Below are 56,317 nucleotides of genomic sequence, written 5' to 3' on the forward strand. Positions count from 1 at the left end.
GGTGTTATTCAGAAGGCGACGTTGCGGGCGCAACGTCGTCCGTGCGGCCGCCGCAGCGGCTCTGCCAGATATTCTACTTAGATATTGCTGTCGATGAAAGAGGTCAGCTGACCTTTTGCCATGGCGCCAACTTTCTGGGCGGCGGCAACACCGTTCTTGAACAGAATCAGGGTAGGAATGCCACGGATGCCGAACTTGGCTGGCACAGCCTGGTTGGAGTCCACGTCCAGCTTGGCGATGGTCAGCTTGCCGTCGTATTCCTTGGCCACTTCTTCCAGGATCGGGGCGATGCTCTTGCATGGACCGCACCATTCAGCCCAGAAGTCTACCAGCACAGGGCGGTCGGACTTGAGCACGTCGGCTTCGAAGGATGCATCGGTAATGTGTTTGATATTTTCGCTCATATTTTCCTCAATCGAGGTTCTGTCGGATGAATAACGCCTGGGGATTATGCCACTAGTCAGCAAGGTCATCAGGGTTGCCTGGTGGGCAGCACATGGGGACCAAATGCGCGAATTCAATGTGCTAGAGGGGATGGCAACAAGATCGGCAGGCGAGGATGGCAGAAATAATAACCCATTTTTTAAAAATGTGCGGCAAATTGTCGCAGGGGCTGAAATTTTTCCCGTCTAGTGGCCGGCGGGGGCATTCTGTGCCGCGCTTTGCGTCGCGCTGCTGGTGCGCGGCGCTGTTGCCGGGGCAGGGCGCAGGCTGAGCACCAGCGCGCTGACGGCGCGGCGCTCGTCGGCTACCGGCTCGATATCGGCCAGCAGCCATAGCACGCTGCCGTCCGGGCAGGGCAGGCCGAGGATGGCGTCGGTCACGGGGGCAGCCGTCGCCAGTGCCAGTTGCAGCGGGTGGTTGCCGGCGTCGTAAAAACTGCCATCGGCACGCAGGGCCGGCCAGCATAGCTGCCCTGCGGGCGGCGCGGCCTGTGCCAGTATCTGCTGGGCGCGCGGGTTGGCGGCGCGGAGCTGGCCGTCGGGATCGAGCAGCAGCAGGGCACCGGCGGCGGCGTCCTGCAGGGTGCGCTGGCTGGCAGCTTGCGCGTGCACTGCGCTGTCGGCCGTGGCTGGGGTGGCGGCAGCGGGCGGCGCGTCACTGCTGGCAGGCGCGGCGCCGCGGGCTGCGGGGGCGGCATGCGGCAGCAGGCGGTGGCGCAGGCGCCAGAGCAGGCCGGCAATCAGCAGCAGCACCAGTGCCGGCAGCAGGGTAGGCAGATAGCGGCGCCAGCCTTGCTGCTGCTCGGGCTGATACAGGAAACCATCGAGCTTGAAGTCTTCCGGCAGCATGCCTTGCGCCATATAGCTGCTGGCGATGGCCTGCCAGCGCACGGGATCGCTGTAGCCGAGTTCCGTGCTGTCCTGCGCCAGCAGCGGCACGATGTGCTGGGCTTCGTACAGCAGGTGCTCGCGGCTGTGGCGCTGCGGATAGCGGGCGCGGATCAGGTCGACCATTTCGTCCGGATGCTGCATGGCGTAAGCCCAGCCGCGCAGGGTGGCGGCCCGCACGGCTGCCGCGCGTTGCGGGTGGTCGCGCAATTCGCTTTCGGTGGTGTACAGCACGTCGCCGTAGAAGTCGTCGCCCTGCGCGCGCGGCGTCAGGATCTGGTAGCCCAGGCTGCTGTGCTCGAGGATGTAGGGCGCTTCCGTGGTGTAGATGGACATGGCATCGACGCGGCCATCGAGCAGATCGTCGTAGCTGAAGTTGTGCGCTACCGGCAGCAGCGATTCGGTGGGCACACCCTGCTTGCGCAGGAATAGCGCCAGTTCTTCATTGTTCGGCGCCAGCATGATGCGGCTGTTCGGCCCCAGGCTGGCTTTGCCGCCGGCATCGCGCCGCACCAGCAGGGCCGCAGCCGAGTGCTGGTAGAGCGACGCCAGCACCACCACCGGCAGTCCGCGTGCGCGCGCTGCCAGCAGGGCGGTATTGCCGATGCCGTACTGGGCTTCGCCCTGCAGCACGGTTTGCAGGCTGTCCTGTCCGGGCCTCGCTTCCAGCAGCCGCACGTCCAGCCCCGCTGCGCGGTAATAGCCCTGATCCTGTGCGGCATAGTAGCCGGCGAACTGGAACTGGTGCAGCCATTTGAGCTGGATGGCGACGGTTTCGCCGGCGCTGGCGCTGGCGGCCAGCAGCAGGCCGAAGGCCAGACCGCTGCACAGGCGGCACAAAGGGGAAAGCCTGATAGCTATGCGGCGCACAAAGCAGACTGGTGAGCGGCGCATCGTCATGGTCTGCTAGTAGCCTACGCTGCCGGCAAACTGGTAGCGGTGGCCCGGATGCCACATGGTGGCGAGTGAGGCTACCTGGCCGTTGGAGCGGGTCTGGCGGCGCAGCACCAGACAGGGCTGGCGGGTGTCGATGGCCAGCATGTCGGCAATGTCGCGCGGGGCGGGCAGGGCTTCGATGCTGTAGGTGGCATCCTGCAGCGGTGCAGCACGCATCAGGTATTCATTCGGCGTGATGCTGGCGTAGTCCTGTTCCATATAGTCAGGCGCCAGCTTGGGGTTGGCCCAGCGGTCTTCCACCTGTATCGGCACGCCATTCTCGAAATGCACGATCACCGAATGGAACAATGGATGGCCGACCGGCAGATCGAACTGGCGGGCCAGCAGTTCGCTGGCCTTGCCGCGTTCCAGCTGCTGCAGGCTGCTGCGGTGGGCGTGGCCGCGCGCGCGGATTTCGTCGGCGATGGAGCGGATTTCCACCAGCGTGGCCTGCACCTTCTGTTGCGCCACGTAGGTGCCCGAGCCCTGACGGCGCGTGAGCACCTGCTCGGCGGTGAGTTCGCGCACGGCGCGGTTGACAGTCATGCGCGATACCCCGAACTGTTTGACCAGCGCCTGCTCGGACGGAATCACATCGCCTTCTTTCCAGGTGCCGTTGGCGATCTGGGAAAGCAGATAGTCCTTGATACGCTGGAATATCGGGGTATTTTCTGACTGTGCTACGGCTTCCAAACGGCTTCTCCGAGGGGCGCCGGACTGGCGCGCTGCGTTTCATTCTAGCATTGGCTGCTTGCCAGTTGAGCATCTTTGTGAATTTTTCTCATAGCGGCGTACAATTCAAAAGCAAGCGCCGGAGTGCGACGCTGCGCGGCGCCGGATAAGCTGGTGACCTACCTTATCCGAAGCAGGAGTCCAAGATGGGCAAGACAGCAAAGCACAGCACACAGTCCGACCCGGCCGCCGCCTACCAGAGCGAGGCGCAGCGCTGGGCCGCCGTGCAGCAGCGCGATGGCGCGGCCGACGGCATCTTCTGGTATTCGGTGCGCAGCACGGGCGTGTACTGCCGGCCCTCGTGCGGCGCCCGTCCCGCGCTGCGTCAGAACGTGGCCTTCCACGCCAGCCGCGCGGACGCAGAAGCGGCCGGTTTCCGCCCCTGCTTGCGCTGCAAACCGGATCAGCCGCCGCTGGCCGAACGGCAGGCCGCGCTGGTGGCGCAGGCCTGCCGCCTCATCGAACAGGCGGAAACTCCGCCCGAGCTCGATGCGCTGGCCGCCGCCGTGGGCCTGTCGCGTTTCCACTTCCACCGCATCTTCAAGGCTGTTACCGGCATTACGCCCAAAGCCTATGCCAGCGCCCAGCGCGCACGGCGGGTGCAGCAGGAACTGGGCGCCGCAGCCAGCGTGACGGACGCCATGTACGCCGCCGGCTACAATTCCAGTGGCCGCTTTTATGCCCAGTCGCCGGGTGTGCTGGGCATGACGCCGGGCGCCTACCGTGCCGGTGGCCGCGGCAGCCAGATCCGCTTTGCCATCGCCCAGTGCTCGCTGGGCGCGATACTGGTGGCCAGCACGGAGCAGGGCATCTGCGCCATCCTGATCGACGATGATCCGGCCTTCCTGCTGCGCGATCTGCAGGACCGCTTTCCTGCTGCCGAACTGCTGGGTGCCGACGCCGATTACGAACAGGTGGTGGCGCGCGTGGTGGGGATGGTGGAGCAGCCTTCGCTGGGGCTGGACCTGCCGCTCGATGTGCGCGGCACAGCCTTCCAGCAGCGTGTCTGGCAGGTGCTGCGCGAAATTCCGGCGGGTCAGACCGTCAGCTACGCCGAACTGGCGCAGCGCGTGGGCCTGCCGCGCGGCGCGCGCGCGGTGGCCAGTGCCTGTGCCGCCAATGCGCTGGCGGTGGCGATCCCCTGCCATCGCGTGGTGCGCAATGATGGCAGCATTTCCGGCTATCGCTGGGGAGTGGAACGCAAAGCCCAGTTACTGGAACGGGAGGCACAGCAGTGAAAAACGGTGAACTCGATTTTGCTGCCGGTGCCGCGCCGCGTGCGTCGCGCAAGGTAGCGCCGCTGAGCGTGGCGGCCGATGCGGCGCAAGCACAGAACCCGGCGCAGCATCAGGCCCGTCGTGCTGTGGGCGCTGCGGCCGGCATTGCCGTGCACGTGGCGGGGCTGGACTGGCAGGCCATCGAGGCGGAGTTGCTCAGCCATGGCTATGCCACCGTGCCCGGCATGCTGACGGCCGAGGAGTGCAGCGCCATGGCGGCGCAATACGCCCAGCCGGAGCTGTTCCGCAGCCGCGTGGTGATGGCGCAGCATGGCTTTGGCAGCGGCGAGTACCAGTATTTCCGCTATCCGCTGCCGTCCATGGTGGTGGCGCTGCGCCAGTCGCTGTATGGCCCGCTGGCCCAGATCGCCAACCGCTGGCATGAACTGCTGGGCGTGGCCAGCCGGTTCCCTGCCGAGCACACGGAATTTCTGGCGCGCTGCCATGCGGCGGGCCAGCAGCGTCCTACGCCTTTGCTGCTGCAGTATCAGTCCGGGGATTACAACTGCCTGCATCAGGATCTGTATGGCGAGCAGGTGTTTCCGCTGCAGGCGGCCATTTTGCTGAGCGAGCCGGGACGCGATTTCACCGGAGGCGAACTGGTGCTGACAGAACAGCGTCCGCGCCTGCAGTCGCGGGTGGAAGTGGTGCCGTGGCAGCGTGGCGATCTGGTGATTTTCCCCGTCGATCAGCGCCCCGCGCAGGGTGGGCGGGGCGTGTACCGCGTGCATATGCGTCACGGCGTGAGCCGGCTGCGCAGCGGCCGCCGGCACACGCTAGGGATTATTTTTCACGACGCTGCCTGAACGCTTTTCTGGGTCTGGTACAGTCGCGCATAGATGCCGTTATGGCCCAGCAGTTCGGCGTGGCTGCCCACTTCGGCAATGCGGCCACCGTCCAGTACCACGATGCGGTCGGCATTTTCGATGGTGGACAGACGGTGCGCAATCACCACCGTGGTACGGCCTTGCATCAGCACTTCCAGCGCCGCCTGCACCAGACGTTCCGATTCCGTATCCAGCGCGCTGGTGGCCTCGTCGAGGATCAGTATCGGTGCGTTCTTGTACAGCGCCCGTGCGATCGCCAGCCGCTGGCGCTGGCCGCCGGACAGGCGCAGGCCGTTTTCCCCCACTGAAGTTTGATAGCCCTCGGGCTGGCGGGCGATGAATTCGTGCGCATGGGCGGCGCGCGCTGCCGCTTCGATGCGCTGCTGCGAAGGCTGCGGGTCGCCATAGGCAATATTGGCCGCCAGCGTATCGTTGAACAGCACCACATCCTGACTGACCAGCGCAATCTGGCTGCGCAGCGAAGCCAGACGGTAATCGCGCAGATCGACGCCGTCGAGGCGGATGCAGCCGCCGCTGACATCGTAGAAGCGCGGCAGCAGGCCGGCCAGCGTGGTCTTGCCGCTGCCCGAACTGCCCACCAGTGCCACCGTTTCACCGGCAGCGATATCGAGCGAGACGCCGTCGAGGGCAGGTCTGGCGTCGGCGTCGCTGCTGTAGCGGAAGCTGACCTGCTCCAGCTGCAGGTGGCCGCTAGCCCGTTCGATCTGGCGCGTGCCGGTATCGGCTTCCGCTTCCGTGTCGATCAGGCCGAACACGGATTCGGCCGCCGCCATGCCGCGCTGCATAGGCTCGTTAATCTTGGTCAGGTTCTTGATCGGCGACTGCATTGCCATCAGCGAGGACATGAAGGCCACGAAGGCGCCAGGGGAGAGGGCGCCAGCCTGCGCGCGCAGCAGGGCAAAGTAGATCACCGAGGACAGGGTAATCCCGATCAGCAGCATGATGATGCCGGAGTTGAGCGCCGAGGTGGCGGCATGCTTGACGGCCAGCTGGCGGTTCAGCTTGACCACGCTGTCGAAGCGTTGCTGTTCGTAGTGCTGGCCGCCGAAGATTTTGACCACGCGCTGGCCGCTGATGCTTTCGTCCAGCACATTGGTCAGCTCGCCCATGGCGGCTTGCGCGCTCTTGCTCAGGTGGCGCATGCGGCGGCCGGCAAAGGTGACGATGGCCGCCACCAGCGGCAGCAGGCCCAGACAGAACAGGGCTAACTGCCAGTCGATGATGAATAGCGTGGTGAGATAGCCTATGGTGGCTACGCTGTCGCGCATGGCCACGTTGAACACGGTGATCACGGCTTGCGCCACCTGCGCCGCATCGAAGGCCACGCGCGACAGGGTGGTGCCGGTGGACGACTGGTCGAAATAGCCGTTAGGCAGGCGCATGATGCGGGCGAACATGACCTCACGCAGATTGGCCTGCACCCGGCTACTCAGCCATGCGGCGCCGTATTCGGCGGCAAAGCTCGATATCATGCGCATGATGGCCAGTGCCAGTATCACGGCGGGTATGGCCCACAGGCTGGCGTGGGCGGGATTCTGCGGCAGCAAACGGCCCAGCCACTCCTGCATTTCGGCCAGCAGGCCGCTGGCAGGGCGGGCCGCCATCAGGCTGTGGTTAGGGGCCAGCGCATCGACCACGTTCTGCAGCTGGCGGATCAGCATGACGTCGGCGGCGGCAGCCAAGGCGACGGCGATCAAGGTTACGCCAGCAATCCACAGATAGGGGCGGAACTGCTGGAGCAGACGTAAATAGAGTAATCGGCTGGACACGGGTTGTGGTGAGAGAGCGGCGAATCCGACATTGTAACCAGAGTTTGATTGACCCCGGCCTAAACTTCGCTACACTCTGGTACTAGGTTCCGGAATGGAGAGTATCGATGCGCACTACCTTTTTCACGCCAGCCCCCATGGCTGGTGCCGTTCGTCAGGCTTGGATTACCACGCTGCTCGTTGCTGGACTGGGCGCGCTTGCGCCGCTGGCGCAGGCCGACACGATTATCGATCACGCCAACGGCTACACGCTGACAGCCGATGGCACGCTGCTGCGCTTCACTTCGCTGGCCTTCGATGATCTGGGCAAGATTGTGGCGGTAGGTAGCGAAAAGGATACAGCGGCGCGTCTGCCCAAGGCGGAACACATCGACGCGCAGGGTAAAACCATGCTGCCGGGGCTGATCGACGCCCACGGCCATGTGTTCGAGCTGGGCGAGATCGCCTCCGGCGTGGAACTGTTCAATGCCACCTCCGTGGGCGGCGCGGTGCGCACGGTTGCCGAGTTTGCCCGCGCCCATCCGCGCAAGGCATGGGTGATAGGGCGGGGCTGGAATCAGGAAAACTGGAAGCTGGGGCGCTTCCCCACGGCGGCCGAACTCGATGCCCAGGTCAATGACCGGCCCGTGCTGCTGCACCGCGTCGATGGTCATGCCATCTGGGTCAATACCAAGGCGCTGGAAATGGCCGGTGTGGGCCGCGATACGCCGGACCCGAAAGGCGGCAAGATAGAACGCGATGCGGCCGGACGTCCTACCGGCGTGCTGGTCGATGCTGCCATGGAGCTGGTGGAGAAAGTGGTGCCGCTGGCGACGCCGGCCGAAGCGCGCAGCATGCTCGATAACGCGCTGGCGATACTGGCAAAAATGGGCCTGACCAGCGTGCACGATGCCGGCATCAAGGTGGCGCAGGATGATCTGTACCGCGACTATGCCGACCATGGCAAGCTAACTACCCGTGTCTACGCCATGATAGGCGATACCGGCGCCGACTTCGACGAACTGGCCAAGGATGGCCCGCTGCGTTCCTACGGTAACGACGTGTATGCGCTGGCTGCCGTCAAACTGTATTCGGATGGTGCGCTCGGTAGCCGTGGTGCGGCCCTGCTGGCGCCGTATTCGGATATGCCATCGACCAAGGGTCTGCTGTTCTATCCGCAGGCCGAAATGCTGGCCAAGATGGGCAAGGCCATGAAGGCCGGCTATCAGGTGAATGTGCACGCGATTGGCGATGCCGGCAACCGCCAGATCCTCGACGCCTATGCCCAGCTGATCCCTAAATATAACGGGGCGGAGCTGCGCCACCGCATCGAACATGCGCAGGTGGTGACGCTGGACGATATCCCCCGCTTCAAGACGCTGGGCGTAATTCCGTCCATGCAGCCTACCCATGCTACCTCGGACCAGAACATGGCAGAGCAGCGCGTGGGTTCCGAGCGCATCAAGGGTGCCTATGCGTGGCGCACCTTCCTCGATCAGGGTTCGCGCATCGCCTGCGGTTCCGATTTCCCGGTCGAGTCGCCCAATCCCTTCGAGGGGCTGCATGCGGCTGTGACGCGGCAGAACAATGCCGGCCAGCCGGCTGGTGGCTGGTATAAAAATCAGGCCATGACGCTGACCGAAGCGCTGCGCTGCTTCACGCTCGATGCTGCCTATGCGGCCCGGCAGGAAAACGTGATCGGCTCGCTGGAAGCCGGCAAATGGGCGGATTTCATCCTGATCGACCGCGACCTGTTCAAGCTGCCGCCTGAGCAGATAGGCAAGACGCAGGTACTGCAGACCTGGATGGGCGGCAAGCGCGTGTACAAGCGCCAGTAAGGCTGCTGCCACCGCCGGCAAAAATCGGTTGACTTGGTTGTATATACAACTTATGCTGTGATCAAGCGCTGGAGGTGCTCGCCCCTGCCTGCCTGTTTTTTATGCATGGCTCAGGGGCGGCGGCTGCCAGCCCCCACTCACCCGATCAGGAGCCAGCATGACCAGTCATTTAGACAGCGATCCCCGTTTCGACGCCAGCCGTGAAATCCGCGCCCCGCGCGGTGCCGAGCGCACCTGCAAGAACTGGGGCGCCGAGGCGGCCTACCGCATGATCCAGAATAATCTCGATGCGGAAGTGGCGGAAAATCCTCAACATCTGGTGGTGTATGGCGGCATCGGCCGCGCGGCCCGCAACTGGGCCTGCTACGACCAGATTCTGGCCTCGCTGCGCGAACTGGAAGATAACCAGACCCTGCTGATCCAGTCGGGCAAGCCGGTGGGCGTGTTCCAGACCCATGAAGATGCGCCGCGCGTACTGATCGCCAATTCCAATCTGGTGCCGAAGTGGGCCAACTGGGAGCACTTCAACGAACTCGATCGCAAGGGCCTGTTCATGTACGGCCAGATGACGGCCGGCAGCTGGATCTACATCGGCACCCAGGGCATCGTGCAGGGCACCTTCGAAACCTTTGCCGAAGCGGGGCGCCAGCATTTTGGCGGCGACCTGAAAGGCCGCTGGGTACTCACCGCCGGTCTGGGCGGCATGGGCGGCGCGCAGCCGCTGGCCGCCACCATGGCCGGCGCCGTGTCGCTCAATATCGAGTGCCAGCAGAGCAGCATCGATTTCCGTCTGCGCACGCGCTATCTGGACAAGCAGGCCGCCAGCATCGACGAGGCGCTGGAACTGGTACGCCAGCACAAGGCCAACGGCGATGCCATCTCCATCGGCCTGCTGGGCAATGCCGCCGATGTGCTGCCGGAACTGGTGCGCCGCGCCCGCGCGCAGGGACTGGTGCCGGATGTGGTGACCGACCAGACCTCGGCCCACGATCTGATCAACGGCTATCTGCCGCAGGGCTGGACGGTGGCGCAGTGGAAGGCTGCGCAGCAGGATGCCAGCCGCCACGCCGAACTGAAAGCCGCCGCCGCCGCTTCCTGCGCCGTGCACGTGCAGGCCATGCTGGACTTCCAGTCGCTCGGTGCCAAGGTAGTCGATTACGGCAACAACATCCGTCAGGTCGCATACGATCAGGGTGTGCAGAACGCCTTCGACTTCCCCGGCTTCGTACCTGCCTATATCCGCCCGCAGTTCTGCGAAGGCCGTGGCCCGTTCCGCTGGGTGGCGCTGTCGGGCGATCCGGAAGATATCTACAAGACCGACGCCAAAATCAAGGAGCTGTTCCCGCACCATGCGCAGGTGCACCGCTGGCTGGACATGGCGCGCGAGCGCATTGCCTTCCAGGGGCTGCCGGCGCGTATCTGCTGGCTGGGTCTGGGCGAGCGCCATATTGCCGGTCTGGCGTTTAACGAAATGGTGCGCAAGGGCGAACTGAAAGCGCCCGTGGTGATCGGCCGCGACCACCTCGATACGGGTTCCGTGGCCAGCCCTAACCGCGAAACCGAAAGCATGAAGGATGGCACGGACGCCGTGTCGGACTGGCCGCTGCTGAACGCGCTGCTCAATACCGCCGGTGGCGCCACCTGGGTGTCGCTGCACCATGGCGGCGGCGTAGGCATGGGCTACTCGCAGCACTCCGGCGTGGTGATCGTGGCCGATGGTACCGAGGCTGCTGCCAAGCGGCTGGCCCGCGTGCTGGTCAACGATAGCGGCACGGGCGTTATGCGCCATGCCGACGCTGGCTACGAAACGGCGATCGCCTGCGCCAAGCGCAATGGCCTGAACCTGCCGATGATTCCTTAAGAACCGAACCGGATACCACATATGACTCACACTGTAACTGCACTCACTCTGAACCCGGGCGCTCTGACGCTAGCCGAACTGCGCGCCGTCTGGCGTGCTGCCGGACCGCTGTCGCTGGCGGCAGCAGCCTATCCTGTCATCGCAGCCTCGGCTGCAGCCGTGCAGGCCATCGTCGCCAAAGGCGATGCGGCCTACGGCATCAACACCGGCTTCGGTCTGCTGGCCAAAACCCGCATTCCGGACGATAAGCTGGAACAGCTGCAGCGCAACCTGATCCTGTCGCACTCGGTCGGCACGGGCGAGCTGATGTCGGACGCCGTCTGCCGCCTGATCATGCTGATGAAAATCGGCAGTCTGGCGCGCGGTTACTCCGGCGTGCGCCCGCTGATTATCGATACCCTGATTGCGCTGTACAACGCCGGCATCATGCCGGCCATTCCGGCCAAAGGTTCGGTTGGCGCCTCGGGCGATCTGGCGCCGCTGTCGCACATGACGCTGGCCATGCTGGGCGTGGGCGAGGTGCGCGTCAACGGCCAGCTGATGCAGGCCGCCGATGCGCTCAAAGCGGCGAACATTGCGCCGGTGGTGCTGGCTGCCAAAGAAGGTCTGGCCCTGATCAACGGCACCCAGGTATCGACGGCGCTGGCGCTGCACGGCCTGTTCATGGCCGAGCGCCTGCTGGAAGCGGGCATGGTGACGGGCGCGCTGTCGCTGGACGCGGCCAAGGGTTCCGATGCGCCGTTCGACGCCCGCGTGCACGCAGTGCGCGGCCAGCCGGGGCAGATTGCCGCAGCTGCCATCTACCGCGAACTGGTCAGCAATAGCGCCATCCGTGCCTCCCATCTGGTGGGCGACGAGCGCGTGCAGGACCCGTATTGCCTGCGTTGCCAGCCGCAAGTCATGGGCGCCTGCCACGACATCATCGCCAATGCCTCGCGCACGCTGCTGATCGAGGCCAATGCCGTGACCGACAATCCGCTGCTGTTCAAGGACGGCGAACTATCGGTGGTGGTTTCGGGCGGTAACTTCCATGCCGAGCCGGTGGCGTTTGCAGCCGATACGCTGGCGCTGGCCATCGCTGAAATCGGCAGCATCTCGGAGCGCCGCATTGCGCTGCTGATCGACGCTACCCTGTCCGGCCTGCCGCCATTCCTGGTGCGCGAACCGGGCGTGAATTCGGGCTTCATGATCGCCCACGTGACGGCCGCTGCACTGGCCTCGGAAAACAAGGCTATGGCGCATCCGGGCAGCGTGGATACCATTCCTACCTCGGCCAATCAGGAAGACCACGTCAGCATGGCGACTTACGCGGCGCGCCGTCTGGACGACATGGCGCACAATACCGCCGTTATCCTCGGCATCGAACTGCTGGCCGGTGCACAGGGCATAGACTTCCACCGTCCGCTGAAAACCTCGCCGCAGCTGGAACACGTGCATGCGCAGCTGCGTAGCCGCGTACCGTTCTACGATGCCGACCGTTTCTTCGCGCCCGATATCGAAGCGGCCAAAGGCATGGTGCTGCGCGGTGATCTGAGCGCTTCGTGCCAGGCGCTGTTCGCAGCGCTGGGCCATTAACAGGGGGAGGGGCATGGACTTCCGTTTCAATGCAGGCAGCCTACCCTTGCTGGTGTCCATGCCGCATGTGGGTACCGATATCCCCGACGAGATCGCGGCGCAGATGACGCCGGCCGGAGCCGACCGGCAGGACACCGACTGGCATCTGGTGCGGCTCTACGAATTTCTCGGCGAGATGGGCGCATCCACCCTGTCGGCGCGCTGGTCGCGCTATGTGATAGATCTGAACCGGCCACCGGAAGACAGCAATCTGTATCCTGGGCAGGACACCACAGGCCTGTGCCCCGTCGATACCTTCCACCGAGAAGCGCTGTACCGCGACGGCTGCCTGCCCGATCAGGCGGAAGTACAGCGCCGTCTGGCTGCCTACTGGCAGCCGTATCATGCCCGGCTGCGCAGCGAACTCGATCGCCTGCTGGCCCTGCATGGCCGCGTGGTGCTGTGGGATGCGCATTCCATCGCCTCCATCGTGCCGCGTTTCTTCGAAGGCAAACTGCCGGACCTGAATTTCGGCACGGCCGATGGCAAGAGCTGCGCTCAGGGCCTGTCCGACGCCGTGGTGGCACAGGCGCTGGCGCAGGAGCACTACAGCATCGCCGTCAACGGCCGTTTCAAGGGTGGTCACATCACGCGCCACTATGGCCGTCCGGCGTCGAATGTGCATGCCATCCAGCTGGAAATGTGCCAGTCCACCTATATGGACGAGCAGGCGCCGTATGGCTACCGTGCCGATCTGGCCGCGCAGGTGCAGGGCGTGCTGCGCGCCATGCTGCAGGCCGCCGCCGACTGGAGCCGGGCATGAGCCGGCAGAATCAGCTGCTGGCGCGTCACGCGCTGCTGCCGCAGGGCTGGCGCAACGATGTGCTGATCGAATGGGATGCCGCCGGCACCATCACGGCGCTTACGCCCGATGCGGTGGCCGCCGAATATGTGCCAGAAGTACGCTATGTCCTGCCGGGCATGATCAACCTGCATTCGCACAGCTTCCAGCGGGCGCTGGGCGGACGCACGGAAAAAGCGGGTGCGGGGCGCGACAGCTTCTGGACGTGGCGCGAACTGATGTACCGTTTTGCCCGCAACATCACGCCCGAGCAGATGGAAGCCATCGCAGCCCAGCTGTTCGTCGAATGTCTGTGCCATGGTTACACCTCGCTGTGCGAATTTCATTACGTGCAGCGTGCGCCCGATGGCAGCATGTATGCGCAGCCGGCCGAAACGGCGCAGCGCGTGATTGCCGCTGCGCGGCTGGCCGGCATAGGGATGACCATGCTGCCGGTGCTGTACAGCTATTCCGGCTTTGGCGAACAGCCATTGAAGGCCGAACAGCAGCGTTTCCGTACCGATGCCGCCGATGTATTGCGCATGATCGAAGCGCTGGAACCACTGCGCGACGCCCAGACCGAAGTGGGCGTGGCGCCCCATTCGCTGCGCGCCGCTACGGCGCAGCAGATCAATGCCGTGCTGGCGGCCTTGCCTGCCAGCCGTCCCGTCCACATCCACATTGCCGAGCAGATGGCCGAAGTGCAGCAGGCGCTGGACTGGTGTGGCCGCCGCCCTGTGCAGCATCTGTACGATCAGGTGGCGGTGGATCAGCGCTGGTGCCTGATCCATGCCACCCATCTGCTGCCGGATGAAGTGCAGAGCATGGCGCGCAGCGGAGCCGTGGCGGGCCTGTGCCCGACCACGGAAGCCAATCTGGGCGATGGCCTGTTCCCGCTCGAGCAATTCCTGTCGCTGGGCGGGCGCTTCGGCGTGGGCAGCGATTCGCATATTTCGCAAAGCGCAGTGGAAGAACTGCGCTGGCTCGAATATGGCCAGCGTTTGCAGCAGCAGCGGCGTAATATTGCAGTATCGGACAGCGAACGCAATGTCGGCGATTTCCTCTGGCAGCGTGCCCTGCAGGGCGGTGCTCAGGCCAGTGGCCGCCCCGTGGGTGCGCTGGAAGTAGGGCGTCGCGCCGATCTGGTGGTGGCGGACGAGGATCATCCGAATCTGCACGCGCTGGCGCTCGATGAAGTGCTGGGCAGCTTTATCTTCAGCGGCAACGACAATCTGGTGCGCGATGTGATGGTCGGCGGCCGCTGGCTGGTGCAGCGTGGCCAGCACGTGGCGCAGCAGGAGATTGCGGCACGCTTCAAACAGACTTTGACTGAACTGCGGGAGTTACGATGAGCCAGCTTATCCAGTATGCCAGCCTGCGTCCCATGCCATGGAAAAATGGCGGCGGCAGCACCACCGAAATGCTGGTTTCGCCAGCCGCTGCCGGTTTCGATACGTTCGACTGGCGCATCAGCCTCGCGACGATATCCGCAAGCGGTCCGTTTTCCGTCTTCGCCGGCATAGACCGTACGCTGGCACTGGTCGATGGCGATGGCGTGCTGCTCGATTTTGGCGACCAGCGCTTTGTGCTCAGCCCCAGCGAACCGGTCATCGAGTTCGACGGCGAAGCGGCGGTGCACGCCACGATGGCGGGCGGTACTACCACGGATTTCAACGTCATGACGCGGCGCGGCGTTTGCCGTCACCGGCTGCAACTACAGGTGGTGCGCGGCAGCGAGCCGCTCAAGCGCCGCGCGGCGACCACGCTGCTGTTCCTCGCCGACGGCGAAGGGCTGACGCTGAGCAGCGAGCGCGAACGCATTGCCATGGTGCGCTATGACCTGCTGGTGCTGGACGACGGGCAGGAGTGGAGCATGGACGCGGCGCAGGCGACGGTGTTTGTCGTCGATATTATCAATCACTAGGAAGCTGCCAAGATGTGGGATGTGTTGTTTACCAATGTGCATCTGGCTACCATGGTCGATGGCTATGGCGAAGTACGCGATGGCGCCATCGCCGTCAAGGATGGCAGGATTGCGTGGCTGGGCCGGATGGACCAGCTGCCGGCCGCAACGCGGGCGGCCAGCGTGCACGACGGCGCCGGCTGCTGGCTCACGCCTGGTCTGATCGACTGCCATACCCACATCGTCCACGCCGGCAACCGCAGCGACGAATTCGAGGCGCGGCTGAACGGCGCTAGCTATGAAGATATCGCCCGTGCCGGTGGCGGCATCATGTCCACCGTGCGCGCCACCCGCGCAGCGAGCGAGGACGAACTACTGCAGGCCAGCCTGCCGCGTCTGCGCAGCCTGCTGGCAGAAGGGGTGACCACGCTGGAAATCAAGTCCGGCTACGGCCTGACGCTGGAATCGGAAGCGGCCATGCTGCGCGTGGCGCGCCGCATCGGGCGCGAGCTGCCGGTCGATGTAGCGACTACCTTCCTCGGCGCCCATGCCGTGCCGCCCGAGTTTGCCGGCCGTGCCGATGATTACGTGGATGCCGTGTGCGCCATGATGGCGCCGCTGGCGGAACAAGGGCTGATCGACGCGGTGGATGCCTTCTGCGAGCGCATCGGTTTCACCCCAACCCAGACCGAGCGCGTGTTTGCTGCTGCCCGCGCACTGGGCCTGCCCGTCAAGCTGCATGCCGAGCAGCTGTCCGATCAGGCCGGCGCTGCATTAGTCGCGCGCTATCAGGGCCTGTCGGCCGATCATCTGGAACACCTGAGCGCCAGTGGTATTGCCGCCATGGCCGCTGCCGGTACGGTAGCGGTGCTGCTGCCCGGCGCCTACTACTTCCTGCGCGATACCCGGCCGCCGCCGGTAGCAGAACTGCGCGCCGCCGGTGTGGCCATGGCTGTTGCAACCGACTGCAACCCCGGCACCTCGCCCATGACCTCTTTGCTGCTGGCGATGAATATGGTCTGCACCTTGTGGCGTCTGACGCCGCTGGAAGCGCTGGCCGGTTGCACGCGCCACGCCGCCCGCGCACTGGGGCGGGCCGACAGCATCGGTACGCTGGAAGTGGGCAAGCAGGCCGATTTCGCTCTGTGGCGTATCGCCCGTCCGGCCGACCTGTCCTATGCCATCGGGCATAACCCCTGCTGCGGCGTGGTGCAGCGCGGGATGTTGCGTACACCTCAAATTTAGAGGATAGCCTCGGCAAATTTTACGGAATAGAACGGGCGATCGGTTACAGTATGCGATGCTTGTTTTTTAACGTATCAGGAAGCCCATGTTAGTCGTGAATTCCCTCCGCGCCGCCATTCTGTTGACGCTGGGTGCCAGCGCACTGGCGCAGGAGCCGGTCCATCCCCAGCCAGCACCGCATACGCCGGAAGGCCAGACTGCACCTGCCGCCGCGCCCGCTGCCCCGGCCGCTGCTTTGGCCGCGCTGCAGACTCCGCCCGGCGCACGTCCGTTTGCCGAAGTAGTGCGTGGTGCGGCGCATGTTGCCGGTTTCCTCGGCCTGTATCAGAAAGAGGAAAAGGTCTGGATGGAGCTGCGCCCCGAGCAGTTCGACCGCCCTCTGTTCATGACGGTGAATACGCCTAACGGCATAGGCGAACGGGGCATCTACGGCGGTCAGATGGGGATGAGTCAGGTGGTGGTATTCCATCGCGTGGGTCCGCTGGTGCAGCTGATTGCCAAGAATACGAGTTATGGCGCCAAAGCCGGCACGCCGCAGGCACTGGCGGTGGCGCAGGCTTATTCCGATAGCCTGCTGGCGATAGCGCCGGTGCTTAGCGGCCCGCATCCGCAGAATGGCGCCATCCTGATCGACGCCAGTACGCTGCTATTCGGTGATATGGCTTCCTACGGTACCCGGCTGGAAACGGCGTTCCGCCTGCCATACTCGGCAGATGCACGCAACAGCAGCTTCCAGAGCCTGCGTTCAGACGACACTATGACGGGCCTGCAAGTGCAGGCACACTATTTTGTGCCGCGTCTGCCCGCTGCCCCGGCCACGCCGGCGGCGGCGCAGGCCAGCGGCTACGCGCCACCTACCACGCTGCCCGACGCGCGCAGCCTGTTCCTCGGTTTCTATTACAGCTTCATGCCGCTGCCGGCCCAGCCTATGGCGGGCCGCCCGGCGGACGAGCGTATCGGCCATTTCGTCCGTACCTCGCATGATTTTTCCGATGACATCACGCCGACCACCGCCGTGCATCTGGTGGAGCGCTGGCGGCTGGAGAAGCTCGATCCGGCGCTGCCGCTGTCGGCGCCCAAGCAGCCCATCGTCTACTGGATCGATGCGAATGTGCCGCATAAATACCGTGAAGCCGTGCGTCAGGGCGTACTGGCATGGAATGCCGCTTTCGAGCGCATAGGCTTCAAGGATGCCATCGTGGTGAAGCAGCAGAGCGAAACGGACCGCTTCGATACCATGGACGTGCGCCATGCGTCGGTGCGCTGGTTCTTCGGTAACGACGTGGCTTTTTCGCTAGGCCCGCGGCAGGTCGATCCCCGCAGCGGCGAGATCCTCGATGCCGATGTCGCTGTGTCGGATGTCTTTGCCCGTGGTGCGCGGCGCCAGATTGCCAGCGATGCGCTGGCTGCGCCGGAGGATCGCTGTCAGTATCAGGATGGTGTGACCACCGAGCTGGAGTTCGCCATGGGCCTGCTGTCGGCACGCGGCGAGACGGATATGGCCGGACCGCAGGCGGAGGCGCTGGCACAGGCCTATGTGCGCGCCGTGGTGATGCACGAGATCGGCCACACGCTGGGCTTGCGCCACAACTTCCGCGCTTCCACCGTGTATAGTCTGCAGCAGCTGCAGGACCCGGAGTTCACCCAGAAGCATGGCATGGCCGGCTCCGTGATGGACTACACGCCGTTCAATCTGGCTATCAAGGGCGAGCCGCAGGGCGAGTATGTGCCGTCGGCGCTGGGACCTTACGATTACTGGGCGATCGAATATGCCTACAAGCCTATCGACGCCGCGCAGGAGAAAGAAGAACTGGCCCGCATCGCTGCCCGCTCCGGTGAGCCCGAGCTGGCCTTCGGTTCCGATCTGGAGGCTGGCGGCTTCAATACCGATCCCGATGTGAACTCCTACGATCTGGGCAGCGATCCGCTGGCCTATGTGCAGCGCCGGCTGGCCATGTCGCGCGAGCTGTGGGACCGGCTCGAACACCGCACGCTGAAGCCGGGCGAGAGCTACGACAGTCTGCGCCGCAGTTTCGAGAACGGCTATCAGCAGTATGCGCGCACCTTGCCGCTGGCGGTGAAGTACATCGGTGGCGTGAGCTATGTGCACGACCATGCCGGTACTGGCCGTGCTGCATTCACGCCCGTGCCGCTGGCACGCCAGCGCGCTGCTCTGCAGATGATTACGGGCAGCCTGTTCAAAGCGGACAGCCTGCATTTTTCGCCCCAGCTGGTGAGCCGGCTGACGCCGGAAGCGTTCGAGCTGACGGCGCGGCCCGATGTGTCGATAGCGGCGCGTGTGCTGGCGTTGCAGACGGCGGCACTGGACCAGCTGATGTCCGATGCGGTGGCTACGCGCCTGATCGATTCGCTGGAAAAACTGGACGACAAGCGGCAGGCACTGAGTCTGGATGAGCTGTATGGCAGCCTGCAGTCCAGCATCTGGAGCGAGCTGCAAAGCGGCAGGGAGATCACGGCGGCGCGGCGCAATCTGCAGCGCGAGCATCTGAAGCGGCTGTGTGCCAGCCTGCTGCGCAACCCTACGCCGACGCTGGCTGATGCGCGCAGCCTGCAGCGCCAGCATGCCTTGCAGTTGCAGCGCGCGTTACGCGCGGCCCAGAGCCGCAAGGCGAGCCGCGAAGTACAGGCCCATCTCGCTGAAGCCTACGAAACCCTGAGCCAGACGCTGAAAGCGCCGCTGCTGCGGACGGGCACCTGATGGCGTCTGCCGGGGCTAGAGCGAGCGCAGGCGGGAACGCACTTGCACCACTTCACGGTGCAATAGCCGCTCGGCCTGAAAGTCGTTTTCACGCTGGGCGGCAATAATCGCCAGCGCGCGGTTGCAGCGCTGCAACCGTGCGCGCAGATAGGCTTTATAAAGTGTGATGGCAAAAGGCGGCAAGGTTAGCATGACAGTCTCCGGCGCGGGCTTCAACCGGTATTCTGCAAGCTCACTGCCGCCGCACTTTGCGGCGTATCAAGTGCCAGCGGACATATGGTTGAGTGCATTGCCCGTAACGCGGCAGATGCGCCATTCGGGCAGCAGTTCGGCGCCCATGCCCTGATACAGATTGATGGCGTTGGTATTCCAGTCCAGCACCGACCACTCGAAGCGGCCGCAATCGCGTTCCACCGCCAGCTTGGCCAGCGCCACCAGCATCTGCTTGCCGTAGCCGCGGCCGCGGCTTGCCTGTTTGACGTACAGATCTTCCAGATACAGGCCTTTCTTGCACAGGAAGGTGGAGAAATTATGGAAGAACAGGGCAAAAGTCACCACCTCGCCATCCACTTCGCCGACGATGGCTTCGCACACGGGGCGGTCGCAGAACAGGCTGTTATGCAGCAGGTCCGGGGTAGCCACTACCATGTGTTCGAGTTTTTCGAACACGGCCAGTTCGTAAATCATGCCGAAGATGGCTACAACGTCGGCCGGCGTGGCCGGGCGGATGTGCAGATTGCTAGTGCTCATAGTTTAGTCCGTGCTGGTGGAGGGAGAAGGGCTATCGGATTGCAGCGCCCAGGCGACGCTGGAAATGCACAAAATCATGCCCAGCCATTCGAGCGGGCCGGGACGGTAGTGTTCGAGCTGGATGGACAGCAGCACCGAAATCACCGGCGTCACCACGCCGATATACACGGCTTTGTGCGAGCCGATGCGGTGGATCAGGGTGAAATAGGCGGCGAATGCAATCACCGAACCGAACAGCGACAGATACAGCAGGCCGCCCCAGTAGGGCAGGCCGTGCGGCAGGCGGAAGGACTGGCCGCTGGCTAGCACCCACAGCGCCACCAGCAGGCTACCCCAGAGCATGGACCACGCCATGGTCAGCAGCACATTGGGCGATTGCTCGCGTACCTTGATGACTACCACGTTGCCGACCGAGCTGGCGATGGTGGCGGTCAGCGCCAATACCAGCCCTAGCAGGAAGTGGCCATTGCCGCCCGTGCGCAGTTCCGCCCAGGCCGCGCCGATAGACTGGTAGAACAGCAGGCTGACCCCGGCAATCGCTACGGCACCGGCGCTCCAGGTGCGCCAGCCCAGCGGCGTGCCGAGGAAGATGCGGTTGAGGATGGGATTCCAGAACACCATCAGGGCAAACAGCACGGCCACCAGACCGGATACCAGATACTGCTCCGAGGTGTAGGTGCAGATATAGCTGATGCCGAAAGTGGCGCAGCCTTGCAGCAGCATCCAGCGCTGCACGCGCCAAGGCATGCGCAGGCGGTCGCCGCGCGCCAGGCACCAGCCGAACAGCACGGCGGCGGACAAGGCAAAACGGTAGACCACGGAAACCGCTGGCGGAACGTCGCCCAGTTGCAGGGTGATAGCGAAAAAGGTGGAGCCCCAGATCAGGCAGGCAATCAGAAACAGAATAGGAGAGGACATCGGACGAGTATAGCGGGCGGCGGCATTGCTTGCCTAGCGGATAAATTTTGTTGCGACGCAACAGCTAATGTCTGAGCGCCGCCGAAATTTGTATCATTGCGTAAAAATTGGGCATTTTGTAGAAAATGCAAGTATGATGGAATGACGCATCATCGAAGGAGGGCGCCATGACTACCGCGCTACAGATCAAAGTTGTCGGCCTACTGGGCTATGTTGCAGTCAGCACCGCGCTGGTGCTGATGCTGCCTGACGACGATGTGCACAATGCCGCGCAAACCCTGTTTGCGCTGGCCAGTCTGCGTTAATACGCCAGCCGCAGGCGGCGATACAGGAAACCCAGCACGAACAGGGGACCGATCAGCAAAAAGCGCAGATCATCGAAGAACGAGGGTTTTTTGCCTTCGATCTTGTGGCCGATGAACTGGCCTACCCATGCCAGCACGAACACACCGAGCGACACTGGCAGAATTTCTGCCGGCGGCAGCACGGCCAGGATGGCCAGCATGCTGCCCGCCATCAGCAGCATGCCCAGCGCAAACGGGCGCGACAGCTTGAAGTAATAGGCCAGCGACGCCACCACCACGCTGATCGCAACGATAGGGTGGACGGACCACAGCAGCCCCAGCAGCGTGAACACGATGGTGGGTACGCAGATGATGTGTATCCATTCGTTAGTGGGATGCAAGTGACTGGCGCTGTATTGCTCCAGCAGCACGTCGATGGTGCGGGTCGAGGGCATGGCGTTCTCCGTTGTAGTCGTCATACTTTTTAGTACGATCGTGCGATGAATTCTACACGCAGTCTGCGGCCATGGCGCAGCTTGCGTAGAATGCATGCTATGGAAACCACACTTGCCAGCCCAAACGCGGACGCTGCGGCGCCACTGGCGCAGGCGGCGACATCGGCGGCATCGCAACCGCCACCCGAGGACACGCGTCAGCGCTGCTTTGCGCCGGTGGTGGACGGACGCACGCGTCTGCTGATACTGGGTAGTCTGCCCGGCGTACAGTCGCTGGCCAAGGCGCAGTATTACGGCAACCGGCAGAATGCCTTCTGGCGGCTGATGTCGGAGGTGCTGGAGCGTGATCTGGTGGGGCTGGACTACGCGGCGCGGCTGCAGGCGCTGCTCGCTCAGGGGGTGGGCCTGTGGGATGTGGTGGCCGAGGCCCGGCGGGCCGGTAGTCTCGATAGCGCCATCCGCCAGCGTGACGATAATGATCTGCCAGCCTTGCTGGCGCGCTATCCGGCCATACAGACCATAGGCTTTAATGGCGGCATGGCTGCCAAACTGGGGCTGAAGATTCTGGGCGTACGGGCGGCGCACTACCACATAGTTGCTCTGCCATCGAGTAGTCCCGCCTATACTTTGCCCTATGCTGAAAAATGCCTGCATTGGCAGAAATTGAAATGGCCACTGCAGGAAGCGAATCATAGAAGCGGAGCGTAACGCTCCGCCCGCTGCATTTCCTTGCCGGGCTGCATGCAGGTCGGTCAGTTGAGAAACCCGGTCATCGCCAAGAGCTAACAAACATAAAAATTTTGTTACTTATAGCCACAGGCAATACCTGAGTAATTAACTGATTAAGAACCAGCCTAAATGCACATAAATTCATCGACTGCACCCATCGCAAAATTCGTCCAGCCAGTAAATACCCGATCCACGTCCATTTTTAAGCAAAGCCAGCAGACGGCGAGTTCGCACAGCAGAGTTTCTCCGCTACAAGCAAAAATTCCGGCTCTGCAGCCGTCGCTGCCAAGTCGTGCCATGCGGGTAATGCCAACCGGGCCAGAAGTTTCTGGCCCGATGCCCCAGCGGCGCAAGGAGCAGCAAGCTGTCTATGCGATTGCTTGCGTAGCGGCATCTGGTTCGGCCAAGCCTGCGCTATCGTTGCAGCGTGGTCAGGGTGACAGGGGAGAAAAGGCTATCCCTCAGGCTGAACCGTACCTGTGTTCAACTGAGGAAAAAGAAAAACCACGTTCCAGAAAATATCACGAACTGTCTGACGGGGAATCAGGCAGCGATGATCCGCAAGTGCTTTATCGGGCACTGCGCGAGGATGAGGATCCGGCAAAAGGTCTCAGGGCGCCGTATGGATTTGATCCGTCCATCTCCGGGCAAGCACACGTTGCTGCCGGCTCGCGGGCAAAAAAGAAGAGCCGCTTCGTGTCTGCTTCGCGCAGTATCAAGCCGCCTGCTGCCTGGCAAAACGAGGGCGGCTTAGTCGTCAAATTTAAGCGGCCAGCTAGCGGGAAGGTATATGACCTGACCCGTCTTGAAGATAGAAAGAAAATTTTCGCTAGTCCCAATGGCCGTATCGCCAATTCTGCCAAAGCCTCGCAAGAGGTGATCTTTACGGGAACTGTTCCACCCCAGGATATCATCAAGGTCTATAAGGTGGTCGAGGAATCCAACGACCAGAGTTACCAGAGCATCCGCGCAAACCCCTATATGAAGGCGGTGCGCACACGGCGCAAAGCGGACGAGGAGCCGCGCCGTTTAGTGCTGCTCGCACAGAAATTCAATCCCGCTGATGTCGCGCACGGTGCTGTTCTTCCCCGAAAAAAAATCACTGTGCCAGCCAGTCATGGCAGCAAGGTGGGCAGGTTGCCATTGCGGCCCTAATGATCAGCCACTGCGGCCGTACTGCTGCTCTTCCGGACCGCACGCTGCGGAGTCGAGCCGGCATCAGCGGCTCCCGTATGCACCGTAGCACTTGGCCGTGCGGGATAGCACCCGCACTACCGTCTGGCGGTAATCGCGGAAGCCCATGCGCAGGTAGAGCTGGTGTGCCGGATTGTCGTGCATCACGTGCAGGAAAGGCGTGTCGCCGCGCTGTATCTGGCGGCGTAATACCTTGCGCATCAGGGCGGGGGCCAGGCCCCGTCCCTGTGCCGACGGATGGGTGCACACGCCGCTGATTTCGCACAGTCCCGGTGCGCGCAGCCGCTCGCCGGCCATGGCGATCAGCCGGCCGTCTTCGAAGATGCCCCAGTATTCGCCGAGTTCGATGGTGCGCAGGCCGAACGGCCCCGGCTTGCACAGCTGCGCCAGGGCCAGCGCCTGCGCTGCATGTTCGGCGGTCAGCGCGATGGCTTGCGGCGCCGTATCCGTGGCCGGACACTCGCCTTGCCACACCATGCGGAACATGGACGATTCCACGTCGATCTGCCAGCCTTGCGGCGCTGGCCCCTGCCAGCTATCGCAGTAGAAGTGTTCGCCCGCCTGACAGACGTCGCGCAGGCCGTCAAAGTCCGGCTGGTCCGGATCGGCAAACGCGATGATGGGCGAAAAGCCTTCCACATAGCGGCGCTCGCCGCCACTGCCGCTGGCATAACAGGCGTGCGGGCCGGTCAGCGCCTGCCAGAAAATATGGTCGAGTACCGCCGTATCGTAGCCCATGGCATTACGGCCCGACCGGCACGATGGTGGTGGTGCCATCGCTGGTGATGGCAATCAGGATCAGGCCATCGCCGGACACCGCCATCTGGCGTGCTGCCAGCGGCTTGCCGGTGCTGGTGAGCTTGAACTGGTTGAGCAGGGTGCCGCTGCTGCTGTACAGCCAGATATCGCTGACCGCACCGTTGGCCGCCGTGCCGCAATACAGCCGGCCGTCGCTGCCCACTTTGACGTTGTTGGGGGCGCCATCGCCGGCGGGCAGATAGCCCAGCACGCCCAGATCGGCCGGATTGAGGATGCTGCACGATTTAGGCGTAGCGCTGGCACTGTAGACCCGCGTGCCATCGAGGCTGAGCGCGATATCCTGCCCCTGCGTGCCGGCACCGGCATGGCTGGCGGCCGTCATCCTGGCCGGATACAGGGTGCCGCCGTTGAGCGCAGCATAGTCCACGCTGTAGGTGGCGATCTGCACGGTGCCGCTGTCTTCGCTTTGCTGCAGCAAACGCTTGCCGTCGCCGCTGACAGCCAGCGTGCCACTGCTCAATGGCAGGCTGAGTTTGCTGTTATTGCTGGTCAGGTAGGCCGCGCCGGTGCTCAGCGCAAGAATTTCCACGCCGTTGGGGCGCAGTATTTTCAGCCGGGTATTTCTGTCCGCAGCGCTCAAAGGCAGGTTGCCCGTCATGGTCTGGGTGGCGAGGTTGATGGTCACCAGCGCGCGGTTGCTCAGGTCCAGCAGATACAGCAGGCTGCCGTTGGCGCTGGTGGTCATATCGCCCAGGCTGGCAGCGAGCCCCGTGATGCTGGCGACTTTCTGGCCAGTGTAGAGGTGGTAGACGTCGATATAGGCGCCGCCGTTATGCACGTAGGCGTAAGGGCGGATAGGATCGGTGATGACGTTGCTGTAGGGCAGTACGGTAGTGGCATTGCTGCTCGGCGTGCGCGTACCTTTCCACATCGCTACACGGATCACTTCCGGCGCCACCGCATCGGCATCGGTAGGCGTGATGGTCACGGTGGCGATATTCAGTGTATCGGCCGCTAGTGTCGTGGGATCAGCCACCAGCGCAATCTTGTTGCCGTTGACGTTAGCCGCCAGCCAGCTGTCGCTGGAGCTGGCGCTCATGCCGCCGAAGTTGCCGAAGTTGTCCGTCACAGTGATGGTGCGGGTCAGGCGCGACCAGCCGGGCGAGCCGCTCAAAGCCACCCCTGTTTCGGATGGAATCAGCGTGTGCTTGTCCTTGTTAATGGTCAGCAGTACGGCTGCCTTGACCTGATCGCCGTTGACGCTGGCGGTGGCATTGAGCAGACGCGAACTGCTGCCGACCACGGCGTTGTTCGGCACGGCCGTAAAGCTCAGGCTGCTGCCGGTCTGGCTGACGCTGCCGCTGGTGCTGCTGGCTGTGGCCCAGCTGGGCAGGGTATCGAGCGTCCATGGCCAGCTGTTGCTCAGCGTGTTCAGGTTGAGCGTGACGGCGGGCGTGCTGCTGAAATCACGGCCGTAAGTGCCGCCCAGCGTGACGGCGTTGAGCGAAGCGCTCAGAGTGGCCGGGCTGAGGTTGAGCGTGACAGGCAGGGTGCGCGTGCTCTGGCCCGGCGCGGCCAGCGTGAGGGTGTTGCTGTAGCTGCCGCTAGCCAGCGTGCCCACGCGCGGATCGACCGCCAGCGCCATGCTGGCAGGGGTGGTGCCGCTGCTCGGCGTAACGCTGAGCCAGCCGACGCTGGCACTGGCGCTCCAGCTGGCGCTGGTCTTGTCGTCGGTATCGATGCTGATGGTCTGGGCCGGCACCGGCGCGCCATTGATGGCATTGAAAGTCAGGCCGCTGGAATTGCTGATCAGGCCACTAGGCTGGACGGACAGGGTCGCGCTCAGCGTTACGCTCTGGCCGTCGTTGGCGCTGATAATCATGGTGGTGCTGTAATTGCCGACGGCAAGGCCGGTGGCGTCGAAACTGACGGCCAGCGTGGCGTTGCCGCTGCCGCTGCTCACGGCGGGCTTGAGCCAGCTGGCGCCGCTGGAGACGGTCCAGCTGCGGCTGGCTGCGCCTATGGCAACATTGATAGGGCTGGCCGCAGCACCACCGAGATGGGTGGTGCCGGCCAGCGCGGTAGCCGGCGTGGCGGTGAAGGTGGCCTGGTCGGCCGGAACGATCTGCAGGCTGTAGGGCAGGCTGACGGGCGAGCCGGGGAACTGGCTGGCACAGCCGCTGTCGCGGCACAGGCGCACGCTGAAGTTGCCGCTATAACTGCCCACGGCCAGTCCGGGCGCGGTCTGCAGCACGGCGTGGTACTGGCTATCGCTATCGCGCACCAGCTGCGGATTGGGCTGCAACACGCCCGCGCTATCGACTACGCTGGCGTACACCGTGCCTGTCACTTCGGCAGGACGGGCTACGGCGGCGATGACGTTGAGCGTCAGCGAGCTGCCCGCATTTACGCTGGCCCGCACCGTATCGGGATTAAAGCTCAGGGCGGGCGTCACCACTGGCGTGGTGCCGGCGCCGCCCGTGCTTGCGCCACCGCCGCCGCCGCAGGCTGTGAGCGTCGCCATCAGCACAGCAAGACTGGAATAGACCAAAATGGACGCAGCGGACCGGCGATGCAGCATGAGAATTCCTTGTAGGCAGCACGGATCGTGCCTCAGCCTACAATTGTTGTTCACCCCGCAACAGGGTGTCAAGCGGACACAGAGGGCAAGTTCCGCCTCAGCTCTGCGCTTTGACGTCTGCCGCCAGCGCTATTTCTCCAGTGTGGCGGCCTCGTAGGCGCGCAGTTTGTCGAGCTTGCCAGCGTACAGGTCGTGGTCGCTGCGCGTGGTGCTGTTGGCCAGCGCCTTGACCATGTGCACGTCCGCCTCGCGCAGATAGCCGAGCCGGTAATCGGCCAGCGCTAGCCAGAAGTGGAATTCGTGGTAGTCCGGCACGCGCGCCAGTTCGCGTTTGAACAGTTCGCGCGCGCGCTGGAAGTCGCCGATGCGCATGGCGGCCTGGCCCAGATTGAAGTAGTAGAACGGCGGCTCGGGTTCCAGTTGCGCCAGTTGCTGCCGCAACTGTGCCGCTTCGGCGCGCTTATCCGGTAGCGCCTGCGCTTCCAGCGTCTGTACCAGATTCGATAGCACGATGACATTCTCCGGCCGCTGCAGCAGGGCGTAGCGCAGGGTGCGTTCCGCTTCGGGCAGGTTGCCGTGATGCTGGTAGATCACGGCCAGCGTGTTATAGGCGTGCAGGAAGGCAGGTGCCTGTTCGATGGCTTTGCGCACCAGCCAGTAGGCCTGATCGAACTGCCCCTGCGCCAGCAGTTCGGCGCCACGGTTGTTGAGGTACATGGCGATGATGGTGGTTTCGTCCAGCGCTCTGGCGTTTTCGCGCGCCTTGGCCGTGATGGGGATGAAATCCACCGTGAGCGGGCTGGAAAGATCGACCCCGAAGCCGTTGCGCAGATCGGTGCGCTGCTGGCCCAGCGTGAGGTTGACGTGGTTGCTGGCGAAGTAAAGATCGCCTGTGCGGCTCCAGCTTTCATCTACCTGCACTTGCTGGAATTGCACGTTCAGATTGAGCTCGCGCGCCAGCGCCGCCGTCATGATGGCCAGCGACAGGCAGTTGCCGGAGCGGGCAGCAAAGGTTTCGGCGGCGTCGCGCGTCATGGCGGCATCGTATTCCAGCTGCAGCTTGTCCTTGCGGTACAGCGCATCGAACAGCACGCGACGCACATCCTTGTGCTGCAGGTTGTGGCTCACTTCGCGCTGCAGATAGGCGCGCATTTCGGCGTTGACGGCGAAGATGTGGGCTATGTCGACCGGTTGGGCCGGTGCGGCAAACAGCTGGTCGTGGAATAGCTGCGGTGCCGCCGGCAACTGGGCCAGCGGTGCGGTGCTGGCGCAACCGCCCAGCAGTGCAGCGCAGAGTAGGATGGCGCAGGCTCTCATGACAGTCTCCCTTTGCTGCGGGACTCCATGGGATAGCGCTACGCGACCACGCTACCGGGTTCCGCTGAAGGAAAGTATCCTCGCCTGCGCGGGCACTGTCAAACGCTGCTTCAGGCGAGTGGGCGTACTTCCTGCGGCTGGCCGTCGGCATCGAAGCGCAGCGCCACCGACAGCTGGTTCAGGCCCAGACTGGCCAGCGCATCGCTGACGTCGTCGACTTCGATTTCGAGGTCGGCGCTGAGGTCTAGCGGTTGGTCGCATTCGGCCAGCACGTGTTCGCCCGCACGCAGCTGCACGCGCAGATACATGTCGTCGTCGATGTCGGCAGGACCGATGATGGCCTGCAGCTGGTCAGCGGCATGGCCGTCCATGGCCTGATTGAGTGTCGCCAGCATCTGCAGCATGGCGTATTCGGCCTGCGCCGTGGCGCGGGCGCCAAAGAACAGGTCCTGATACAGGAAGTTCAGGCGCAGTGCCGGATCGCTGCCCCGCCCGCGGCCCAGACAGCGCGCCACCATCGGTGCGTAGTGTTCGGTCCATTTCTGGTAGCGCTCGGCGCGCTGGGCGAAATAGGCGTCGGCGGCTTTTTCCTTGGCCGGTACGGCGTAGAACGGATCGTCGGCACGCTTGAGGGCAAAGCCCAGCAGGAAGCGCAGTTCGACCGCGCTATCGTCGGGCCCGAAGCTGCTGGGAGCCCAGCCGGAAGCCATGCTGCGCTCCAGCGCCGGTGCAGCCATGATCTTCTTGTTGTTGAGCGACTGTTCGGCCTCGCGCACCATGCTGTGCAGCTGGCCGTAGGTAATCTTTTCGAATTCGCTCAGGTCGTAGGCGTGGCTGACCAGCACCACGCGCGCGCGCGGGCTTTCCAGACCGGCATCGGTAAAACTATCGAGCACGGCGTCGTAGGCCTCGCTGTCCTGAAAATCGACGGCCGGATCCAGTCCGCCCTGACTGTGCACGAATACGGGAATGGCGAAAGCATCGATTTCCATTTCCGCCGCGTCGGCGTGGCGCAGGCGCACGCTGGCCGCGCCTTCTTCGATGGCGTTGCGCAGATAGCGGTAGCCGTCGACCGATTCATCGCGGGCCAGTTCGATGGCGCCATACAGTACTTCGTCCTTGCTCTGGTTGAGCAGCTTGCGCAGCAGGCGCTGGAAATCCAGTTTTTTCTGCGCCAGATCGGCGTGGGTGGCGGCGGCGACGATGTCCTGGTTGAATGCACCATCCGACAGGTCGAGCGCGAGGGCGCACAGTTCGTTGGTCTGCTGTTCGTCTTTGAGTTCCGGCGCGCTGGCCGATTTGCGCGCGACGGGGCGCTTGTTCTTAGGCATAGTCTATCGTTCGGTATGAAGGGCTTCGTTCAGTTCTTCCAGCAGGTCGTAGGTCTCGTCTTCGCTCAGGCCCAGATGGCGGCAGGCGAATTCGCGGCCTTTTTCCCACTCGTAGGACATGCGGCGGCCGTGGAAGCGCTGTATGCCCTGTTCGGCCAGCAGTGCCAGCGACACCAGCGAGCGGATCGCATCGTCGGTGGCCGGATCTTCCAGCACGCGGTAGTCGTGGTGGTGCAGGATGGCCCAGCTGACGTCCGGCGACAGGCCCCAGTTACGCGCCAGCAGGCAGCCGATGGCAGCATGGTTGGTCTGGTAGCGCTGGTCTTCCAGTTCGGTGAACGGGTTGATATGGTCGTCGCAGGCCTCGTCGTAGGTCTGGGCGTAGTCGCCGAAGCGGTTGATCAGCAGCGGTACGCCGATATCGCAGAACAGCCCGAAGGTGTGGGCGATATCGGGGGGAGCAATGCGCAGTTTGCGCGAGCAGAACACCACGGCTTGGGCGCGGCGCGCCGAGATTTCCCAGAACGCGTCCAGATCCGACTCTTTGCCTTCGATGGCTTGCCGTGCCAGCAGGCCCGTGAGCAGGGCGGCGCACTGGCTGATGCCGAGGAAGTTGATCGCCTGCTCGACCGATTTGGCCTTGCGCGCGGCGCCGAAGAAAGGCGAATTGGCCAGCTTGAGCAGCGCACCGGACATGCCGACGTCATTGCCGATGATGCGGGCGATGCGGCGCGGCGACGGGTCGGACTGGGCCAGCTCGTGCTGCAGATCGACCAGCAGGCTGGGACGCGGCGGAATGCGGATCGAACGGATCAGCGCATCTTCAACGGCGTGGTCGGCAGGCTGGGCGTGGGGTGCTACTGGAGTCATCGTAATCTTCAGGGTCGGGTACAAATGATGCCAAAGCGACACTATAAACCAGTGCGCCATGTCGTGCTGAATTTGCCGTGCTGAACGGCGAGCCCTGATTATCGCCGCAAGCTGCGGCCGTGGATATCTAAATTTCCCCGTTTTATGTGCCGGATGTTAACTTTTTGGTGTAGCCCTCTAGGGAAAAAGAACATTTTTATATCATTTTGCTGCCGCTCTGTGAGTGTCTGAGCCAGATTGCGATTTCGACCATGCCGCTGCGGCAGCGGGCACCAGTGCCAGTGCCGTGCCCGGTGCGGGGGGACTGTCCGGCAGCTGGAACACTGCCACGGCGGCCGACAGTTGCACCGCCTGTTCCTGCAGGCTGGCGGCAGCGGCAGCGGCCTGTTCCACCAGTGCGGCATTCTGCTGGGTGACGTCGTCCATCTGGCTCACCGCCTGATTGACTTCGGCGATGCCGCGTGCCTGTTCGGCGCTGGCCTGCGAGATGAGGTGGATGATGTCGTTGACCTGCTGTACCGCGGCCACCACCCCGCTCATATGCTCGCCGGCCTGTTGTACCGATGCGCTACCGCTATCGATGGTCGTTACCGAGGCTGCGATCAGGCTCTTGATCTCGCGCGCAGCGGCGGCCGAGCGCTGCGCCAGCGTGCGCACTTCGCTGGCCACCACGGCAAAGCCGCGGCCCTGTTCGCCGGCGCGCGCTGCTTCCACGGCCGCATTCAGGGCGAGGATATTGGTCTGGAAGGCGATACCGTCGATCACGCTGATGATGTCGACGATCTGGCGCGAACTGCTGCGGATATCGCCCATGGTCTGCACCGCCTGCTGCACGGCGCTGCCGCCCGTGTGCGCCAGTTGTGCCGCACTGGCCGCCAGCTGGCAGGCCTGGCGGGCGCTGGCGGTCTGCTCCAGCGAGCTGGCCTGCAGTTCGGTGCGGCTGGACAGGTCCAGATTGCCGCTGGCGATTTCGTGCGCGGCCACGTCTATGGTCTGCACCGCCGTGCGGATAGTGCCCAGGGTCTGGCTCAGATGCTCCATGCTGCGGTCCAGCATGCGCGCCGTGTCGGCGATCTCGTCGCGGCCATCGGTTCCGGCGCCCGTCATCAGGCGGCCGGCGGCAAGTGCCAGCACCACATCGGCAATGGCGCGGATATCGCGCAGCATGGCGCCGCGCACGGCCATGGTGACCACCATCGACAGTAGCACTGACAGCAGCACCAGCAGCGCCATGCCGCTGCTGAGCTGCTGGAAGTCGGCGCGCGCCTGCTGGTGGGCCTGCGCGCTCAGCTGCTGTTCCAGCGCCATCAGCCGCGCCAGCTGGGCGCCCAGCTGCTGGAACTGCTGCTCGGCCCTGGCCATGGCATTGGTGGCGATGCTCTGGTCCATGGCGGCCATATCCATGGTGTCCTGCACCGCCTTGCGGTAGGCCTGCAAGGCGCGGCGCGACTGCTCGGCGATCTGGTGCTCGGCCTGTTCGCCGCTGCCGGCCATGCTGGTGCCGAGCTGGCGCAGCTGCTGGTCTATGCTGTCGTGGCCCTGATGGATCTGGCGGCTCAGTTCATCGAGCCGGCTCTGGGCAAAGCTGCCGTTGACCCATGCCAGCAGCTGATAGATGCGGGCATGGGCGTAACGTACATCGGCATTCACATCGGCCACGTTCTTGAGCCGCGCGGTGCGTACCTGCAGCATGTTTTCCAGCGTGGCGTTCTGGCGCAGCATGCCGAAGTAGGCCGCGCCTGCCGTGAACATCAGCAGGCAGAGCACTAGCCCCGGCGCCAGCAGCAGTTTGGGTCCGATCCGCAGTTTCTTCAGCATGGCCCGCTCCCCGGCTATTTTTTATAGATGCCCGCTTCCAGCACCACATCGCCGACGCGCAGGATGTAGGTGGTCTTGGGTTCGATCTTGCCCGTGGCGGGATTCTTGTACTGGTAGTCCACCCAGCCATGGCCTTTTTTGGCTGCCAGTTCGATGATCTCGCGGCGGTATTTCTTGCCGCTGGCATCGGGCATATCGGTCAGGTCTTTGCCGACGATGCTGGCATTGACGGGGTGGGCCAGCACGATGCCGCTGGCCAGATCGCGCACGTCGATGTACAGCGTGCCTTGCAGGTAGTCCGGGTCTTTGTTGCTGACCTTGCGCAGCAGTTCTTCCTTGCCGTGCGCCTTGAGATAGGCTGCACCTTTTTCCACCATGGCGATGGCGTCTTTTTCTGTCGGTTCGGCGCTATGGCCGGTGAGTGGCAATGACAGGGCCAGAGCCAGAGCCGTGGGGATGGAGAGCAGTTTCATGGCGGGTCCTCGCAGTGGGGTGTAGGTCTGCCGAACTGTACGCCGCTAGGGCAGGCAGGAATTGCGTTGCCGCAAGTTCTAGCTTGGTGGCAATTTGGTGTGCAGTCTGCATCAAGGCAAACAAAATTTCCGCACATCATTTTTCGGATGCTTGACGTAGGGCAATTCCTAACCGGCCTGGCGGCCTAGCATGCAGCTACTGCCTGCCCTGCGTTTCTGCCCACCCAGCCTTTTCTTCGAGAGGAGTGCCATGAATATCGTGCCTATCCGCGACGCTGCCGCGCCCAAGTTCCAGCCCTATATCCGCCAGACCATCAGCCGTGCGCGCCAGTGGGAGTGGCTGGCGCCCGATCTGCAGGAAGCCGTGCGGGTGGTGTCGCATGTGCTGCCGTTCCGCACCAATGCCTATGTGATGGACCAGCTGATCGACTGGAACAACGTGCCCAACGATCCGATTTTCCGCATGACTTTCCCCCACCGCGACATGCTGGCGCCGGACGATTATGCGCAGCTGCGCGAACTGGTGCTGGCGCAGGGGCAGGGCCAGCCGCCATCGGCGGCGCTGGCCGCGCTGGTGCAGCGTATCCGGCTGCGCATGAATCCCCATCCGGCCGGACAGATGACGCACAACGTGCCGCGCGTGAACGATGCGCCGCTCAAGGGCATGCAGCATAAGTACAAGGAAACCGTGCTGTTCTTCCCCAGCGCGGGCCAGACCTGTCACGCCTATTGCACCTTCTGCTTCCGCTGGCCGCAGTTTGTCGGCATGGACGATATGAAATTCGATGCGGCCGAATCGCAGCAGCTATGTGCCTATCTGGCACTGCATCCGGAAGTGACGGACGTGTTGATTACCGGCGGCGATCCGCTGATCATGAATACCCGCGCACTGGCCGAAGTGATCGAGCCGCTGCTGGCGCCCCAGCTGGCGCACATCCAGAACATCCGCATCGGCACCAAATCGGTGGCCTACTGGCCGCAGCGCTTCGTCAGCGATCGCGACGCGGACGATTTGCTGCGCCTGTTCGGGAAAGTGGTGGCCAGCGGGCGCAATCTGGCCGTGATGGGGCATTACAGCCACGCGGTGGAACTGCGTCCCGACATCGCCCAGCAGGCCGTCAAACGCATCGTCGGCACGGGCGCCACCTTGCGCATGCAGGGACCGCTGATCCGCCACATCAACGAGGACCCGCATAGCTGGGCCGAACTGTGGCAGACCGGCGTGCGGCTGGGCGCGATTCCCTACTATATGTTCGTCGAGCGCGATACCGGCCCGCGCGCATACTTCCAGCTGCCGCTGGCCAGAGCGCACGAGATATTCCAGTCCGCCTATCAGCTGGTGTCCGGCCTGGCGCGCACGGTGCGGGGGCCGTCCATGAGCGCTTTCCCCGGCAAGGTGGTGATCGACGGCGTGGCGCAGATCGGCGGCGAGAAAGTGTTCGCGCTACAGTTTCTGCAGGCGCGCAATCCCGACTGGGTGCGCAAGCCGTTCTACGCCCGCTACGATGCCCATGCCACCTGGATGGATGAACTGCAGCCTGCCTTCGGCAAGGATAAATTCTTCTTCGAGGAGGAGGGCGGCAGCCGCAGCGAAGCGCTGCCTGCCTACGCGCCGCGCAAGGTGATACCGCTGCGCCGGGCCGATGCTGGCAGCGACGCCGAGCTACCCCACTCGGCCTAGGTGGCATCATGTCCGACCGCCACCTGTTCGGCATGGTGTTCCTGCCTTTCGCCTTCGGCCACTTCCTGCAGTGCCTGATGCGCAATGTGAACGCCACGCTGGCGCCGCAGTTGCTGGCGGCGCTGGCGCTGAGTCCTGACCAGCTAGGTCTGCTTACCAGCATCTACTTTCTCAGCTTCGCTCTCGTGCAGCTGCCGGTCGGCATGGCGCTTGACCGCTGGGGGCCGGCCCGCGTGCAATGGCCTTTGCTGCTGCTGGCCGTACTGGCCGCACTGGGCTTTGCCGGCGGCCAGCAATTGAGCCAGCTACTGGCGGCACGCGCTCTGCTGGGCTTCGGTCTGGGGGGCTGTTTCATGGCTGCGCTCAAGGCTTTTTCGCTGTGGGTAGAACCGGCGCGGCTGCCGGCAATGCAGGGCTATCTGGTGGCGGCAGGCGGCGTGGGCGCGGCGGCCGCCACGCTGCCGGTGCACTGGCTGATGGCTTATCTAGGCTGGCGCGGCGTGTTTATCGGGCTGGCGCTGCTGGCGCTGGCTGCTGCGCTGCTGCTGCGCTGGTGCGCGCCGCAGGTGGCTGTCAACCGTGCAGCACCAGCCAGCAGCGCCGCGCTGCGGCTGGTGCTGCAGGATGCCAGCTTCCGTCAGGTATTGCAGCTGCTGCTGGTGCCGCACATGGTCTATTTCGGCGTGCAGGGGCTGTGGCTGGGGCGCTGGCTCAGCGATGCAGGACATTATCCGGAAGCGCAAGTGGGCTACCTGCTGTATCTGAGCATGGCGGCCATCATACTGGGTGCCATAGCCGTAGGCCAGCTGACGCAGTGGGCGGCACGGCGCGGTGTGGCCATGCTGCGCATTGCCGCCTGCGGCGTGGCGCTGTTCCTGCTGGTGCAGCTGGCCATGCTGTGGCGGTGGACGCCGGCCTATCCGGTGCTGGCCGTGCTGTTCACGCTGTCCGGCACGGCCACCGGCATGGACTACACCATCCTTGCGCAGAATATGCCGCCCGGCCTGAATGCGCGGGCCGTCACGCTGCTCAATCTGCTGATTTTTCTCGGCGCTTTCGCCGTGCAGGCGGGCTTCGGGCTGGTGGTGGCGCTGTGGCCGTCCGACGCACAGCAGCACCTGCCGGCGCTGGCCTATCAGGCCGCATTCGGTCTGCTGATCGCCTTGCAGCTGCCCGGTCTACTGCGTTACCTGTGGCCTGCGCTATCCGGTAGAATGGGGCTACGTCCGGCCACCAGCCTTAGCACACCACGATGACAACTGCTAGCAGCGTATTCAATGCCTTGCCCGCCGAATGGCGCAACTGGATCATGGAGAATCTGGCACGCGGTTGCCGGCCACTGGATATGGCCAACAGCATGGCCGCTTCGGGCCAGCACAGCATGACGGTGGCGATGGCCGCCATCGATGCCGCGATTGCCCTGTGTGCCGATGGCAGCGGGGATGGGCCGGCGCAGAGTGCCTTCACGGCAGCGCAGCAGATGCCTTATATCGATTTGAGCAGCAACCGCATCAGCACACCGGACCGCGCGGTCGATGTGCTGTTCGTGCTGCAGCAGCCGCAAGTGATCCTGCTGGGGAATGTGCTCAGTAGCGAAGAGTGCGATGCCATCGTGGCCCATTGCGGCAACCGCTACACGCGTTCTACCGTGACGGCGGAGAACGATGGCGCCAGCGTGGTCCACGAAGGGCGTACCAGCGAAATGGCTTTCATCCGGCGTGGCGAGGCGGAAGTGGCCGAGCGCATCGAGCGGCGGCTGGCCGCGCTGGCCCACTGGCCGGTAGAAAACGGCGAGCCTTTCCAGTTGCAGAAATACGGCGTGACGCAGGAGTACCGGCCCCATTACGACTGGCTCGATCCGGCAAGCAGCGGCCATCGCAGCCATCTGGCGCAGGGCGGCCAGCGGCTGGCTACTTTTGTGCTGTATCTGAGCGACGTGGAGCAGGGCGGCGGCACCTCTTTCCCCGGGCTGGGGCTGGAAATCTATCCGCGCAAGGGCAATGCCGTGTGGTTCCTGAATACCGACGCCAATCACCAGCCCGACCGCCAGACCCTGCACGCCGGCGCGCCCGTGGTGCGCGGCACCAAGATCATCGCCAACAAATGGCTGAGGCAGGGGCGCTACGGTTAGAATGGCGGTCACCACCACCCTGCTAACCTAGGATAGATATGAGACTCGTACGTTATGGCCGTCCCGGCAAAGAGAAACCCGGCCTGATCGATGATGAAGGCAAGCTGCGCGACCTGTCCGGCGTGATCGGCGACATCGATGCGGCGCAGCTGGCGCCGAAAGCACTGCGCAAACTGGAAAAACTGGCGCAAACCTCGCTGCCGCTGGTACGCGGTAATCCCCGTTTCGGCGTGCCGGTAGCGCGCGTGGGCAAGTTTATCGGCATAGGCCTGAACTACTCCGACCATGCGGCGGAAGCGGGCATGCCTATTCCGAAGGAGCCTATCGTGTTCATGAAGGCTATCAGCTGCCTGAACGGCCCGGATGATCCTGTCATGCTGCCGCAAGGTTCCAAAAAGACTGACTGGGAAGTGGAGCTGGGCGTGGTGATCGGCAGCCGCGCCCAGTATGTGAGCGAGGAAGAGGCGCTCAAATACGTGGCTGGCTACACCGTGGTCAACGACTTGTCCGAGCGCTCGTTCCAGCTGGAGCGGGGCCCGCAATGGGACAAAGGCAAGGGCTGCGACACCTTCGGCCCCGTCGGCCCATGGCTGGTGACGCCGGAAGATATCTACGATCCGCAGAAGCTCGATCTGTATCTGGAGCTGAACGGCAAGCGCATGCAGACGGGTAGTACCGAAACCATGATTTTTACCGTGGCGCAGATCGTCAGCTATCTGTCGAAATTCATGACGCTGGAGCCGGGCGACATCATTGCTACCGGCACCCCGCCCGGCGTAGGCCAGGGCCGCAAGCCGCAACGCTTCCTGAAAAAAGGCGACAAACTGCGCCTCGGTATCGCTGGTCTGGGCGAACAGCAGCAGGAAGTTATCGCCTGGCAGAAGCGCTAGGCTTATCTATCCGTGACAGTGCAGCCGTGAGGGCGTCGCTCAGCCGGCCGGTGATATCGGCCAGTTCGCTATCACTGACGGTGAACGGCGGCGCCAGCAGGATATGGTCGCCGCGCTGGCCATCGATGGTGCCGCCCATGGGGTAGACCAGCAGGCCGCAGGCCATCGCTGTCTCCTTCAACACTGCATGCAGCGCCAGCGCCGGATCGAACGGCGTTTTGCTGCTGCGCTCCTGCACCAGTTCCAGCGCCTGTAGCAAGCCGCGGCCACGGATATCGCCCACGTGCGGGTGGTCGCCAAACGCCTGCCGCAGCAGGCGGCGCAAGGTGGCGCCGCGGGTCGCTACTGCGCCCAGCAGATTATCGCGCTGTATCACCTTCTGCACGGCCAGCGCCGCCGCCGCCGCCACCGGATGCCCCATATAGGTGTGGCCATGCTGGAAAGCGCCGCTGCCATCGCGCAGGCGCTGGGCGATGTGGGCCCGTGCCAGCACGGCGCCTATCGGCTGGTAGCCGGCCCCCAGTCCTTTGCCCAGTACCACCAGATCGGGCAGCACGCCTTCCTGTTCGAACGCATACAGCGTGCCGGTGCGGCCCATGCCGCACATGACTTCATCGAGGATCAGCAGGATGCCGTACTGGTCGCACAGCTTGCGCACGCCGCGGAAGTAGCCGAACGTGGGCGGCACGGCGCCGGCCGTTGCCCCTACCACCGTCTCGGCGACAAAGCCGATGATGTTGTGCGGGCCGTGCGCGAGGATGCACTGCTCCAGTTCGGCCAGCAGCGCAGCCGTGTAATCGGAGCTGGTCTGGCCTTCGGCGCGCTCGCGGTATTCGAAGCAGGGCGCCACCCGCGGCACTTCCATCAGCAGCGGCTCGAACGGGCGGCGGCGCCACGCATTGCCGCCTATGGCCAGCGCCCCCAGCGTATTACCGTGGTAGCTCTGGCGCCGCGCGATCAGCAGACTGCGGCTGTGCTGGCCCGCTTCGAGGTAATACTGGCGCCCCAGCTTGAGGGCCGCTTCCATCGCTTCCGAGCCGCCGGAAACCAGATACACGTGATCGAGGTCGCCGGGCGCATCGTTAGCCAGCCGCTGGGCCAGTTCCTCAGCTGCCTGGCAGGTGAAAAAAGCCGTGTGGGCGTAAGCCAGCTGGTCGATCTGGGCGTGCATGGCGGCCAGCACCTCGGGGTGGCCGTGGCCCAGCGACGACACGGCAGCGCCGCCGCTGGCATCGAGATAGCTGCGACCCTGCTGGTCGCGCAGCGTGATGCCGCTGGCGCTCGCCGCCACAGGTGGCGTGCGGCGCAGGTGACGGTGCAGCAGGTGGCTCATGGCGTCCTCCCCGTAATGACGGAAGTCCGACAATAAACCAGCGGCACTTGTGTTCTGTTGATCTATGCCGCACCATGGGCAAATAATGCTAGCCGTCGAATGGAAAGGATGACGATGGAAGATCGCTTGGGAGCGCTGCCGTTTGCGGCGATGAGTGCGGCGCAGCAGGTAGCCGCGCAAGCGGTAATCGATGGCCCGCGCGGTGCATTGTACGGGCCGTTCGTACCGCTGATACGCAGTCCGGAACTGATGACGGCGGCGCAGCGCATGGGTGAATATCTGCGCTACCGCAGCGCCATCGGCACCCGCCTGACGGAACTGGCGATACTGGTCACGGCGCGCCAGTGGAGCCAGCAGGTGGAGTGGGCCATCCATGAACCGATCGCGCGCGAATATGGGATCAGTGATGCCATGATCGCAGCGATAGCGCAGCGCCAGCGGCCGCTGGCGATGGCGCCGGATGAAGCGCTGGTGTACGACTTCTGCATCCAGCTACACCAGCAGCAGCGGGTGGATGACGCTACCTATGCCGCAGTACTGGCCGCCTTCGGCGAACACGGGGTAGTGGATCTGATGGGGATAAACGGCTACTACACATTTCTGGCGATGGTGATGAATGCGGCACAGACCGCGGTGCCGCCATCGCCAGCGATGCCACTACCGTAAGCCCGCTGCCGTGAGCAGTGGCGGGCTGGATTAGCCGATCAGCACGCGCTTGAGCCAGGCGCTGATGTGCACCACTTCTTCCTGACACAGCGAGTGCTGCATGTAGTAGTCGTGCCATTCGACGCTGTAGCCGAGCTGCTTGAGCAGGTCGCGCGACTGGGTGGCGCGGGCGATCGGTATCACCGGGTCCATCTGGCCGTGCACCATGAAGATAGGCGTGGCCAGACTTTGCGGCGTATGTTCGGCAGCAGCCTTGGCGGCGATAGGCACATAGCCGGACAGGCACATCATGCCGGCCAGTTTTTCCGGCTGGCGCATGCCCGTCTGCAGCGTCATGGCGCAGCCTTGCGAGAAGCCGGCCAGGATGATGCGGTCGGCCGGAATGCCGCGCGCCTTTTCCCGCGCGATCAGCGCTTCCACTTTGGCTTGCGAGGCGCGCAGCCCCGCTTCGTCTTCCTGCCGGCCCAGATCGGTATTCACGATGTCATACCATGCACGCATGACGTAGCCGCCGTTGATGGTGACGGGCATGGTGTCGGCGTTAGGGAAGATGAAACGGATGGCAGGCAGGCCGCTCAGATCGAGTTCGTGCAGCATGGGCACGAAGTCGTTGGCGTCGGCGCCCAGACCGTGCATCCAGATGATGGCGACGGTGGGATTGGCACCGGTTTCTTTTTCGATGGTTTGCAGCAGTTGGCTCATGGGACTCCTTAATTAACCGGCGCACGCAGGGCCGACTTGGGGCGGAAGGCTTTGCACTGGGCCGGATCGGTTTCCATATACGGGCCGCCGATCAGGTCGATGCAATACGGTACGGCGGCGAAAATGCCACCCACCAGCGTGGCGCCTTCGGCGTCCTTCAGGCCGCCCAGCGTTTCGGCGATGGCCTTGGGCTGGCCCGGCAGATTCAGTATCAGTGCAGCGTGGTCGGCGGTTTCGCGGATCACGGCGGTCTGGCGCGACAGGATGGCAGTCGGCACGAAGTGCAAACTGATCTGGCGCATCTGTTCGCCGAAGCCCGGCATTTCCTTGGTACCCACGGCCAGTGTGGCTTCCGGCGTGACATCGCGCCGCGCCGGTCCCGTGCCGCCGGTGGTCAGCACCAGATGGCAGCGCTGCTGGTCTACCAGCTCTTTGAGCGTGGCTTCGATCTGCGGGCGCTCGTCGGCGATCAGGCGCGTCTCGACGCGGAACGGCGTGGTCAGCGTGCGTGCCAGCCAGTCCTGCAGGGCAGGGATGCCCTGATCCTGATACACGCCACCGCTGGCACGGTCGGAAATCGACACCAGCCCGATCAGCAGGGCATTGTCATCGCTCTGATTACGCGTCATCTTCTTCGCTATCGGTTTCGGCGGCGTCGCCGCCGGCGGCCTTCTTCTTGTCCGCTTCGATCTGCTTCAGAATCTGGAAGATTTCGCGATAGGCTTTAGGCGGCTTGTTCTCGGCCTGTTCCTTGCGGGCGTTGCGGATCAGCGTGCGCAGGTGCTGCACATCGAGTTCCGGATTTTCCGCCAGCAGGGCGGTCAGGGCGTTGTCGTCGGCCAGCAGCTTGTCGCGGCGGCGTTCCAGCGCGTGCATGGCGGCCGTATCGGCTTTGGAGGCGCCTTTCCAGCTGTCGATAGCGCGCTGGATGGCCGCTACTTCCTCTTCGTCCAGCGTGCGCATCTTTTTGCCCACGAACTGCATCTGACGGCGCCGGCCTTCGTGGTTGGTGATGGTCTGGCATTCGAGGATGGCGTCGCGCACGTCCTCGGGCATAGGCACCCGTTTTACCCGGTCGCGCGGTTCGTTGACGAGGGCTTCACCCAGTTCCTGCAGGGCGTTGACCTGACGTTTGAGCTCGGACTTGGAAGGGCGTTCGTACTCCTGCTCGAATTCTTTCGAGCTAAAGCCGACGGCTCCGCGATTAGGATTTACCATATTATTAACTTTCTCTTCGGTGCGTGGCCGCACCTGTAAACTGTAAACGACTGCTATGATACCTGTTTTAGCAGTCACCCGAAGATTACAGCCCATGAGCGATACCCATTTTAGCCATACTCAGGACCAGTTGAAACAGCTTGCGCAGGACGTTCTAGCCTATGCCAGAGAGCAGGGCGGCACTGATTGTGCCGTCGAAATCAGCGAGGGCAGCGGCCTGTCGGTGTCGGTACGCAAGAGCAAAATCGAGACCATCGAGCAGAACCGCGACAAGGGCATGGGCGTCACCGTCTTCGTGGGCAAGCGCCGCGGCAATGCCAGCACTTCCGATTTTTCCGCCGCCTCGCTCAAGGCCACGGTGGAAGCGGCCTACAATATTGCCCGTTTCACGGCGGACGACGATTGCGCCGGTCTGGCCGATGCCGACCAGCTGGAAATGGCGCCGCGCGACCTGCAACTGTACTATCCATGGGATATCAGCACGGCCGACGCCGTGGCGCTGGCGCAGCGCGCCGAAGCGGCCGCCTTTGCCGTCGACCCGCGGGTGAGCAATAGCGAAGGCGCGGGCGTGCATGTGCAGCAGTCGCACTTCGTGGCGGCCAACTCGCGCGGCTTTATCGGCGGCTATCCGTATTCGCGCCACACGCTGTCGGTAGCGCCGATTGCGGGCAAGGGCGCGAATATGCAGCGCGACGACTGGTACTCCTCGGTGCGCGATGCGCGCCTGATGTCGTCGCCGGAAGCGATAGGCCGCTATGCTGCCGAGCGTGCACTGGCGCGCCTGAACGCGCGCAGCATCGATACCCGCACCTGCCCGGTGCTGTTCGAAGCACCGCTGGCCGCCGGTCTGCTGGGGGCCTATGTACAGGCCACCTCGGGTGGTGCGCTGTACCGCAAGTCGAGCTTCCTGCTCGACTCGCTGGGCAAGCAGGTACTGCCCAAGCATATCCAGATCGCGGAAGATCCGCACATCATCGGCGGCGTCGGTTCGGCGCCGTTTGACGAGGAAGGGGTGCGCACCCATCAGCGCGATGTGGTCAAGGACGGCGTGGTGCAGGGCTACTTCCTGTCCACCTACTCGGCGCGCAAGCTGGGCATGCAGACCACCGGTAATGCGGGCGGTTCGCACAATCTGGCGCTGACTTCCGCGCTGACGCAGGATGGCGATGATTTTGCCGGCATGCTGCGCAAGATGGGCACCGGCCTGCTGGTGACGGAGCTGATGGGGCAGGGCACCAACTACGTGACGGGCGATTACTCGCGCGGTGCTTCCGGCTTCTGGGTAGAGAATGGCGTGATCCAGTATCCGGTGGAAGAAATCACCATCGCCGGCAACATGAAAGACATGCTGGCACAGATCGTCGCCGTCGGTAACGACGTGCTGGTGCGCGGCACCAAGCAGACCGGCTCCATCCTGATCGAAAATATGGTGGTGGCCGGTAGCTAAGCCCGGCCAGACGGCATAGTCTCAAATAAGCACGGCGGCGGGACAGTCTCGCTGTGCCGCCGCCGTGCAGCCCTGCCGTTAGCGCAGGGCCGGGTTCTATTTCTTTATTGCTGGGCCAGCAGCGATTGCAGTACGGGCTGCAATACGGCTTTACCCAGTTCGGCGCTGCGCGCACCGTTCCAGCCCGTCTCCGGATCCGGATCGTTGGCGTTGTCCTTGAACGGCATTTCCAGCGTCAGCGACAGGCAGCCGAAGGCGTGGGTGATGTGGGGCGAACCCATGCTCAGCGTCTCCGCCGTGTAAGGCGTTTTGCCGTAGCCGTATTCGTCCTGGAAGTCCGGGCTGGCGATCAGGAAGTTATCGATGAAGTACTGCTGCGCTTCGGCCTGATCCGGCGTGAAGTCAGGCAGCGATTCGCTACCGGCCACGAACACATAGGGCAGGCCTTCGTCGCCGTGCACGTCGAGGCACAGGTCGCAGCCGATTTCCAGCATCTTGTTTTTGACCAGATAGACTTCCGGGCTGCGCTCCATGGTGGGGTTCAGCCATTCGCGGTTCAGGTTGGCGCCGGCCGCATTGGTACGCAGATTGCCGCGCACCGAGCCGTCCGGATTCATATTCGGCACCACGTAGAACACGGCTTCCTTCAGGCACTGGCGGCCGAACGGATTGGCCGGATCGAGCAGCGCTTCGACCATGCCTTCGACAAACCACTCGGCCATGGTTTCACCCGGGTGCTGACGGGCGATGACCCACACCTTCTGCGCGGCTTCCGGATCGCCGATCACCAGCATGTTCAGATCGTGGCCATCGATGGTGCTGCCCAGATCGACCAGTTGCACCAGCGGCGACAGCTGGGCGTTGTCCAGCAGGGCCAGATGGCGTTCCCACGAATACGGCTCGAAGTAGGCGTAGTAGACGCTGTCGTACTCCGGCGTATGCTCTACCGTCATCACTTTGCCGTCGTAGCGGGTCGGCACGCGGAACCAGTTTTCGCGGTCGTAGCTGGCCACGGCATGATAGTCTTTCCAGCCGTCCGGATAGGCAGCGCTGCCGGCGTTGAGGAAGTTCATGGTCAGCGCGGTAGCTTTGGCGCCTTGCACGCGGAAGTAGAACCACTGGGTGATGTCGGCGTGCGAGTCCTTGCGGATGTTCAGGTCGATATGGGCCGGATCGTCGGCGCGGATCACTTCGATAGCACCAGCATCGAACTGCTGGCTGATTTTGATAGGCATGGCGGAATCCCGTAAATTCTGTGTTGTTCGGTGTGCACTTGTGGCGCAGTGCCGACATGATACAGGGTTGTGCGCTGCCAGTGCCGTTTCTGCAATTGCCAGCCCTTGCAACTGGTTCTACACTGGGTAGCCAAACTATCCCACAGGAGAACTGCATGCAACGTCGTTCCTTCCTCAAGCATGGCACGCTGACCGCCGGCGCGGCCACCGTGGCGGCACCCGCACTGGCGCAGGGCGGGCCGGCCATCAGCTGGCGCCTCGCTTCCAGCTTCCCGAAAACGCTGGACACCATCTTCGGCTCGGCCGAGCGCTTTACCAAACGGGTCGCAGAGTTGACTGGTGGCAAATTCGTCATCCGCCAGTTTGCTGCCGGCGAGATCGTGCCCGGCCTGCAGGTGATGGATGCGGTACAGGCAGGAACGGTGGAAATCGGCCATACGGCGTCCTACTATTATTTCGGCAAAGACCCCACGTTTGCCTTCGATTGCGCCGTGCCCTTCGGCCTCACCTCGCGCCAGCAGACGGCGTGGATGGATCAGGGCGGCGGGCGCGAGCTGCTGCGCGACTTCTTCAAAAGCCATGGCCTGATCAATCTGATGGCCGGTAACACGGGCACCCAGATGGGCGGCTGGTTCCGCAAGGAGATCAAGACGCTGGCCGATCTGAAAGGGCTGAAGTTCCGCATCGCCGGTTTTGCCGGCCGCACCATGGAACGCATGGGCGTGGTGCCGCAGCAGATCCCCGGTGGCGATGTGTACGCGGCACTGGAAAAAGGCACCATCGATGCGGCCGAGTGGGTAGGACCGTATGACGACGAGAAGCTGGGGCTGGTGAAAGTGGCGCCGCATTACTACGCGCCGGGCTGGTGGGAGGCGGGGCCGCAGCTGTCGCTCTACGTCAACATCAAGGAATGGGAAAAGCTGCCCAAGGAGTACAAGGCCGCCATCGAAGCAGCCAGCTTCGAATGCCACGTGGCGATGCAGGCCGAATACGATGCGCGCAATCCGGCGGCACTGGCGCGGCTGATCAAGAACGGCGCCAGGCTGCATACGTTCTCCAAGGAGATCATGGACGCCTCCTACAAGCATGCCTCCGATATCATGGAAGAGGAAGCTGCCCGCAATGCCGCCTTCCGCAAGATCTACGAGCCATGGAGAAGGTTCCGCAATGACCAGAACCAGTGGGCTTCGGTGGCGGAAGCGACCATGCAGAACTATCTGATCAGCGCTGTGCGCAAATAGCCGGCAGACTCAGTTCAGGCCGCCGAAGCGCTCGAAATAGGCTGCGGCGGCTGCCGGTGCAGCCGCATCCTCCTTCTGCAGGGCCGCATCGATATGCTGTTCGGCCGCGCCCTGCACGGCCAGATAGATAGCGCGTGCCAGCTCATAAGCCTGACTGCCCGGCCATGGCGCCGGCAGCAGTTCCAGCGGCAGCTGCGGATCGTGCAGCTGCACGCGCCGGTAGGCATGGATCACCAGTGTGCGCATGACAAAAGCCTGTTCCGGCGTGAATTCGCAGCCCGGCTGGCCGAGCATGGCCGCCAGCGGCGCAAAGCGGCGGATGAAATGGCGGTAGGCGTTCGCCACTTCGCTTAGGTCCCAGCCGCTGGCCAGCAAGTCGGTGAGCGGGCGGCCGCATACCTGGCGCAGCGCCTTGCCCTGTACCACAAACACTTTGCCGGCGATGTCGAGCCGCTGCAGCAGTTCGTCCAGCACCACGGCTTCCGCTGCCGGATGGCCCATGATGCCGGGCGCAATGGCGCCATAGCCTTCCCACAGCAATTCCTTGCGCAGCGCGCTGCGCTGGGCCGCGTTGAGGGCGCCATCGCCATTGATCACCAGCGTCCAGCTGCCGTCCCAGCGATGGTTGAGCGGGGCGTAGATGCGCCGGTAGGCGTGGGCGAAGCGCTGCATGGCCGGTGCCGTGATGGCGTAGGAACTACGGCGGCCATCGCGCTGCGCGCCCAGCCAGCCTTCCTGCGCCAGCCGGAATACGGAGGTGCGCAGCAGACGGTCGTTGACGCCGAACGGCGCCAGCAACTCGATCAGGCTGCCCAGCCAGACCATGCCGCCATGGGGCACGATGCTGTCGCCGAAGATGGTCACCACCAGCGATTTCGAGCGCGGCGGTTCAGTGGCGAGGAAGTCGTCTATCCAGTCTTGGCTATCCATGGCTTTCGGTGCTATCGGGCGGGTGCGGAAAAAAGCAGCAGTTTACTTGGCCTGCGGCGGGCTACTGAAAATATTTCATAAGCTTGCCTATAGGATACATGAAAATGATTTGAGTCAAAAAAATCGTAGTCATGCAAATATTTGTATCGTATTATGGCGTCATATAACACCAAAAGCATCAGGAGACAGCCATGTACGCACAGATGGTGGAGACCGGCTTGAATGCCGTGCGCTCGGCAGAGGATATGGCCGAGGACGAACGGGCGTTTCAGGCCCGCATAGACGCAGGCATCAAGATCGAGGCCAAGGACTGGATGCCCGAGGCCTACCGCAAGACCCTGATCCGGCAGATTTCGCAGCACGCCCACTCGGAAATCGTCGGCCAGCTGCCGGAAGGGAACTGGGTGACGCGCGCCCCTACGCTCAAGCGCAAGTCCATCCTGCTGGCCAAGATACAGGACGAGGCGGGCCACGGACTGTATCTGTACAGCGCGGCCGAAACGCTGGGCGTCTCGCGCGACGAGCTGCTCGAAGCTCTGCATAGCGGCAAAGCCAAGTATTCGAGCATCTTCAACTACCCCACGCTGTCGTGGGCCGATATGGGCGCCATCGGCTGGCTGGTCGATGGCTCGGCCATCATCAACCAGATACCCCTGTGCCGCTGCTCGTATGGCCCGTATGCGCGCGCCATGATCCGCGTCTGCAAGGAAGAATCCTTCCATGCCCGTCAGGGTTACGACATCATGCTGGCGCTGGCGCGCGGCACGCCCGAGCAGAAAGCCATGGCGCAGGATGCGCTGAACCGCTGGTGGTGGCCGTCGCTGATGATGTTCGGCCCGTCCGATGCCGCTTCCGTCAATAGCGCGCAGTCGAGCAAATGGCGCATCAAGCTGTTTTCCAACGACGAGCTGCGCCAGCGCATGGTGGATCAGACCGTGCCGCAGGCTGAATATCTGGGTCTGACCATCCCCGACCCTAACCTCAAGTTCAACGCCGAGACGGGCCACTATGAGTTCGGCGAGATCGACTGGACTGAATTCCACAGTGTCCTCAAGGGCAATGGCCCGTGCAACCGCGAGCGTCTGCGCACCCGCGTCACAGCGTGGGAGGAGGGCGAGTGGTTCCGCGATGCGCTGCAAGCCTACGCCGACAAGCACAGCAAGAAGGCAGCCTAGGCGCCAGCGTGCCCGGGCGGCAGAACAGAAAAATAATTGGAGACCAAGATGAGCAAACAATGGCCACTGTGGGAAGTATTCATCCGCAGCCAGCACGGGCTGGCGCACAAACACGTCGGCAGCCTGCACGCACCGGACGCGGAAATGGCCGTCAACAATGCGCGCGATGTGTACACGCGGCGCAATGAAGGCGTGAGTATCTGGGTGGTGCGCGCCGCCGATATCGTGGCCAGCAGCCCGGCCGACAAAGGCGCCCTGTTCGATCCAGCCAACAGCAAGGTGTATCGCCACCCGACCTTCTTCCCCATGCCGGAAGAAGTCAAGAACCTGTAAGCGGAGCGCAGCGTGGATAAGCACAACACCTTCGAATACCTGCTGCGGCTGGGCGACAATGCGCTGATCCTGAGCCAGCGTCTGTCGCAGCTGTGCGGCAAGGGCCCGGCCATGGAAGAAGACATGGCGCTGACCAATGTGGCGCTGGATCTGCTGGGCCAGACCCGCTTGTGGTATAGCTATGCGGGCGAGCTGGAAGGCGCAGGGCGCGACGAGGATGCGCTGGCCTTCCGCCGCGACGCGCACGAATTCCGCAATTGCCTGCTGCTGGAACAGCCCAACGGCAATTATGCCGACACCATGATGCGCCAGTTTTATTTCGATACCTGGCATTACTTCCTGATCGAAGGGCTAAACCGCAGCAGCGATACCCGTATCGCCGCCATTGCGGAAAAGTCGCTCAAGGAAGTCAGCTACCATCTGCGCCGCAGCGGCGACCTGATCGTGCGTCTGGGCGACGGCACGGACTTTAGTCACGCCCGCACCCAGGCCGCCGCCGAGGCACTGTGGATGTATAGCGGCGAGATGTTCGCCTACGACGCGCTCGATCAGGCCATGGTGGCCGCCGGTATCGCGCCGGACGGCGCCGAACTGCGCAGCCACTGGCTGGCCCACGTGGCTGCCATCTTCAAGGAAGCTACGCTCGCCATGCCGCCAGCCGATGCGTGGATGCAGAGCGGCGGCAAACAGGGCCGCCATAGCGAGCATCTGGGTTATGTGCTGGCCGAGATGCAGTTCCTGCAGCGCGCCTATCCGGGCGCCACGTGGTAAAGGTGGCGCCATGAACGCCAGCATAGCCAGCTTCGATGCAGCACAGGTGTGGCAATGGCTGGGCGCCGTGGCCGATCCGGAAATTCCTGTCATCTCTATCGTCGATCTGGGCATCGTGCGCGATGTGCAGGTGAGCGCCGACGGCAGCTGCACGGTGGTGATCACGCCCACCTATTCGGGCTGCCCCGCCATGCAGGTGATCGCCGACGCCATCACCGACGCCCTGCGCGGGCACGGCGTGCAGCAGATCGAACTGCGCAACCAGCTCTCGCCTGCATGGACCACGGACTGGATGAGCGCCAGCGGCAAGGCGGCGCTGCGCGGCTACGGCATTGCTCCGCCGGCCCAGCAGGTGATCGATATCAGCGGCCTGCAGCGCGGCGCTGCGCCTGCCGACAGCGCAGCGCGCGCGCATGCCGCCATTGCGCGCGGCGTGCCCGCACCGCAGGTGGCCTGCCCGCACTGCGGCTCGTCCCACACCGCCCTCACCAGCCAGTTCGGTTCTACCCCCTGCAAAGCGCTGTACAAATGTCTGGACTGTCACGAGCCGTTCGACTATTTCAAGTGCCATTAACGATTACCACATCATGAGCCAATTCCATACCCTGAGCGTTGCCAAGGTTAGCCACGAAACGCGCGATACCATCGCCGTCACCTTTGCCGTACCACCGGCCTTGCGGCAGGAATTCCGCTACCAGCAGGGCCAGCACCTGACGCTGCGCACCCATCTCGGCGGCGAGGAAGTACGCCGCTCCTATTCCATCTGTTCCAGCGTGCAGGAAGACACGCTGCGGGTGGCCATCAAGCGCATCCACGGCGGCCTGTTCTCCGGCTGGGCGCACGATGCGCTGCAGCCGGGCGTGACGCTGGACGTCATGCCGCCCATGGGCCACTTCAATCTGCCGCTCGATCCGGCCAGCCGCAAGCACTATCTGGCGGTAGCGGCAGGCAGCGGCATCACGCCCATCCTGTCCATCATCAAGACCACGCTGGAGACAGAACCGCACAGCAGCTTCACGCTGTTCTACGGTAACCGCGCTTCCTCGTCCGTGATCTTCAAGGAGGAACTGTCGGCACTCAAGGACACGTATCTGGAACGCCTGACGCTGGCCTACGTGATGAGCCGCGAACAGCAGGATATAGACCTGTTCAATGGTCGCATCACCGGCGAGAAATGCACCCAGCTGCTGCAGCACTGGGTAAAGGTGGACGATCTGGACGCCGCCTTTATCTGCGGGCCGGAAGACATGATGCTGGGCGTCTCGGCGGCGCTACAGCAAGCCGGCATGCCGAAAGCGCAGATCAAGTTTGAGCTGTTTGCCACCAATACCGCCCGTCCGGCTCAGCGCAGCAGCGAGCACACGGCCGAGCACCATGCCACGCAGGTCACTGTCATCATGGATGGCAACGCCAGCAGCTTCACCATGAATCAGGAGCAGGAATCGCTGCTCGATGCCGGCCTGCGCGCGGGGCTCGACATGCGCTACTCCTGCAAAGGAGGCGTATGCTCTACCTGCCGCTGCAAGCTGGTCGAAGGCAAAGTCGATATGGACGTGAACTATGCACTAGAAGACTACGAAATTGCCCGTGGCTTTGTGCTGAGCTGCCAGAGTTTCCCCGTCAGCGACAAGGTAGTGATCGACTTTGATCAGGCCGAATAGGTCGGGCCGAATAAATCAGGCTGCAACACATAGGGAGACAGCATGCAATACCAGAATATCCTGTTCAGCATCGAAGCCGGCATCGCCACGCTGACGCTGAACCGTCCCGATAAACTCAATAGCTTCACCCAGGCGATGCACGAGGAAGTGCGCCATGCACTAGCCTGCGTCCAGCAGGACAGTAGCGTGCGCGTGTTCGTGCTGGCCGCTGCGGGCCGCGGCTTCTGTGCTGGCCAGGACCTGTCCGACCGCGCCGTGGCCCCCGGAGCACCGGCCGTCGATCTGGGCGAGTCGGTCGAGAAAAACTACGCACCGCTGGTGCTGGCGCTGCGTGCCTTGCCCATGCCCGTCATCTGCGCGGTTAATGGGGTGGCGGCCGGTGCCGGTGCCAATCTGGCGCTGGCTTGCGATATTGTGGTGGCAGGGGAGTCTGCTTCGTTCGTCGAAGTGTTCTGCAAACTGGGCCTGATACCGGATACGGGCGGCACGTATTTCCTGCCTCGTCTGGTGGGCAATGCACGCGCCATGGGCATGGCCATGCTGGGCGAGAAAATTCCGGCCGCACTGGCCGAACAGTGGGGACTGATCTGGAAATGCGTAGCCGATGCCGAACTGGCGGGCACCGTGCAGGCCATGGCAGTGCATTTCTCCACCGCGCCAACCAGAGGGCTGGCCTTCACCAAGCGGGCCCTGTATGCCAGCCCGCAGAACACGCTGGCCGAACAGCTGGCGCTGGAAGCGGGCATGATGAGCGAGCTGGGACGCAGTGCCGACTACCGTGAAGGCGTGGCTGCGTTCATGGAAAAACGCGCGCCCCAGTTCAAGGGAGAATAAGCATGGCAGCACTGGATACCGCCCGTACCGTCGCCGTCATCGGCACAGGCGCCATGGGCGCAGGCATTGCGCAGGTGGCGGCAGTCGCTGGCTACACCGTGCGCCTGTACGATAGCCGGCCCGAAGCCGTCGCCAAAGCCATGTCCGATATCGCAGCGGCACTCAACAAGCTGGTGCAGAAAGAACGGCTGGGCGCAGTCGAGTGCGCGGCAGCCATCGCCCGCATCCACGCGGCGCTGAGTTTGAACGATGTGGCCGATGCCGGACTGGTGATGGAAGCCATCGTGGAGAATCTGGCTGCTAAGCGCGCGCTGTTTGGCGAACTGGAAAGCGTGGTCGCGGACGACTGCATCCTCGCTACCAATACCTCGTCGATTTCGGTCACGGCCATTGCGGCAGGCCTGAAACTGCCGCAGCGGCTGGTCGGCATGCACTTCTTTAATCCGGTGCCGCTGATGGCGCTGGTGGAGGTCATCAGCGGTCTGGCGACCGATGCCGCCGTGGCGCAAACCGTGTTCGACACCGCGGCTGCATGGGGCAAGCATCCCGTGCATGCACGCTCCACTCCCGGCTTCATCGTCAACCGCGTAGCCCGTCCGTTCTATGCGGAAGGCTGGCGTTTGCTGGGCGAACAGGCGGCTGATGCCGCCACCATCGATGCCGTGATGCGCGATGCTGGCGGCTTCCGCATGGGGCCCTTCGAGTTGATGGACCTGATAGGCCACGACGTGAATTTCTCCGTCACCCAGTCGGTATTCCAGGCTTATTTTAACGATCCCCGTTTCACGCCTTCGATCCTGCAACAGGAGCTGGTCAACGCTGGTTTCCTGGGCCGCAAATCCGGCCGTGGTCTGTATGACTACAGCACTGGCGCTGCGGCTTCGCTAGCAGCGCAGGCCGAAGGCCCGCAGCCTAAACCCGAATATGTGAGCTACACCGTGGCGCAGGGTGCCGAGGCCTCGCACCTGCTGGGCGCTGCCATCAGCGACGCATTGGCAGGACGTCTGCGCGCAGCGGGCATTCATGTCAACCACCGCAAGGCGCCTGAGGCTCGCGGCAACGGCATGCAGGATGAGGCTCCGGCCTTCCACTGCAATGGTGCCGCGCTCTACCTGACCGATGGCCGCACTGCCACCCAGCGCGCACGCGACAATCACCATCCCGATACGGTGTTATACGATCTGGCGCTGGACTACAGCAAAGCGCCACGTATTGCGCTGAGCTGCGCCGACCAGTGTTCGCCTGCGGCCTATCAGGCCGTGGTGGGCTTGTTACAGGCGGCGGGCTTTATCGTCACGCGGCTTGACGACGTGGCTGGCATGGCCGTCATGCGCACCGTGGCCATGCTGGCTAACGAAGCGGCGGATACGGTCAATCAGGGCGTGTGCAGTGCGCAGGCGGTCGATGCGGCCATGCAGAAGGGCGTCAACTATCCGCGCGGACCACTGGCGTGGGCCGATGCTATCGGCCTCGATCTGGTGGTGAAAGTGCTGGCTCATCTGGCAGCGGGCTACGGTGAAGACCGCTATCGGGTGTCGGCGCTGCTGCGCCGCAAACTGGCCGCAGGAGCGCGCGTCCATGGATAAGCCGCCCATCGATCTGCAGGCAGCACAGGCGCTGGCGGTCGCCGTGGGTGCAGCGCTGTTTGCGCGCGACCCGGCCTCTCAAGCACTCGGTATGCAGATCGCCGAAATGCGCCCCGGCTACGCCCGCATGACGATGACCATACGCGCCGACATGCTGAACGGCCACCAGAGCTGCCACGGCGGTTTTATCTTCACGCTGGCCGATAGCGCTTTTGCCTTTGCCTGCAATAGCCACAACATCAATACCGTGGGTGCGGCCTGCACTATCGACTATCTGGCGCCGGGCCGGCTGGGCGATGTGCTGACGGCAGAAGCAGTGGAGCAGGTGCAGGCTGGCCGCAGCGGCGTATATGACGTGGCCATCCGCAATCAGGAGGGACGCACCATTGCTCTGTTCCGCGGCAAGTCGCATCGGGTAGGCGGGGAGGTGCTGTCCTTTTCCGGGCTTCCGGTCTAAAACGGTCTAAAGCGCGCTAATCCGGTCTAGAACAGACTAATCGGCACTAGAACCTACTCGTAATAAACAACCCAGTATCTGCCAGTCTGACGTCAGAGCAGGCGGCAGCAGAATTCAGGAGACACTGTGAACGACGCATTTATCTGTGACGCTATCCGCACCCCGTTTGGCCGCTACGGCGGCGCACTGGCCAGCGTACGCCCCGACGATCTGGGCGCGCTGCCAATTGCCGCCCTCATGGCACGCAATCCGGGCGTGGACTGGAGCAAGGTGGACGATGTCTACTATGGTTGCGCCAATCAGGCCGGCGAAGACAACCGCAATGTGGCACGCATGTCCGCACTGCTGGCGGGCCTGCCGGTGGAAGTACCTGCTTCCACCATCAACCGCCTGTGCGGTTCCAGTCTGGATGCCGTGGGCATGGCCGCACGCGCCATCAAATCGGGCGAAGCACAGCTGGTCATCGCCGGTGGCGTGGAAAGCATGACGCGCGCGCCCTTCGTCATGGCCAAGGCCGATAGCGCCTATACACGCGCCGCAAAAATCGAGGACACCACCATAGGCTGGCGTTTCGTCAACCCGCTGATGAAGGCGCAGTACGGCATCGACTCCATGCCGGAAACGGCGGAGAACGTGGCACAGGAATTCGCCATCAGCCGCGCCGATCAGGATGCGTTTGCGCTGCGCAGCCAGCAGCGCTGGGCCGCCGCCCATGCCGCCGGTGTATTCCGTGACGAGATCGTGCCGGTCACCCTGGCGCAGAAAAAAGGCGATCCCAGAATCGTCGATACGGATGAACACCCGCGTCCGGACACCAGCGCAGAAATGCTGGCAAAGCTCAAAGGCGTGGTGCGTGCGGATGGCAGCGTCACGGCCGGGAATGCGTCCGGCGTGAATGACGGCGCTTGCGCCATCCTGCTGGCTTCCGCTGCCGCCGCCGAACAATATGGCCTGAAGAAGCGCGCCCGCGTGCTGGGCATGGCCACTGCCGGTCTGGCGCCGCGCATCATGGGCTTCGGCCCTGCGCCTGCATCGAAAAAAGTACTGGCGCAACTGGGCCTGAATATCGGCCAGATGGATGTGATCGAACTGAACGAAGCCTTTGCCGCGCAGGGGCTGGCCGTGACCCGCGATCTGGGACTGGCCGACGATGCCGCCCATGTGAATCCGAATGGCGGCGCGATTGCCATCGGCCATCCGCTTGGCGCTTCCGGTGCGCGGCTGGTGCTGGCTGCCGTCAACCAGCTGGAACGTACAGGCGGCCGCTACGCGCTGTGCACCATGTGCATAGGCGTGGGGCAGGGCATCGCTGTCGTGATCGAACGCGTCTGAAGGAGCCCGCATGGTCAAAGTCTATGAAATCAACGGCGTCACGCCGGTGGTCCACCCCACGGCCTATGTGCATCCCAGCGCCGTGCTGATCGGCGATGTCATCGTCGGCCCGCGTTGCTACATCGGCCCGCTGGCATCGCTGCGTGGCGACTTCGGCCGCCTGATACTGGAGGAGGGCGCCAACCTGCAGGACACCTGCGTCATGCACGGTTTTCCCGGCGCCGACACGGTGGTGGAGCAGGATGGCCACATCGGTCACGGCGCCGTGCTGCATGGCTGCCGCATAGGCCGCAATGCGCTGGTGGGTATGAACAGCGTGGTCATGGATAACGCCGTGATCGGCGCGGAAAGCATAGTGGCTGCCATGAGCTTTGTGAAAGCCGGCATGGAAGTGCCGCCGCGCAGTCTGGTGGTGGGATCGCCTGCCAAAGTGGCGCGATCGCTGCGCGACGATGAAATTCAATGGAAGAGCGCCGGTACGGCGCAGTATCAGGAGCTGGCGGTGCGCTCCATGCTCACCATGCGCGAAACGGTGGCACTGACGGAGCTGCCGCCGCAGCGGCCACGCATGCAATGGGATAGCGCACTGCCACTGCACCTGCACAAAAACGCCTCGGCATAAAAACGGAGACACACGATGACACAAGTAGCAACCCTGCAAAGCTTTATCGGCGGGCGCTGGATCGGCAGCGAGGCTGCCCTACCCCTGCGCGGAGCCTTGAACAATGCGCTGATCTATCACACCCACGCCGAGCAGATCGATTTCGATGAAGCCGTTACCTACGCCCGCAAGACCGGCGTGCCGGCGCTGATGCAGATGGATTTCCAGCAGCGCGCCGCACGCCTCAAGGCACTGGCACTGTATCTGCTGGGCCGCAAGGAAGAACTGTATGCCATTTCCCACCTGACCGGCGCCACCCGCGCCGATAGCTGGGTCGATATCGAAGGCGGCACCGGCACCCTGTTCGCCTATGCCAGCATGGGCAGCCGCGAACTGCCATCCTCGAACGTGCTGCACGAGGGGCCGGCCATGGCGCTGGGTAAAAGCGGTGGCTTCGCCGGTACCCACATACTGGTGCCGCGCGGCGGTCTCGCTGTGCACATCAACGCGTTCAACTTCCCGATCTGGGGCCTGCTGGAAAAGTTTGCGCCGAGTTTTCTGGCTGCCATGCCATGCATAGGCAAGCCTGCCACGGCCACCAGCTACCTGACCGAAGCGCTGGTGCGCATGATGCATGAATCCGGCCTGCTGCCGGAAGGCGCGCTGCAGCTGGTGATAGGTTCGACCGGCGATCTGCTGGAGCGCGTCAATGGCGCCGATGTAGTGACCTTTACCGGGTCGGCAGATACAGCGGCCAAATTGCGCGCACACCGTAACCTGATCGCCAATTCCGTGTCCTTCACGGCGGAAGCCGATTCGCTCAACTGCGCAATTCTGGCACCCGATGTCACGCCGGACGATGCGGAGTTCGATCTCTTCATCAAAGAAGTGGCGCGCGAAATGACGGGCAAGGCGGGCCAGAAATGTACCGCCATCCGCCGCATATTAGTGCCGCAAGCGCTGGTTGACGCAGTCGGCACGCGCCTGCGCGAACGGCTGGCCAAGGTCAGCGTGGGTGATCCATCGGTGGAAGGTGTGCGCATGGGCGCGCTGGCATCGAAAGATCAGCAGCGCGATGTGGCTGAACGCGTGGCCTTGCTGGCACAGGGTAACGAAGTACTGTTCGGCGAGCGCGATGGCTTCCATCCTGTCGGCGAGGGCGTCAGCGAAGGCGCATTCCATGCGCCCACGCTGCTGCTGTGCCGCGACGGCATGCGTAACGACGCCGTGCACGACGTGGAAGCCTTCGGCCCGGTCAGCACCATCATCAGCTACAACGGTATCGAACAGGCCATGATGCTGGCGGCGCGTGGCCGCGGTTCGCTGGTGTCCACGCTGGTAACGCGCGATCCCGCCACCGCCGCGTATGCCGTGCCGATGGCCGCAGCCTCGCATGGCCGCGTGCTGATACTGGAGCGGGAAGCCGCGGTCGATTCCACCGGCCACGGTTCGCCGCTGCCCCAGCTGAAACACGGCGGCCCGGGCCGCGCCGGTGGCGGCGAAGAACTGGGCGGCATCCGCGCCGTACGTCATTTCCTGCAGCGCGCTGCCGTACAAGGCTCCCCCACCATGCTGGCCGCCGTTACGGGGGAATACGTGCGTGGCGCCAGGGTGCAGGAAAGCGAGCAGCACCCGTTCCGCAAATATTTCGAAGACCTGAACATGGGCGACTCGCTGCTGACCCACCGCCGTACCGTCAGCGAAGCCGACATCGTCAATTTCGGCGGCGTGTCGGGCGATTATTTCTACATGCACTTCGACGAGATTGCCGCCAAAGACAC

52 protein-coding genes (1 of these 52 only partly in view) are annotated in these 56,317 nt (G+C 63.6%); 31 read left to right on the forward strand and 21 right to left on the reverse strand.

Annotated features, from left to right (window positions below):
- Window positions 1-77 precede the first annotated feature (77 nt).
- The 3 genes from trxA to hutC form a co-directional block, all read right to left on the reverse strand.
- Window positions 78-404 (reverse strand): thioredoxin TrxA, encoded by a 327-nt coding sequence (trxA, locus tag GTP27_RS12935; RefSeq protein WP_154375897.1) that lies wholly within the window; start codon window positions 402-404, stop codon window positions 78-80.
- A gap of 225 nt (window positions 405-629) precedes the next feature.
- Window positions 630-2,231, reverse strand: a complete 1,602-nt coding sequence (locus GTP27_RS12940; protein ID WP_161039594.1) for an ABC transporter substrate-binding protein — start codon at window positions 2,229-2,231, stop codon at window positions 630-632.
- A gap of 6 nt (window positions 2,232-2,237) precedes the next feature.
- The gene (gene hutC, locus GTP27_RS12945; RefSeq protein ID WP_161039595.1) at window positions 2,238-2,960 is read right to left on the reverse strand and encodes a histidine utilization transcriptional repressor HutC; all 723 of its coding nucleotides are present in this window, start codon (window positions 2,958-2,960) and stop codon (window positions 2,238-2,240) included.
- A gap of 185 nt (window positions 2,961-3,145) precedes the next feature.
- Between hutC and ada the strand changes: the two genes are divergently transcribed.
- Both ada and GTP27_RS12955 read left to right on the forward strand, forming a co-directional pair.
- A complete protein-coding gene (gene ada / locus GTP27_RS12950; RefSeq protein ID WP_161039596.1) occupies window positions 3,146-4,237 on the forward strand; it encodes a bifunctional DNA-binding transcriptional regulator/O6-methylguanine-DNA methyltransferase Ada in 1,092 nt (363 codons plus the stop codon).
- Window positions 4,234-5,082 (forward strand): 2OG-Fe(II) oxygenase, encoded by an 849-nt coding sequence (locus GTP27_RS12955; RefSeq protein ID WP_371865920.1) that lies wholly within the window; start codon window positions 4,234-4,236, stop codon window positions 5,080-5,082. Before ada ends, GTP27_RS12955 begins: the two co-directional genes overlap by 4 nt.
- Here the strand turns inward: GTP27_RS12955 and msbA are convergent.
- Entirely contained in the window at window positions 5,067-6,893 is a 1,827-nt protein-coding gene (gene msbA, locus GTP27_RS12960) for a lipid A export permease/ATP-binding protein MsbA (protein WP_161039597.1), read from the reverse strand. The genes GTP27_RS12955 and msbA overlap by 16 nt on opposite strands.
- A gap of 107 nt (window positions 6,894-7,000) precedes the next feature.
- Here msbA and GTP27_RS12965 point away from each other — a divergent pair, with 107 nt between their 5' ends.
- From GTP27_RS12965 to GTP27_RS13000, 8 genes are all read left to right on the forward strand, one after another.
- Complete coding sequence (locus GTP27_RS12965) at window positions 7,001-8,710, forward strand: amidohydrolase (RefSeq protein ID WP_161039598.1); 1,710 nt, start codon at window positions 7,001-7,003, stop codon at window positions 8,708-8,710.
- A 157-nt stretch (window positions 8,711-8,867) separates the two neighbouring features.
- Window positions 8,868-10,571: a urocanate hydratase gene (gene hutU, locus GTP27_RS12970; protein ID WP_161039599.1), complete on the forward strand. Its 1,704-nt coding sequence runs from the start codon at window positions 8,868-8,870 to the stop codon at window positions 10,569-10,571.
- A gap of 21 nt (window positions 10,572-10,592) precedes the next feature.
- Window positions 10,593-12,146 (forward strand): histidine ammonia-lyase, encoded by a 1,554-nt coding sequence (gene hutH, locus GTP27_RS12975; protein WP_161039600.1) that lies wholly within the window; start codon window positions 10,593-10,595, stop codon window positions 12,144-12,146.
- Between the two features lie 13 nt (window positions 12,147-12,159).
- On the forward strand, window positions 12,160-12,948 hold the full coding sequence (gene hutG, locus GTP27_RS12980) for an N-formylglutamate deformylase (protein ID WP_161039601.1): 789 nt from the start codon (window positions 12,160-12,162) through the stop codon (window positions 12,946-12,948).
- Window positions 12,945-14,318 (forward strand): formimidoylglutamate deiminase, encoded by a 1,374-nt coding sequence (locus GTP27_RS12985; RefSeq protein WP_161039602.1) that lies wholly within the window; start codon window positions 12,945-12,947, stop codon window positions 14,316-14,318. Before hutG ends, GTP27_RS12985 begins: the two co-directional genes overlap by 4 nt.
- Window positions 14,315-14,890 carry a HutD/Ves family protein gene (locus GTP27_RS12990; protein WP_161039603.1) on the forward strand — a complete coding sequence of 192 codons (576 nt, stop codon included), beginning with the start codon at window positions 14,315-14,317 and terminating at the stop codon, window positions 14,888-14,890. Before GTP27_RS12985 ends, GTP27_RS12990 begins: the two co-directional genes overlap by 4 nt.
- A 12-nt stretch (window positions 14,891-14,902) precedes the next feature.
- The gene (gene hutI / locus GTP27_RS12995) at window positions 14,903-16,114 is read left to right on the forward strand and encodes an imidazolonepropionase (protein ID WP_161039604.1); all 1,212 of its coding nucleotides are present in this window, start codon (window positions 14,903-14,905) and stop codon (window positions 16,112-16,114) included.
- Window positions 16,115-16,199: 85 nt separating this feature from the next.
- A complete protein-coding gene (locus GTP27_RS13000; RefSeq protein ID WP_161039605.1) occupies window positions 16,200-18,833 on the forward strand; it encodes a zinc-dependent metalloprotease in 2,634 nt (877 codons plus the stop codon).
- Window positions 18,834-18,848: 15 nt separating this feature from the next.
- On the opposite strand, the gene GTP27_RS23630 is transcribed toward GTP27_RS13000, so the two are convergent.
- From GTP27_RS23630 to GTP27_RS13010, 3 genes are all read right to left on the reverse strand, one after another.
- A complete protein-coding gene (locus tag GTP27_RS23630; RefSeq protein ID WP_202416759.1) occupies window positions 18,849-19,025 on the reverse strand; it encodes a hypothetical protein in 177 nt (58 codons plus the stop codon).
- A gap of 66 nt (window positions 19,026-19,091) precedes the next feature.
- Window positions 19,092-19,583 carry a GNAT family N-acetyltransferase gene (locus GTP27_RS13005; protein WP_161039606.1) on the reverse strand — a complete coding sequence of 164 codons (492 nt, stop codon included), beginning with the start codon at window positions 19,581-19,583 and terminating at the stop codon, window positions 19,092-19,094.
- Between the two features lie 3 nt (window positions 19,584-19,586).
- Complete coding sequence (locus tag GTP27_RS13010) at window positions 19,587-20,501, reverse strand: DMT family transporter (protein WP_161039607.1); 915 nt, start codon at window positions 20,499-20,501, stop codon at window positions 19,587-19,589.
- A 167-nt stretch (window positions 20,502-20,668) separates the two neighbouring features.
- On the opposite strand from GTP27_RS13010, the gene GTP27_RS23635 reads away from it, so the two are divergent.
- On the forward strand, window positions 20,669-20,806 hold the full coding sequence (locus GTP27_RS23635; RefSeq protein ID WP_202416760.1) for a hypothetical protein: 138 nt from the start codon (window positions 20,669-20,671) through the stop codon (window positions 20,804-20,806).
- On the opposite strand, the gene GTP27_RS13015 is transcribed toward GTP27_RS23635, so the two are convergent.
- A complete protein-coding gene (locus GTP27_RS13015; RefSeq protein WP_161039608.1) occupies window positions 20,803-21,240 on the reverse strand; it encodes an Mpo1 family 2-hydroxy fatty acid dioxygenase in 438 nt (145 codons plus the stop codon). The two genes, GTP27_RS23635 and GTP27_RS13015, sit on opposite strands and share 4 nt — an antisense overlap.
- A 99-nt stretch (window positions 21,241-21,339) precedes the next feature.
- Between GTP27_RS13015 and GTP27_RS13020 the strand changes: the two genes are divergently transcribed.
- Both GTP27_RS13020 and GTP27_RS13025 read left to right on the forward strand, forming a co-directional pair.
- Window positions 21,340-21,948, forward strand: a complete 609-nt coding sequence (locus GTP27_RS13020; RefSeq protein WP_161039609.1) for a DNA-deoxyinosine glycosylase — start codon at window positions 21,340-21,342, stop codon at window positions 21,946-21,948.
- 150 nt (window positions 21,949-22,098) lie between these two features.
- Window positions 22,099-23,124, forward strand: coding sequence for a hypothetical protein (locus GTP27_RS13025; protein WP_161039610.1), 1,026 nt, complete (start codon window positions 22,099-22,101; stop codon window positions 23,122-23,124).
- 63 nt (window positions 23,125-23,187) lie between these two features.
- On the opposite strand, the gene GTP27_RS13030 is transcribed toward GTP27_RS13025, so the two are convergent.
- The 7 genes from GTP27_RS13030 to GTP27_RS13060 all read right to left on the reverse strand — a co-directional run bounded on the left by GTP27_RS13030 (window position 23,188) and on the right by GTP27_RS13060 (window position 32,312).
- Window positions 23,188-23,940 carry a GNAT family N-acetyltransferase gene (locus GTP27_RS13030; RefSeq protein WP_229633802.1) on the reverse strand — a complete coding sequence of 251 codons (753 nt, stop codon included), beginning with the start codon at window positions 23,938-23,940 and terminating at the stop codon, window positions 23,188-23,190.
- Complete coding sequence (locus tag GTP27_RS13035) at window positions 23,906-26,503, reverse strand: BACON domain-containing protein (RefSeq protein WP_202416761.1); 2,598 nt, start codon at window positions 26,501-26,503, stop codon at window positions 23,906-23,908. Before GTP27_RS13035 ends, GTP27_RS13030 begins: the two co-directional genes overlap by 35 nt.
- A 129-nt stretch (window positions 26,504-26,632) precedes the next feature.
- The gene (locus tag GTP27_RS13040; RefSeq protein ID WP_161039611.1) at window positions 26,633-27,820 is read right to left on the reverse strand and encodes a tetratricopeptide repeat protein; all 1,188 of its coding nucleotides are present in this window, start codon (window positions 27,818-27,820) and stop codon (window positions 26,633-26,635) included.
- A gap of 110 nt (window positions 27,821-27,930) precedes the next feature.
- Entirely contained in the window at window positions 27,931-29,151 is a 1,221-nt protein-coding gene (locus GTP27_RS13045) for a hypothetical protein (protein WP_161039612.1), read from the reverse strand.
- A 3-nt stretch (window positions 29,152-29,154) separates the two neighbouring features.
- On the reverse strand, window positions 29,155-30,021 hold the full coding sequence (locus GTP27_RS13050; RefSeq protein ID WP_161039613.1) for an HDOD domain-containing protein: 867 nt from the start codon (window positions 30,019-30,021) through the stop codon (window positions 29,155-29,157).
- A gap of 201 nt (window positions 30,022-30,222) precedes the next feature.
- Window positions 30,223-31,839, reverse strand: coding sequence for a methyl-accepting chemotaxis protein (locus GTP27_RS13055; RefSeq protein ID WP_161039614.1), 1,617 nt, complete (start codon window positions 31,837-31,839; stop codon window positions 30,223-30,225).
- 14 nt (window positions 31,840-31,853) lie between these two features.
- Window positions 31,854-32,312 (reverse strand): cache domain-containing protein, encoded by a 459-nt coding sequence (locus GTP27_RS13060; RefSeq protein ID WP_161039615.1) that lies wholly within the window; start codon window positions 32,310-32,312, stop codon window positions 31,854-31,856.
- Window positions 32,313-32,562: 250 nt separating this feature from the next.
- Between GTP27_RS13060 and GTP27_RS13065 the strand changes: the two genes are divergently transcribed.
- From GTP27_RS13065 to GTP27_RS13080, 4 genes are read left to right on the forward strand one after another with little or no spacing between them, the layout of a single operon-like run.
- On the forward strand, window positions 32,563-33,993 hold the full coding sequence (locus GTP27_RS13065; RefSeq protein WP_161039616.1) for a KamA family radical SAM protein: 1,431 nt from the start codon (window positions 32,563-32,565) through the stop codon (window positions 33,991-33,993).
- An 8-nt stretch (window positions 33,994-34,001) separates the two neighbouring features.
- Complete coding sequence (locus GTP27_RS13070) at window positions 34,002-35,249, forward strand: MFS transporter (protein ID WP_161039617.1); 1,248 nt, start codon at window positions 34,002-34,004, stop codon at window positions 35,247-35,249.
- A complete protein-coding gene (locus GTP27_RS13075) occupies window positions 35,246-36,124 on the forward strand; it encodes a 2OG-Fe(II) oxygenase (RefSeq protein WP_229633804.1) in 879 nt (292 codons plus the stop codon). Before GTP27_RS13070 ends, GTP27_RS13075 begins: the two co-directional genes overlap by 4 nt.
- A 38-nt stretch (window positions 36,125-36,162) precedes the next feature.
- Window positions 36,163-37,014, forward strand: coding sequence for a fumarylacetoacetate hydrolase family protein (locus GTP27_RS13080; RefSeq protein WP_161039618.1), 852 nt, complete (start codon window positions 36,163-36,165; stop codon window positions 37,012-37,014).
- On the opposite strand, the gene GTP27_RS13085 is transcribed toward GTP27_RS13080, so the two are convergent.
- Window positions 36,992-38,347, reverse strand: a complete 1,356-nt coding sequence (locus GTP27_RS13085) for an aspartate aminotransferase family protein (protein WP_161039619.1) — start codon at window positions 38,345-38,347, stop codon at window positions 36,992-36,994. The genes GTP27_RS13080 and GTP27_RS13085 overlap by 23 nt on opposite strands.
- 114 nt (window positions 38,348-38,461) lie before the next feature.
- On the opposite strand from GTP27_RS13085, the gene GTP27_RS13090 reads away from it, so the two are divergent.
- Window positions 38,462-39,013 carry a carboxymuconolactone decarboxylase family protein gene (locus GTP27_RS13090; protein WP_161039620.1) on the forward strand — a complete coding sequence of 184 codons (552 nt, stop codon included), beginning with the start codon at window positions 38,462-38,464 and terminating at the stop codon, window positions 39,011-39,013.
- Between the two features lie 30 nt (window positions 39,014-39,043).
- Here the strand turns inward: GTP27_RS13090 and GTP27_RS13095 are convergent, their stop codons facing one another.
- Genes GTP27_RS13095 through yjgA form a run of 3 tightly spaced genes read right to left on the reverse strand, consistent with a single transcriptional unit; the run spans window position 39,044 to window position 40,933 of the window.
- A complete protein-coding gene (locus tag GTP27_RS13095) occupies window positions 39,044-39,715 on the reverse strand; it encodes an alpha/beta hydrolase (protein WP_161039621.1) in 672 nt (223 codons plus the stop codon).
- Window positions 39,716-39,723: 8 nt separating this feature from the next.
- A complete protein-coding gene (mog, locus tag GTP27_RS13100; RefSeq protein WP_161039622.1) occupies window positions 39,724-40,344 on the reverse strand; it encodes a molybdopterin adenylyltransferase in 621 nt (206 codons plus the stop codon).
- Complete coding sequence (gene yjgA, locus GTP27_RS13105) at window positions 40,334-40,933, reverse strand: ribosome biogenesis factor YjgA (protein WP_161039623.1); 600 nt, start codon at window positions 40,931-40,933, stop codon at window positions 40,334-40,336. Before yjgA ends, mog begins: the two co-directional genes overlap by 11 nt.
- A 94-nt stretch (window positions 40,934-41,027) precedes the next feature.
- Between yjgA and pmbA the strand changes: the two genes are divergently transcribed.
- Complete coding sequence (gene pmbA, locus GTP27_RS13110) at window positions 41,028-42,380, forward strand: metalloprotease PmbA (RefSeq protein WP_161039624.1); 1,353 nt, start codon at window positions 41,028-41,030, stop codon at window positions 42,378-42,380.
- A 104-nt stretch (window positions 42,381-42,484) separates the two neighbouring features.
- Here pmbA and GTP27_RS13115 read toward each other — a convergent pair whose 3' ends face one another.
- Window positions 42,485-43,615: a M14 family metallopeptidase gene (locus GTP27_RS13115; RefSeq protein WP_161039625.1), complete on the reverse strand. Its 1,131-nt coding sequence runs from the start codon at window positions 43,613-43,615 to the stop codon at window positions 42,485-42,487.
- A 155-nt stretch (window positions 43,616-43,770) separates the two neighbouring features.
- Between GTP27_RS13115 and GTP27_RS13120 the strand changes: the two genes are divergently transcribed.
- Window positions 43,771-44,856: a TRAP transporter substrate-binding protein gene (locus tag GTP27_RS13120; RefSeq protein ID WP_161039626.1), complete on the forward strand. Its 1,086-nt coding sequence runs from the start codon at window positions 43,771-43,773 to the stop codon at window positions 44,854-44,856.
- 9 nt (window positions 44,857-44,865) lie between these two features.
- Here the strand turns inward: GTP27_RS13120 and paaX are convergent, their stop codons facing one another.
- On the reverse strand, window positions 44,866-45,786 hold the full coding sequence (paaX, locus tag GTP27_RS13125; RefSeq protein WP_161039627.1) for a phenylacetic acid degradation operon negative regulatory protein PaaX: 921 nt from the start codon (window positions 45,784-45,786) through the stop codon (window positions 44,866-44,868).
- A gap of 191 nt (window positions 45,787-45,977) precedes the next feature.
- Between paaX and paaA the strand changes: the two genes are divergently transcribed.
- From paaA to paaZ, 11 genes are all read left to right on the forward strand, one after another.
- Entirely contained in the window at window positions 45,978-46,961 is a 984-nt protein-coding gene (gene paaA / locus GTP27_RS13130; protein ID WP_161039628.1) for a 1,2-phenylacetyl-CoA epoxidase subunit PaaA, read from the forward strand.
- Window positions 46,962-47,009: 48 nt separating this feature from the next.
- Window positions 47,010-47,294: a 1,2-phenylacetyl-CoA epoxidase subunit PaaB gene (gene paaB / locus GTP27_RS13135; protein WP_155432836.1), complete on the forward strand. Its 285-nt coding sequence runs from the start codon at window positions 47,010-47,012 to the stop codon at window positions 47,292-47,294.
- A 12-nt stretch (window positions 47,295-47,306) separates the two neighbouring features.
- On the forward strand, window positions 47,307-48,065 hold the full coding sequence (gene paaC, locus GTP27_RS13140) for a 1,2-phenylacetyl-CoA epoxidase subunit PaaC (RefSeq protein ID WP_161039629.1): 759 nt from the start codon (window positions 47,307-47,309) through the stop codon (window positions 48,063-48,065).
- A 10-nt stretch (window positions 48,066-48,075) separates the two neighbouring features.
- Window positions 48,076-48,639, forward strand: a complete 564-nt coding sequence (gene paaD / locus GTP27_RS13145) for a 1,2-phenylacetyl-CoA epoxidase subunit PaaD (RefSeq protein ID WP_161039630.1) — start codon at window positions 48,076-48,078, stop codon at window positions 48,637-48,639.
- A 13-nt stretch (window positions 48,640-48,652) separates the two neighbouring features.
- Window positions 48,653-49,726: a 1,2-phenylacetyl-CoA epoxidase subunit PaaE gene (gene paaE / locus GTP27_RS13150; RefSeq protein WP_161039631.1), complete on the forward strand. Its 1,074-nt coding sequence runs from the start codon at window positions 48,653-48,655 to the stop codon at window positions 49,724-49,726.
- 42 nt (window positions 49,727-49,768) lie between these two features.
- Window positions 49,769-50,560, forward strand: coding sequence for a 2-(1,2-epoxy-1,2-dihydrophenyl)acetyl-CoA isomerase PaaG (gene paaG / locus GTP27_RS13155; protein WP_161039632.1), 792 nt, complete (start codon window positions 49,769-49,771; stop codon window positions 50,558-50,560).
- A gap of 2 nt (window positions 50,561-50,562) precedes the next feature.
- Window positions 50,563-52,146 (forward strand): 3-hydroxyacyl-CoA dehydrogenase PaaH, encoded by a 1,584-nt coding sequence (gene paaH, locus GTP27_RS13160; protein ID WP_161039633.1) that lies wholly within the window; start codon window positions 50,563-50,565, stop codon window positions 52,144-52,146.
- The gene (gene paaI / locus GTP27_RS13165; protein WP_161039634.1) at window positions 52,139-52,603 is read left to right on the forward strand and encodes a hydroxyphenylacetyl-CoA thioesterase PaaI; all 465 of its coding nucleotides are present in this window, start codon (window positions 52,139-52,141) and stop codon (window positions 52,601-52,603) included. Before paaH ends, paaI begins: the two co-directional genes overlap by 8 nt.
- A gap of 126 nt (window positions 52,604-52,729) precedes the next feature.
- Window positions 52,730-53,935, forward strand: a complete 1,206-nt coding sequence (gene pcaF, locus GTP27_RS13170) for a 3-oxoadipyl-CoA thiolase (RefSeq protein WP_161039635.1) — start codon at window positions 52,730-52,732, stop codon at window positions 53,933-53,935.
- A 10-nt stretch (window positions 53,936-53,945) separates the two neighbouring features.
- Window positions 53,946-54,557, forward strand: coding sequence for a phenylacetic acid degradation protein PaaY (paaY, locus tag GTP27_RS13175; RefSeq protein WP_161039636.1), 612 nt, complete (start codon window positions 53,946-53,948; stop codon window positions 54,555-54,557).
- A 15-nt stretch (window positions 54,558-54,572) separates the two neighbouring features.
- Window positions 54,573-56,317, forward strand: the 5' portion of a protein-coding gene (paaZ, locus tag GTP27_RS13180; RefSeq protein WP_161039637.1) for a phenylacetic acid degradation bifunctional protein PaaZ. The gene runs 307 nt beyond the window's last position; the window shows 1,745 of its 2,052 coding nt (coding positions 1-1,745); the start codon lies at window positions 54,573-54,575; the stop codon falls past the right edge of the window.

Source organism: Duganella qianjiadongensis (assembly GCF_009857915.1).
Lineage (GTDB): Bacteria > Pseudomonadota > Gammaproteobacteria > Burkholderiales > Burkholderiaceae_D > Rugamonas > Rugamonas qianjiadongensis.

Excerpts from the sequence above, each read along its gene's own strand:
- trxA (WP_154375897.1), bottom strand. The coding sequence starts at position 404 with ATGAGCGAAAATATCAAACACATTACCGATGCATCCTTCGAAGCCGAC.
- GTP27_RS12940 (WP_161039594.1), bottom strand. The coding sequence starts at position 2,231 with ATGACGATGCGCCGCTCACCAGTCTGCTTTGTGCGCCGCATAGCTATC.
- ada (WP_161039596.1), top strand. The coding sequence starts at position 3,146 with ATGGGCAAGACAGCAAAGCACAGCACACAGTCCGACCCGGCCGCCGCC.
- GTP27_RS12965 (WP_161039598.1), top strand. The coding sequence starts at position 7,001 with ATGCGCACTACCTTTTTCACGCCAGCCCCCATGGCTGGTGCCGTTCGT.
- hutU (WP_161039599.1), top strand. The coding sequence starts at position 8,868 with ATGACCAGTCATTTAGACAGCGATCCCCGTTTCGACGCCAGCCGTGAA.
- hutH (WP_161039600.1), top strand. The coding sequence starts at position 10,593 with ATGACTCACACTGTAACTGCACTCACTCTGAACCCGGGCGCTCTGACG.
- hutG (WP_161039601.1), top strand. The coding sequence starts at position 12,160 with ATGGACTTCCGTTTCAATGCAGGCAGCCTACCCTTGCTGGTGTCCATG.
- GTP27_RS12985 (WP_161039602.1), top strand. The coding sequence starts at position 12,945 with ATGAGCCGGCAGAATCAGCTGCTGGCGCGTCACGCGCTGCTGCCGCAG.
- GTP27_RS12990 (WP_161039603.1), top strand. The coding sequence starts at position 14,315 with ATGAGCCAGCTTATCCAGTATGCCAGCCTGCGTCCCATGCCATGGAAA.
- hutI (WP_161039604.1), top strand. The coding sequence starts at position 14,903 with ATGTGGGATGTGTTGTTTACCAATGTGCATCTGGCTACCATGGTCGAT.
- GTP27_RS13000 (WP_161039605.1), top strand. The coding sequence starts at position 16,200 with ATGTTAGTCGTGAATTCCCTCCGCGCCGCCATTCTGTTGACGCTGGGT.
- GTP27_RS23630 (WP_202416759.1), bottom strand. The coding sequence starts at position 19,025 with ATGCTAACCTTGCCGCCTTTTGCCATCACACTTTATAAAGCCTATCTG.
- GTP27_RS13005 (WP_161039606.1), bottom strand. The coding sequence starts at position 19,583 with ATGAGCACTAGCAATCTGCACATCCGCCCGGCCACGCCGGCCGACGTT.
- GTP27_RS13010 (WP_161039607.1), bottom strand. The coding sequence starts at position 20,501 with ATGTCCTCTCCTATTCTGTTTCTGATTGCCTGCCTGATCTGGGGCTCC.
- GTP27_RS23635 (WP_202416760.1), top strand. The coding sequence starts at position 20,669 with ATGACTACCGCGCTACAGATCAAAGTTGTCGGCCTACTGGGCTATGTT.
- GTP27_RS13015 (WP_161039608.1), bottom strand. The coding sequence starts at position 21,240 with ATGCCCTCGACCCGCACCATCGACGTGCTGCTGGAGCAATACAGCGCC.
- GTP27_RS13020 (WP_161039609.1), top strand. The coding sequence starts at position 21,340 with ATGGAAACCACACTTGCCAGCCCAAACGCGGACGCTGCGGCGCCACTG.
- GTP27_RS13025 (WP_161039610.1), top strand. The coding sequence starts at position 22,099 with ATGCACATAAATTCATCGACTGCACCCATCGCAAAATTCGTCCAGCCA.
- GTP27_RS13030 (WP_229633802.1), bottom strand. The coding sequence starts at position 23,940 with ATGGCACCACCACCATCGTGCCGGTCGGGCCGTAATGCCATGGGCTAC.
- GTP27_RS13035 (WP_202416761.1), bottom strand. The coding sequence starts at position 26,503 with ATGCTGCATCGCCGGTCCGCTGCGTCCATTTTGGTCTATTCCAGTCTT.
- GTP27_RS13040 (WP_161039611.1), bottom strand. The coding sequence starts at position 27,820 with ATGAGAGCCTGCGCCATCCTACTCTGCGCTGCACTGCTGGGCGGTTGC.
- GTP27_RS13045 (WP_161039612.1), bottom strand. The coding sequence starts at position 29,151 with ATGCCTAAGAACAAGCGCCCCGTCGCGCGCAAATCGGCCAGCGCGCCG.
- GTP27_RS13050 (WP_161039613.1), bottom strand. The coding sequence starts at position 30,021 with ATGACTCCAGTAGCACCCCACGCCCAGCCTGCCGACCACGCCGTTGAA.
- GTP27_RS13055 (WP_161039614.1), bottom strand. The coding sequence starts at position 31,839 with ATGCTGAAGAAACTGCGGATCGGACCCAAACTGCTGCTGGCGCCGGGG.
- GTP27_RS13060 (WP_161039615.1), bottom strand. The coding sequence starts at position 32,312 with ATGAAACTGCTCTCCATCCCCACGGCTCTGGCTCTGGCCCTGTCATTG.
- GTP27_RS13065 (WP_161039616.1), top strand. The coding sequence starts at position 32,563 with ATGAATATCGTGCCTATCCGCGACGCTGCCGCGCCCAAGTTCCAGCCC.
- GTP27_RS13070 (WP_161039617.1), top strand. The coding sequence starts at position 34,002 with ATGTCCGACCGCCACCTGTTCGGCATGGTGTTCCTGCCTTTCGCCTTC.
- GTP27_RS13075 (WP_229633804.1), top strand. The coding sequence starts at position 35,246 with ATGACAACTGCTAGCAGCGTATTCAATGCCTTGCCCGCCGAATGGCGC.
- GTP27_RS13080 (WP_161039618.1), top strand. The coding sequence starts at position 36,163 with ATGAGACTCGTACGTTATGGCCGTCCCGGCAAAGAGAAACCCGGCCTG.
- GTP27_RS13085 (WP_161039619.1), bottom strand. The coding sequence starts at position 38,347 with ATGAGCCACCTGCTGCACCGTCACCTGCGCCGCACGCCACCTGTGGCG.
- GTP27_RS13090 (WP_161039620.1), top strand. The coding sequence starts at position 38,462 with ATGGAAGATCGCTTGGGAGCGCTGCCGTTTGCGGCGATGAGTGCGGCG.
- GTP27_RS13095 (WP_161039621.1), bottom strand. The coding sequence starts at position 39,715 with ATGAGCCAACTGCTGCAAACCATCGAAAAAGAAACCGGTGCCAATCCC.
- mog (WP_161039622.1), bottom strand. The coding sequence starts at position 40,344 with ATGACGCGTAATCAGAGCGATGACAATGCCCTGCTGATCGGGCTGGTG.
- yjgA (WP_161039623.1), bottom strand. The coding sequence starts at position 40,933 with ATGGTAAATCCTAATCGCGGAGCCGTCGGCTTTAGCTCGAAAGAATTC.
- pmbA (WP_161039624.1), top strand. The coding sequence starts at position 41,028 with ATGAGCGATACCCATTTTAGCCATACTCAGGACCAGTTGAAACAGCTT.
- GTP27_RS13115 (WP_161039625.1), bottom strand. The coding sequence starts at position 43,615 with ATGCCTATCAAAATCAGCCAGCAGTTCGATGCTGGTGCTATCGAAGTG.
- GTP27_RS13120 (WP_161039626.1), top strand. The coding sequence starts at position 43,771 with ATGCAACGTCGTTCCTTCCTCAAGCATGGCACGCTGACCGCCGGCGCG.
- paaX (WP_161039627.1), bottom strand. The coding sequence starts at position 45,786 with ATGGATAGCCAAGACTGGATAGACGACTTCCTCGCCACTGAACCGCCG.
- paaA (WP_161039628.1), top strand. The coding sequence starts at position 45,978 with ATGTACGCACAGATGGTGGAGACCGGCTTGAATGCCGTGCGCTCGGCA.
- paaB (WP_155432836.1), top strand. The coding sequence starts at position 47,010 with ATGAGCAAACAATGGCCACTGTGGGAAGTATTCATCCGCAGCCAGCAC.
- paaD (WP_161039630.1), top strand. The coding sequence starts at position 48,076 with ATGAACGCCAGCATAGCCAGCTTCGATGCAGCACAGGTGTGGCAATGG.
- paaE (WP_161039631.1), top strand. The coding sequence starts at position 48,653 with ATGAGCCAATTCCATACCCTGAGCGTTGCCAAGGTTAGCCACGAAACG.
- paaG (WP_161039632.1), top strand. The coding sequence starts at position 49,769 with ATGCAATACCAGAATATCCTGTTCAGCATCGAAGCCGGCATCGCCACG.
- paaH (WP_161039633.1), top strand. The coding sequence starts at position 50,563 with ATGGCAGCACTGGATACCGCCCGTACCGTCGCCGTCATCGGCACAGGC.
- paaI (WP_161039634.1), top strand. The coding sequence starts at position 52,139 with ATGGATAAGCCGCCCATCGATCTGCAGGCAGCACAGGCGCTGGCGGTC.
- paaY (WP_161039636.1), top strand. The coding sequence starts at position 53,946 with ATGGTCAAAGTCTATGAAATCAACGGCGTCACGCCGGTGGTCCACCCC.